General features: G+C 45.0%; 44 protein-coding genes (2 of these 44 cut by a window edge). 28 read left to right on the top strand and 16 right to left on the bottom strand.

Features of this window, described 5'->3' with window-relative positions:
• The 11 genes from HMPREF9447_RS16015 to HMPREF9447_RS15965 form a co-directional block, all read left to right on the top strand.
• Positions 1–1,806, top strand: partial view of a SusC/RagA family TonB-linked outer membrane protein gene (locus HMPREF9447_RS16015; protein ID WP_244267632.1) — the 3' portion only. 1,326 nt of this gene lie to the left of the window's left edge; the window shows 1,806 of its 3,132 coding nt (coding positions 1,327–3,132); the start codon falls outside the window, past its left edge; it ends in the stop codon at positions 1,804–1,806.
• Between the two features lie 11 nt (positions 1,807–1,817).
• Complete coding sequence (locus tag HMPREF9447_RS16010; RefSeq protein ID WP_009130794.1) at positions 1,818–3,782, top strand: RagB/SusD family nutrient uptake outer membrane protein; 1,965 nt, start codon at positions 1,818–1,820, stop codon at positions 3,780–3,782.
• 34 nt (positions 3,783–3,816) lie between these two features.
• The gene (locus tag HMPREF9447_RS16005) at positions 3,817–6,594 is read left to right on the top strand and encodes a SusC/RagA family TonB-linked outer membrane protein (protein WP_009130793.1); all 2,778 of its coding nucleotides are present in this window, start codon (positions 3,817–3,819) and stop codon (positions 6,592–6,594) included.
• A 14-nt stretch (positions 6,595–6,608) separates the two neighbouring features.
• Positions 6,609–8,303 (top strand): RagB/SusD family nutrient uptake outer membrane protein, encoded by a 1,695-nt coding sequence (locus tag HMPREF9447_RS16000; RefSeq protein ID WP_009130792.1) that lies wholly within the window; start codon positions 6,609–6,611, stop codon positions 8,301–8,303.
• A 35-nt stretch (positions 8,304–8,338) separates the two neighbouring features.
• The gene (locus tag HMPREF9447_RS15995; protein ID WP_009130791.1) at positions 8,339–9,343 is read left to right on the top strand and encodes an IPT/TIG domain-containing protein; all 1,005 of its coding nucleotides are present in this window, start codon (positions 8,339–8,341) and stop codon (positions 9,341–9,343) included.
• A gap of 231 nt (positions 9,344–9,574) precedes the next feature.
• Entirely contained in the window at positions 9,575–10,801 is a 1,227-nt protein-coding gene (locus HMPREF9447_RS15990) for a tyrosine-type recombinase/integrase (protein ID WP_009130790.1), read from the top strand.
• A gap of 500 nt (positions 10,802–11,301) precedes the next feature.
• The gene (locus tag HMPREF9447_RS15985; protein WP_009130789.1) at positions 11,302–11,838 is read left to right on the top strand and encodes a UpxY family transcription antiterminator; all 537 of its coding nucleotides are present in this window, start codon (positions 11,302–11,304) and stop codon (positions 11,836–11,838) included.
• Positions 11,839–11,868: 30 nt separating this feature from the next.
• On the top strand, positions 11,869–12,981 hold the full coding sequence (locus tag HMPREF9447_RS15980; protein WP_009130788.1) for an MraY family glycosyltransferase: 1,113 nt from the start codon (positions 11,869–11,871) through the stop codon (positions 12,979–12,981).
• A gap of 9 nt (positions 12,982–12,990) precedes the next feature.
• The gene (locus tag HMPREF9447_RS15975) at positions 12,991–13,785 is read left to right on the top strand and encodes a polysaccharide biosynthesis/export family protein (RefSeq protein ID WP_009130787.1); all 795 of its coding nucleotides are present in this window, start codon (positions 12,991–12,993) and stop codon (positions 13,783–13,785) included.
• Positions 13,786–13,911: 126 nt separating this feature from the next.
• The gene (locus HMPREF9447_RS15970) at positions 13,912–16,284 is read left to right on the top strand and encodes a GumC family protein (RefSeq protein WP_009130786.1); all 2,373 of its coding nucleotides are present in this window, start codon (positions 13,912–13,914) and stop codon (positions 16,282–16,284) included.
• Between the two features lie 5 nt (positions 16,285–16,289).
• The gene (locus tag HMPREF9447_RS15965) at positions 16,290–17,039 is read left to right on the top strand and encodes a tyrosine-protein phosphatase (protein WP_009130785.1); all 750 of its coding nucleotides are present in this window, start codon (positions 16,290–16,292) and stop codon (positions 17,037–17,039) included.
• Here HMPREF9447_RS15965 and HMPREF9447_RS27850 read toward each other — a convergent pair.
• The 6 genes from HMPREF9447_RS27850 to HMPREF9447_RS15940 all read right to left on the bottom strand — a co-directional run bounded on the left by HMPREF9447_RS27850 (position 16,954) and on the right by HMPREF9447_RS15940 (position 21,173).
• The gene (locus tag HMPREF9447_RS27850) at positions 16,954–17,472 is read right to left on the bottom strand and encodes an N-acetylmuramoyl-L-alanine amidase (protein ID WP_009130784.1); all 519 of its coding nucleotides are present in this window, start codon (positions 17,470–17,472) and stop codon (positions 16,954–16,956) included. The genes HMPREF9447_RS15965 and HMPREF9447_RS27850 overlap by 86 nt on opposite strands.
• Positions 17,469–17,603, bottom strand: coding sequence for a smalltalk protein (locus tag HMPREF9447_RS28490; RefSeq protein ID WP_009130783.1), 135 nt, complete (start codon positions 17,601–17,603; stop codon positions 17,469–17,471). Before HMPREF9447_RS28490 ends, HMPREF9447_RS27850 begins: the two co-directional genes overlap by 4 nt.
• A 103-nt stretch (positions 17,604–17,706) precedes the next feature.
• Positions 17,707–18,210, bottom strand: a complete 504-nt coding sequence (locus HMPREF9447_RS15955; RefSeq protein ID WP_009130782.1) for an HU family DNA-binding protein — start codon at positions 18,208–18,210, stop codon at positions 17,707–17,709.
• A 151-nt stretch (positions 18,211–18,361) separates the two neighbouring features.
• Positions 18,362–18,577, bottom strand: a complete 216-nt coding sequence (locus tag HMPREF9447_RS15950; RefSeq protein ID WP_009130781.1) for a DUF4248 domain-containing protein — start codon at positions 18,575–18,577, stop codon at positions 18,362–18,364.
• 193 nt (positions 18,578–18,770) lie between these two features.
• Entirely contained in the window at positions 18,771–20,582 is a 1,812-nt protein-coding gene (locus HMPREF9447_RS15945; protein WP_009130780.1) for a DUF3987 domain-containing protein, read from the bottom strand.
• Between the two features lie 24 nt (positions 20,583–20,606).
• The gene (locus HMPREF9447_RS15940) at positions 20,607–21,173 is read right to left on the bottom strand and encodes a BT4734/BF3469 family protein (RefSeq protein WP_009130779.1); all 567 of its coding nucleotides are present in this window, start codon (positions 21,171–21,173) and stop codon (positions 20,607–20,609) included.
• A 184-nt stretch (positions 21,174–21,357) separates the two neighbouring features.
• Here HMPREF9447_RS15940 and HMPREF9447_RS15935 point away from each other — a divergent pair, with 184 nt between their 5' ends.
• From HMPREF9447_RS15935 to HMPREF9447_RS15880, 12 genes are all read left to right on the top strand, one after another.
• A complete protein-coding gene (locus HMPREF9447_RS15935) occupies positions 21,358–21,807 on the top strand; it encodes a hypothetical protein (protein ID WP_009130778.1) in 450 nt (149 codons plus the stop codon).
• A 312-nt stretch (positions 21,808–22,119) separates the two neighbouring features.
• Positions 22,120–22,692 carry a dTDP-4-dehydrorhamnose 3,5-epimerase gene (gene rfbC, locus HMPREF9447_RS15930; RefSeq protein WP_009130777.1) on the top strand — a complete coding sequence of 191 codons (573 nt, stop codon included), beginning with the start codon at positions 22,120–22,122 and terminating at the stop codon, positions 22,690–22,692.
• Between the two features lie 80 nt (positions 22,693–22,772).
• On the top strand, positions 22,773–23,888 hold the full coding sequence (locus HMPREF9447_RS15925) for a polysaccharide pyruvyl transferase family protein (RefSeq protein ID WP_009130776.1): 1,116 nt from the start codon (positions 22,773–22,775) through the stop codon (positions 23,886–23,888).
• A complete protein-coding gene (locus tag HMPREF9447_RS15920) occupies positions 23,872–25,407 on the top strand; it encodes a lipopolysaccharide biosynthesis protein (RefSeq protein ID WP_009130775.1) in 1,536 nt (511 codons plus the stop codon). Before HMPREF9447_RS15925 ends, HMPREF9447_RS15920 begins: the two co-directional genes overlap by 17 nt.
• Positions 25,401–26,609, top strand: a complete 1,209-nt coding sequence (locus tag HMPREF9447_RS15915; protein WP_009130774.1) for a Coenzyme F420 hydrogenase/dehydrogenase, beta subunit C-terminal domain — start codon at positions 25,401–25,403, stop codon at positions 26,607–26,609. Before HMPREF9447_RS15920 ends, HMPREF9447_RS15915 begins: the two co-directional genes overlap by 7 nt.
• Positions 26,610–26,907: 298 nt before the next feature.
• On the top strand, positions 26,908–27,849 hold the full coding sequence (locus tag HMPREF9447_RS15910; RefSeq protein WP_244267630.1) for an O-antigen ligase family protein: 942 nt from the start codon (positions 26,908–26,910) through the stop codon (positions 27,847–27,849).
• 50 nt (positions 27,850–27,899) lie between these two features.
• Positions 27,900–28,799: a glycosyltransferase family 2 protein gene (locus HMPREF9447_RS15905; RefSeq protein ID WP_009130772.1), complete on the top strand. Its 900-nt coding sequence runs from the start codon at positions 27,900–27,902 to the stop codon at positions 28,797–28,799.
• The gene (locus HMPREF9447_RS15900; protein WP_009130771.1) at positions 28,768–30,021 is read left to right on the top strand and encodes a Coenzyme F420 hydrogenase/dehydrogenase, beta subunit C-terminal domain; all 1,254 of its coding nucleotides are present in this window, start codon (positions 28,768–28,770) and stop codon (positions 30,019–30,021) included. Before HMPREF9447_RS15905 ends, HMPREF9447_RS15900 begins: the two co-directional genes overlap by 32 nt.
• Positions 30,012–31,139, top strand: coding sequence for a polysaccharide pyruvyl transferase family protein (locus HMPREF9447_RS15895; RefSeq protein WP_009130770.1), 1,128 nt, complete (start codon positions 30,012–30,014; stop codon positions 31,137–31,139). The genes HMPREF9447_RS15900 and HMPREF9447_RS15895 overlap by 10 nt, the downstream gene beginning before the upstream one ends.
• Before the next feature lie 95 nt (positions 31,140–31,234).
• Positions 31,235–31,651, top strand: a complete 417-nt coding sequence (locus HMPREF9447_RS15890) for an acyltransferase (protein WP_244267629.1) — start codon at positions 31,235–31,237, stop codon at positions 31,649–31,651.
• A 225-nt stretch (positions 31,652–31,876) separates the two neighbouring features.
• Complete coding sequence (locus HMPREF9447_RS15885) at positions 31,877–32,977, top strand: glycosyltransferase (RefSeq protein ID WP_009130768.1); 1,101 nt, start codon at positions 31,877–31,879, stop codon at positions 32,975–32,977.
• A 43-nt stretch (positions 32,978–33,020) separates the two neighbouring features.
• Complete coding sequence (locus HMPREF9447_RS15880) at positions 33,021–34,103, top strand: DUF1972 domain-containing protein (protein ID WP_009130767.1); 1,083 nt, start codon at positions 33,021–33,023, stop codon at positions 34,101–34,103.
• Between the two features lie 90 nt (positions 34,104–34,193).
• Here the strand turns inward: HMPREF9447_RS15880 and HMPREF9447_RS15875 are convergent, their stop codons facing one another.
• From HMPREF9447_RS15875 to HMPREF9447_RS15855, 5 genes are all read right to left on the bottom strand, one after another.
• Positions 34,194–35,903: a glycosyl hydrolase family 18 protein gene (locus HMPREF9447_RS15875; protein WP_009130766.1), complete on the bottom strand. Its 1,710-nt coding sequence runs from the start codon at positions 35,901–35,903 to the stop codon at positions 34,194–34,196.
• Positions 35,904–35,934: 31 nt separating this feature from the next.
• Positions 35,935–37,194, bottom strand: coding sequence for an MFS transporter (locus HMPREF9447_RS15870; RefSeq protein WP_044138276.1), 1,260 nt, complete (start codon positions 37,192–37,194; stop codon positions 35,935–35,937).
• Between the two features lie 23 nt (positions 37,195–37,217).
• Entirely contained in the window at positions 37,218–37,952 is a 735-nt protein-coding gene (locus HMPREF9447_RS15865) for a 6-phosphogluconolactonase (protein ID WP_009130764.1), read from the bottom strand.
• Positions 37,953–37,982: 30 nt separating this feature from the next.
• The gene (locus HMPREF9447_RS15860; protein ID WP_009130763.1) at positions 37,983–38,924 is read right to left on the bottom strand and encodes an ROK family protein; all 942 of its coding nucleotides are present in this window, start codon (positions 38,922–38,924) and stop codon (positions 37,983–37,985) included.
• A 129-nt stretch (positions 38,925–39,053) separates the two neighbouring features.
• Entirely contained in the window at positions 39,054–42,965 is a 3,912-nt protein-coding gene (locus HMPREF9447_RS15855; protein ID WP_009130762.1) for a hybrid sensor histidine kinase/response regulator transcription factor, read from the bottom strand.
• A gap of 122 nt (positions 42,966–43,087) precedes the next feature.
• On the opposite strand from HMPREF9447_RS15855, the gene HMPREF9447_RS15850 reads away from it, so the two are divergent.
• Entirely contained in the window at positions 43,088–46,057 is a 2,970-nt protein-coding gene (locus HMPREF9447_RS15850; RefSeq protein ID WP_009130761.1) for a PEP/pyruvate-binding domain-containing protein, read from the top strand.
• A gap of 14 nt (positions 46,058–46,071) precedes the next feature.
• Here HMPREF9447_RS15850 and HMPREF9447_RS15845 read toward each other — a convergent pair whose 3' ends face one another.
• Complete coding sequence (locus HMPREF9447_RS15845; RefSeq protein ID WP_455423493.1) at positions 46,072–46,983, bottom strand: metallophosphoesterase; 912 nt, start codon at positions 46,981–46,983, stop codon at positions 46,072–46,074.
• Between the two features lie 338 nt (positions 46,984–47,321).
• Between HMPREF9447_RS15845 and menA the strand changes: the two genes are divergently transcribed.
• The gene (gene menA, locus HMPREF9447_RS15840) at positions 47,322–48,227 is read left to right on the top strand and encodes a 1,4-dihydroxy-2-naphthoate octaprenyltransferase (protein WP_009130759.1); all 906 of its coding nucleotides are present in this window, start codon (positions 47,322–47,324) and stop codon (positions 48,225–48,227) included.
• Between the two features lie 54 nt (positions 48,228–48,281).
• Here the strand turns inward: menA and rfbB are convergent, their stop codons facing one another.
• The 3 genes from rfbB to HMPREF9447_RS15825 form a co-directional block, all read right to left on the bottom strand.
• The gene (gene rfbB / locus HMPREF9447_RS15835) at positions 48,282–49,418 is read right to left on the bottom strand and encodes a dTDP-glucose 4,6-dehydratase (protein WP_009130758.1); all 1,137 of its coding nucleotides are present in this window, start codon (positions 49,416–49,418) and stop codon (positions 48,282–48,284) included.
• Positions 49,419–49,458: 40 nt separating this feature from the next.
• Entirely contained in the window at positions 49,459–50,331 is an 873-nt protein-coding gene (gene rfbA, locus HMPREF9447_RS15830; protein WP_009130757.1) for a glucose-1-phosphate thymidylyltransferase RfbA, read from the bottom strand.
• A 165-nt stretch (positions 50,332–50,496) separates the two neighbouring features.
• Positions 50,497–50,988 carry a metallophosphoesterase family protein gene (locus HMPREF9447_RS15825; protein WP_009130756.1) on the bottom strand — a complete coding sequence of 164 codons (492 nt, stop codon included), beginning with the start codon at positions 50,986–50,988 and terminating at the stop codon, positions 50,497–50,499.
• 57 nt (positions 50,989–51,045) lie between these two features.
• On the opposite strand from HMPREF9447_RS15825, the gene HMPREF9447_RS15820 reads away from it, so the two are divergent.
• Together HMPREF9447_RS15820 and HMPREF9447_RS15815 are read left to right on the top strand one after the other, a co-directional pair.
• The gene (locus HMPREF9447_RS15820; protein ID WP_009130755.1) at positions 51,046–53,118 is read left to right on the top strand and encodes an RNA degradosome polyphosphate kinase; all 2,073 of its coding nucleotides are present in this window, start codon (positions 51,046–51,048) and stop codon (positions 53,116–53,118) included.
• Positions 53,119–53,279: 161 nt separating this feature from the next.
• Positions 53,280–55,523, top strand: coding sequence for an inorganic phosphate transporter (locus HMPREF9447_RS15815; RefSeq protein WP_009130754.1), 2,244 nt, complete (start codon positions 53,280–53,282; stop codon positions 55,521–55,523).
• 69 nt (positions 55,524–55,592) lie between these two features.
• Here the strand turns inward: HMPREF9447_RS15815 and HMPREF9447_RS15810 are convergent, their stop codons facing one another.
• Positions 55,593–57,023 carry a CCA tRNA nucleotidyltransferase gene (locus HMPREF9447_RS15810; protein WP_009130753.1) on the bottom strand — a complete coding sequence of 477 codons (1,431 nt, stop codon included), beginning with the start codon at positions 57,021–57,023 and terminating at the stop codon, positions 55,593–55,595.
• A 160-nt stretch (positions 57,024–57,183) separates the two neighbouring features.
• On the opposite strand from HMPREF9447_RS15810, the gene HMPREF9447_RS15805 reads away from it, so the two are divergent.
• On the top strand, positions 57,184–57,671 hold the 5' portion of the coding sequence (locus HMPREF9447_RS15805; RefSeq protein ID WP_009130752.1) for an outer membrane protein assembly factor BamD. Its footprint extends 352 nt past the window's final position; 488 of the gene's 840 nt are visible here — the first part of the coding sequence; its start codon is at positions 57,184–57,186; its stop codon lies beyond the right edge, outside the window.

Here is a 57,671-nt window from a genome sequence, read left to right as displayed (position 1 = left end):
CAGCACGGTTATACTACTCAGCGTCAGAGTGTTGTAAACCTCGATCTTCAGTATAAACTCAAGCTCGACTTTATCACCAAGGGTCTTGATTTCCGTATCAAGGGTTCCTACAACTCTGACTATACACAGCAGAAAGCACGTACTACTGGCGATGGTATCAGCTACAAGGCCACCATCGCTAAGGGTGAATACCAGGAAGACGGTTCTCCAAAGATTGTTTATGTCCGTCAGGGTGACTCATGGCCTCTTGGCTATGAGGAGAGAAAATGGGGAGGTAGAAACTGGTATGCAGAGGCGAGTTTCAACTATGCCCGCAAGTTCGGTGACCATAATTTCGGTGCGCTCGTTCTTTATAATGAATCTAAAAACTACTATCCCGGCGGTGTCTACAATTCTATCCCCCGTGGTTATGTAGGTATGGTAGGCCGTGTCACCTACGACTACCAGACTAAGTATATGGTAGACCTCAACATGGGCTATAACGGCTCAGAGAACTTCGCTAAAGGTAAGCGCTTTGGCTTTTTCCCTTCTGCTTCTATCGGCTGGATAATCTCTTCTGAAAAATTCTGGGAGCCTATCCGTAACGTTGTTTCCTATTTCAAACTTCGCGGTTCTATCGGTAAGGTAGGTAATGACCAGGGAGTTGGCCGTTTCCTCTATCTGCCTGGCACATGGCAGTTCTACACCAACAACGGTGGTGCATGGTGGACCAACGACCGTACGGGTAACTTCGGTACCAGCAACGGTACGTTCATGCCTGGCGCACGCGAATCCAGCAACGGTAACCCCGATGTTACTTGGGAAACAGCCACCAAGCAGAACTATGGTGCCGATGTACACTTCTTTGGAAGTCGCTTGAGTCTCGGTGTCGACTTCTTCTGGGAAGACCGCAAGAACATCCTCATTTCCAACGAAACAAGCATCGCAGGTATTTCCGCTCTCAAGCCCAACTCCGTCAACTTCGGCCGTGTCAAGAACCATGGTTATGAAATGACCCTACGCTGGGCCGACCAGATAGGTAAAGTGAACTACTCAATAGCTCCTACATTTGCTTTCGCACGCAACAAGGTTGTGGAAATGGCAGAAGTGAAGAAGGAATTCCCACACATGTACCGCACTGGTCATCCTGTAGGTCAGCCTTTCGGCTACGACTTCTTTGAGTTCTATGTTCCTGGTGAAACCGAACAGCGCTACAAGGAAGTTTACGGTGTCGACATGCCAGACCAGCAGATTACATTGCGTCCCGGTGACAGCGTATTCGTTGACCTCACAGGTGATGGTAAGGTGGATGCTAACGATGTACATGCTATCGGCTACAGCGATATTCCTGAGTATACTGGTAGCGTAAATGCAACGCTCAACTGGAAAGGTCTCGACTTCTCCATGACTTGGGTAGGTGCCACCCACGTCAACCGTCAGCTCAGTTCTTTCTATACTCCAGCCTTCGGTACAGGTAACCAGTCAATGCTCAACAAATGGGTCTATGACAATTCTTGGACCGAGAATAACCCCGGTGCCACCTTACCACGTATCTCTCTTGAGAAATCGGCACGCGAGCATAACGGTTCACTTTCAGACCCATGGATGGTCGATGCATCGTACATCCGTCTGAAGAACCTTGAGATTGGTTATTCGTTCCGCATACCCGGTGTGCCCATCAACAACATCCGTGTTTATGCCAATGGTTATAACCTCCTTACTTTCACGAGTTTCAAGGCCAATGACCCAGAGGCACAAGCAGGCTTTGGTAGCACGCGTTATCCTATGACCCGTGTTTACAACTTCGGTATCAACTTAAACTTCTAACACTCAAGACAATGAATCTTATAGAAAAAATAAAAACTGCTACTATTATATGTGTAGCTAGTATCATGATAGGGATGGGATCGCTGAGCTCCTGTGTCGATGATATCAACGTCGGAAGTGGCTTCCTCGACAAGCAGCCGGGTGTTGACGTAACCGTAGACTCCATCTTTGTCAAGGGAGAAAATGCAAAGCGTTTCCTCTGGCACATGTACGGTGCCATGCACAACCCTTTCACCTATACAGGTGCAGTATGGTATTCTCACCCCGATGCCCTTACCGATATTTGTCAGTCGTACTGCGGATGGCACAATCTCGGAAAGTACTACGGTGGTGACCTTACCGAGACCGACCAGGATAACGGCGGTCTTGTCAAGTTCCCCTTCATCGCCAACGGTGACGGCAATGGTCGTGCAGGCATCTGGCGTACCATCCGCGAAGGTTGGATTTTCATCGAGAACATCGATCGCGTTCCCGACTTGAGCGAATCAGAGAAGAGCCAGCTCCGTGGTGAGGTGTATGTCATCATGGCATCGCGCTATCTCGATGCTTTCCGCAACTTCGGAGGTCTTCCAAAAGTTGACCGCTCATTCGTGGCTACTGATATTGTAGATGGCAAGCGCATGAGCGTAATCGAGACAGCAGAGTTCATCGACGAGCTTATCCAGGGCGCCATCAACGAGCCGGGTCTTCCTTTCTTTGTGCAGGATCAGGCCACCAACTCCGGACGTCTGACCAAAGGCTCAGCCTATGGTCTGCGTGTAAGGCTGTGGAACTTCGTGGCTTCGCCTCTGTTTAACAGTGACAAGCCTTATCTTGAATTCACTCGAAACGAGGAGAATCAGGACCTCAGCCAGGTATGGGTTGGCGGTTACAAGCCCGAACTTTGGCAGAAAGCATTGAAGGCTTGTGAGGATTTCTTCCAAGCCAATAGCGCCAACGGCAACTATTTCGCCCTTGTACAGCCCACTGGTAACAGTGAGCAAGACTATTGCAACGCTTTCCGTGCCGCCTACTGGTTCCGTGGCAACAGCGAGAAGGTGATTGAAGTTCATGCTGGTCCGGGTACAGACGCTTGGAATGGTGACTGGAACGTAGAAGGTATGGATGAGTTCGGTATGGCTCTCTTCACCCTCGAATATATGGAAATGTTTGGTATGGCAAACGGTCGTAACTTCCCTTACGACGACGTGTTCAATACCGATAACCCCAACAACGTAGACATCTTTGCCAACCGCGACCCACGTCTCTACGAGACAATGGTGGTGAATCGCAACAATCTTGTTGAGCAATATCAGGGGCTTTCGAGCACCGAGATGTGGCAAGGTGGCAATGTTGACCAGACCTTCAATCCTGCTGTTACCGACAATCCATGGTCAACCCGTATGAAACTGTTCAAGTATCTCCGCGATAACGGCTATGCAGCATACTATCCGACCAACTTTGCTTATCTGCGTATGGCTGACATTCACCTTTGCTACGCTGAGGCACTCGCACAGACAGGCAATCTGCCGAAAGCTTGCGACGAAATGAATAAAGTGCGCGCACGCGTAGGTCTTGGCAAGATAGAGGTCATGAACCCAGAGCTCAACCTAACCACCAACAAGGACAACTTCATTGAGCAACTCCTTAAGGAACGTGCTTGTGAGTTCGGTTATGAAGACTCCCGCTGGTATGACCTCATCCGCTACAAGAGATCCGACATATTCAAGAAACAGGTACACCAGCTGCGTGTATGGCGCAAGGATGCCAACGGCAACAAGATGAATCCTGCCGACTACAATGGCAACACGAGTCTCGAACCCGGTGACCCTTGGCCGAACTGTATCTATGAGAAGATACCTTGTACCAACAATAGCCGCGTATGGTGGGATACTGACAATCAGACGAGCAAGTGGACCGACAAATGGTATCTCGCGCCTATTTCACGTGATGAGATCAACAAGGGCTATGGTCTGAACCAGAACCCGGGTTGGTAATCCAGATTTTAAAAATCAATAAGACTTATAAAATATGAATATAAATAGAATGTTGATGCTTGCGACTGCTGTTGTCTCTCTCACGGCAAATGCGCAGGTAAAACTCAACGATAAGAATGCAAATGCCTATGATTTGGGTTACGGCGTGGAAATAAGCAATTTCCTCAGCACCGCTTCTGCAACCACAATCACAGGTGAAGAATTGCAGCAGACCTCGGCAACTAACCTTGCCCAGGCTCTCTATGGACGTCTGCCAGGTCTAACGGCTCTATCGCAAGGCGGCTTCTCGGGCGACGAAAATAAGGGTGCCTCGTTTAATATTCGCGGCTATCACACGCTTAGCGATAAAAGTATCCTCATCCTCGTCGATGGCTACGAGCGTCCCATCGACCGCCTCAGTGTAGAGGAAGTGGAGAGCGTTACCATCCTCAAGGATGCTGCCGCTACGGCACTTCTTGGCCATGAGGGTATCAATGGTGCTATACTTGTGAAGACAAAGCGTGGCGTTGAAGGCAAGACACACGTCAAGGTGAACTACAGCCATAAGTTCCAGTTCGACCCTGAATTCGCAGACATGGTAGACGGTTACGGATATGCCAATGCTTTCAACCATGCCCGTCGCAACGACGGACTCTCTGCCGCATACACCGAACAGGAGCTTAACCTCTTCAAAGACGGTTCTGACCCGTACTTCTATCCTAATGTGAACTGGCGCGACCTTACTTTCAAGAACAAAGCCGAGGAAGACCATGCATACGTTTCGGTGTACGGAGGTACGAACAAGGTGAAGTACTACACCAATATCGATTATACCGATGTGCGTGGTGCTTTCAAGGACACCAAGCTGCCGGACTACAATACGCAGTTGCGCCAGTCGAAGGCCAATATTCGTACCAACCTCGACTTCAACATCACCAACACAACTCTCATGTCGGTGAACCTCTTCGGTATGTTCCAGGAGACCAAGCGGCCCTCCGACATCGGTGCTGACGATGCTACAGCTGCTATCTACAAACTGCCGGCAAGCGCTTTCCCCTACAAGACCTCAACAGGTATCTGGGGTGGTAACGAGGCATACGGTGATGCCAACCCCATTGCCAAAATTCAGGAGTCTGGTTTCTACAAGACCCATCAACGTCAGCTGTGGGTAGATGCCAAGCTGTCTCAAAAACTCGACTTCCTGCTCAAGGGTCTGAACGTATTTGTCAGTGCCGGCTATGCCAATTCGTCGATTTACGCGGAAGATTCGCACAAGGCACACCAGTATGGCTACGAGCGTTACACCGGTACCATTGGCGACAAGAACAACGTAGCTCTGAACACATTCGGTAACAAGGAAACCAACCTCACTTTCAATAACTGGAATGCCGGCCAGTGGTGGAAAGCAAAGGCCAGTGTAGGTATCAACTACAAACGTTCGTTCTTCGAAAACGACCACTTCAATGCTACCGTTATTTACGACAACAGTGGTGTGAGTACTGATGGACGTGGAAACACCTACTATCGTCAGAACATCATGGGAGTCTTCCACTACGATTTTCAGAACCGCTACGTTGCCGACCTTGTGCTTGCAGGTAACGGTTCCAGCCGTACCTATCCCTCAAAGTGGGCATTCTCACCCACACTGTCGCTCGGCTGGATTTACGCTGACAGCAACGATGGTCTGCTCAATTACGGTAAGCTGCGTGCATCAGCCGGCATCCAGCACACCGACTATATGCCTACCTATGGCATGTGGCTTCCCACATGGGATGTATCGCATGGTTATGTGATTATTGGTAACAACTACGGTGCTACATGGGGAGCATCGCTTGGCTCCTTCCCAACTACCAATTTCTCGCAAGAGACATCTACGAGCTTCAACCTTGGTACTGACCTTCGTCTGGCAAATGCTCTTGACATCTCAGTTGATGCTTTCTACCAGCTTCGCAGCCACATCATGCTCTCTGCAAGCAATGAGAATTCATCGGTGGTTGGTATACAGTCGTCATACAACGATGTTGGCGAAGTTAAGAGTTACGGTTTTGAGGTAAGTGCCAAGTATGTGAAGAAAATCACTTCCGACCTCAATCTCAACTTGGGTGCCAACTTGTCGTGGGCACGCAATGAGGTGAGCAAGTATATCGGCACACCGACCTATCCGCTGAGCGACCCTGTAGGCCGTCGTGTAAACGAGGCATGGGGACTCAAGTCAGCAGGATTTTTCAAGGATCAGGCCGACATCAACTCCAGCTACCGTCAGGAATACTCTACCGTAAGCCCTGGTGACATCAAATACCAAGACCTCAACGGTGACCAGGTAATCAACGAGTTCGATATTACCAGTCTCGATGGCGCTACTGACATCCCTGAGCTCAACTACGCCTTCAATGTCGGTGTAGAATACAAAGGCTTCGGTCTAAACGCATGGTTTCAGGGCACTGGCAACTACATGAAGTATCTTCCGTCAGCAATATGGGGTGGCATGGCCGACAATGGTAACCTTTCAGTGGATTACTACAACAACTGCTGGGATGTGGCTGGAAACAACGCTCTTTACCCACGTCTGACAACTCAGAACAACAGCAACAACAGCCAGGCAAGCAACGTATGGTACAAGCCTGTTCACTTCTTGAAGATGCGCAACATCGAGGTTTACTATAAAGTTCCTGCAAGGGTGCTCTCGAAGCTCTCTCTTACCGCAGCCAAGGTGTTTGTTCAGGGCGAGAACCTTCTTTCCTTCGACAACGTCGACGCTATGGATGCTGAGGTACTTTCGACGGCATATCCCATGTTCAAGGGTGTCAACATAGGTGTCACATTAACTTTCTAATTAAAGATACATTTATGAACAAGATAAAATATACTCTTTTAGGTATGGCGGCAGTAGTCTTTGTGGGCTGCGCCGACCTAGATTACAACGAAGCTTCGAATCGTGACGAGGACTGGACCTACAACAGCCCCCTCAATGGTGTCAAGGCTCTTGTCTACGATGTCTACGCGCAAATGCCGAGCGAATTCAAGGACAATTCCTACGGTAATGGTGCCCTGATAGCCAGTGCCACAGACGAGTCTGAGTTTGCACTTTCCTTCTCACCCATTCACAAGTATTTCAACGGTGGTTGGACTCCTTCGAATCCTTTCTCGACCACATGGGACAGGTCATACCGTGCCATCACTCAGGTACACATGTACCTTGAGCGCATCCACAGGATAGACCTATCGGATTATGAATATGATCCCAACTACCAGACCATGGTGCAGCAGTTTGAGATATTCCCTAACGAGTTGCGTTTCCTCCGTGCCTATTTCTACTTTGAGTTGGTACGTGCCTACGGCGATGTGCCTTTGGTGACCACAACCCTCACCAATGCGCAGGCCAACAGCGTGGAACGCACTCCAGCCAAGGATGTGTTCAAGTTCATCATCAACGAATTGGATGCCGTGGCTGAATATCTGCCCGTGTCGTATAATGACATTCCCGGTCAGGAAATTGGTCGTGCCACCCGTGGTGCTGCCCTTGCACTAAAGGCACGCGTACTTCTTTATCAGGCTTCACCCTTGTTTAATACAGACAACAACAAGGAGCTTTGGAAAGAGGCCGCTGCTGCCAGCAAAGTCATCATCGATAATGCACAGCACTGGGGCTACAAACTCAGCGGGTACGCCAACCTATGGGGGCACGATACATTCACCAATCCTGAATTTATCTTCGTTCTTGGCACCCAGGCAAGCAATACCTTCGAGCAGTACAATTATCCTGTGGGTGTGGAGAACGGTAATTCCGGCAACTGCCCTACACAGGCACTGGTGGACGCATACGAATATCAGGCCGACGGCAAGACATTCAAGGAGAAACATCCCGGAGATGTTGATGTGACTACTGAGAACCCATACGATGGCCTCGACCCACGTTTTGAACTCACTGTAGTGAAGAACGGTGATCTTTGGCCATCTAACACAGCTCAGCAGATTGCCATTGAGACGTATCAGAGTGGCTTCAACGGTGCTCCTAAGTACGGCGCAACTCCCACGGGCTACTACTTGAAGAAGTTTGTGGACGGCAACTGTGTCACCACAGCCAACAACCAGACTACAACACGACACAACTGGATTGTGATGCGTCTGGCCGAGGTTTACCTCAATTATGCAGAGGCCATGTACAACTACTACGGCAATGCTGACGAACAGGGCGATTTTGGCATGTCAGCCAACGAGGCTATCAATGTGCTTCGTAACCGTCCTGACATCATGATGCCTGAATTCCAAGGAAACAATGGTTTCGGAGAGCGCTACATGCGTGAGCGTATGGTAGAGCTTGCTTTCGAAGGTCAGCGCTTCTGGGATGTGCGTCGCTGGAAGAAGGGTGCCGAGTTCTTCAAGAATGTTGATGTGGCAGACTTCAAACTGAATGGAAACGGCAACTTGATTCTCAATCGAGTTACTAAGACTCGCCAGTGGGACGAGAAATACAACCTGTACCCGATTCCGCAGTCTGAAATTCAGAAGAATGGCAATCTGAAGCAGAACCCCAATTGGTAAAACAGATTCAACGAAATTTCAAACGAATAAGATTTATGAAAAAACATATTATATATCTTCTGGTCTCAGGATTCGCATTGCTGTCGAACATGGCACTGACCTCATGCAGCGATGACGATGTGGCGGATGCCAACGATGTGCTTGAGGTGAAGTCCGTCCTGCCTACAAAAGTTATGGAAGGACAGGTTATCACCATCACTGGTACGGGGCTTGAGAAGGCCACTTCCGTTGTGTTCCCTGGCAATGTCTCTGTGAACAACATTACCAAAATAGGCAACGGCTATATTTCTGTAATAACTCCTGCCGGCGTTTCTGCAGAGGGGGGAACAGTAACAATAGAAGCCGACGGCGAATCGGCAGAGTCGGTCATGACGCTGACTGTCGGCAAGCCCGAGCCTTTGCGCGTGGCACCTCTTGACAAGGAAATAAAAATCAACGAATGTGTGGAGGTGTACGGCAACGACCTCGAATTTATCACCAAGGCTTATTTCCCCGGTGAAGACGACAAGGTGATTGTTGTAGATGCAAGCAACTTTAAGCGCAAAGCTACCGGTTCTCTCTACATCTATTCGCCAATGGGTATAAAAGCCGGACCTGCCCAAGTTGTCCTCGAAGACTGCAGCGGCAAGAAGTATACTTTGCCAGAGGTAACGCTGTCTGACGAGGTTGCAGGTGGCAGCGAAGGAGGTGAAGGATATGCTTCAATCTGGGAAGGCGAATACACTACCGGCTGGTGGTGGTATCTCCCGGCATCTGACCTTGACCTCTCGGCAATAACGCCAGAAGCCGGCCAAACTATTAAGTTCACATTCACTCACCATGATGCTCCTCAGACTTTCTGTCTGTGCGATGGTTGGTGGGGTGATCCTTTCATCCGCGAGGGCGGTGAAAGCCGTAACAACATCGTTCTTGCCGCTGGTGAGGACTTCCTGGAATTCAAAATCTCGGAAGGTATGGCGACAACCATGAATGGCACTGAAACCGCTCTCATCATTGGCGGTGACATAACAATCACCAAGATTCAGATTAAGACAGATTAAACTCTATACAAAGAAATTATAGCCTGATATCTGTAAACATTTCAAGTCCACCGGAGAGCTAAAGTTCTTCGGTGGACTTTTTGCTAAGTCGTGAGGGTGCCCCGTTGTGTGTGAAGCTGGTGGAGAACGCTGTGACGGCATGGAGGAGTTGATGAGCGAGAAATAGTTTGAACAGATTGCTTTCTTTTTTGTCGTACATAGTATATATTTATATAAATTGATAAAAAAACTATGGCGACTGTAAAAGTAAAATTCAGAAAATCATCGGTGGAAGGAAAGGCCGGTAGCATCTATTATCAGCTATGCCACAAGCAAAGCAACAGGCAGATAACCACCCGAATGCATGTGCTTTCCCAATGGTGGGATGCAGAAAAGGAAACATTTATAAGTGAAGCGGACAATAGTGAAGTGTCAGCCCGTTATCAACGTCAAATAGAGAAAGACTTGCAGCGCATCCGTCGAATTCTATGCGAATGGGACGGAACGGGGAAAGACTACACTTTGACGGATGTCATTACCCGCTTTCGCACTTGGGAGGAAAACGGAGATACGATGCTGACCTCTTTGGCAACTCTGGTTGATGAGTTTAAAAACGATGACCGGTGGGGGAATGCCCGTAATCTCCAGCGGGCATTGAACAGTTTCTCAGGCTTTTTGGAAGGTTGGGATGTATCACTCAAACAGGTAGATGAAAAGCTCATCATGGAGTATGAACAATGGCTACGGGCACGAAAGGTGAGCAAGAACAGCAGTTCTTTCTATATGCGGACTTTGCGCTCTGCTTATAATAAGGTGATAAGTAGAAATCAGATGGAGCAAACGTTTCCCTTTCGGAATGTTTATACCGGCGTGGAGCATACCCGCAAGCGTGCCGTGCATGAAGATATCATGATTTGCATACAAAAACTGAATCTGATACATTCTGCTCCACTTGCCTTTTCACGCGACTTGTTCATCTTCAGCTATTGCACCCGCGGAATGGCCTTTGTGGATATTGCCTATCTGAAGAAGGTGGACATAAGCGGAGGAATGCTTAGCTATGTCCGTCATAAGACGGGACAACGTCTCACTATTCGCATAGAGCCTTGCATCGAGGAAATCATCAAACGCTACGAACCATCCGTCCGTAATAGTCCCTATCTTTTTCCTATCATCACTTCCGATGATCCGGAAGAAGCTTTCCGACAATATCAAACGGCACTGGGCTACCATAACCGAAAGTTGAAGAAACTGGGGAAGTTGACAGGAGAAAATCTACGTCTCTCTTCCTATACTGCCCGGCATAGCTGGGCGACGGTTGCACGCAATCACAACGTCCCGTTGTCTGTCATTAGTGCAGGGATGGGACACACTTCCGAAAAGACTACACTCATATATCTGGATTCTATAGAAAATTCACTGATAGACAAAGCAAATGAAGGAATTTTGGAGGCTTTATGTCGTAACGTTTCTAAGTAAGAAACCTTAAAATTACGGCGCAAAGATATAACAAATAAAAGACAAAACAATATGATACAATAAATATTTGTTTATATTTCCACTTAAATATCAGTATAAAATATTGATTTATAGCACAATAAGCATCTACTTATGTAAAATAAAGAAATAATTCTTTAAAATAAATATGAAATAGAACTCAATAAATATATTCTTAAAAAATAATCTGAGTATAGTATCGAATCTATAAAACCTAAAAAAATAGGATAAAAAAATATTTTTATCCTACAGTGAATCAATGTTTTAAAACGTCGTGCTGTTTCTTACTTAGAAACGGTACAATTATAGGGTTACGGATGTCTTCTCCTGGGTCAGGAGCAGTTCCGAGTTCCAAAAATCGACAGACAAAACGAACAATTGGATTAACCTTGCTTGCTGCGTATCAGAGTTGTTTTGAAGATCAAAAAGACTCAGATACACAGGAATGGAAGGAACATCTTTTTAGGTAAGATACGACAACTATGGAAGAAGTACCTTCAATCATGCATTGGTACGCATTTAAAGTCTTTTACAACAAAGTATTCGAAATAGAAGACACGCTGAATAAAGACAAAATCGAGACCTATATTCCTTGTGAAACAATTCTTGTGGAGCGTGGCGGAGTGAAGAAAAATGTACGCAAGCCGGTCATTTCCTCTCTTCTGTTCTTCTATTCCACAGATAGGCAGGCACTAGCGTTGCAGCAGAATCTGATAAACCGCGTCATCTTATATACCCGTCTTATCAATTGGCAGAAGCTACCGATAGCCATCCCCGAACGGGAAATGAAAATTTTCATGCTTGTCACTTCCTCCGGAGAAAAAGGATTGGATTACTTCGGCGACGCCCCTATGGAATACAGCACTGGCGAGCGAGTCCTTGTGACAGATGGTCCGTTCAAGGGAGCAGAAGGTTGCATACATCGCATCAAAGGAAACCGTCGGCTGATAGTAGCGATACAAGGTGTGTGTGCAGTGGCAACTGCCTATATTCCCCAATGCTTTCTAAGAAAGATATAATACATTACACTTAAAACAAATTCTTCATACATGACAATCTGCCTTTTTGAGACTTTGGCGGCATTCACCGTCAGTTGCCTGCTCAGTGCTATGATTATCCCCAAGATATCGCTGGTAGCCTTCAAACGGAGACTTTTTGATCCGCTGAGTGACCGAAAGTTGCACACAACGCATATTCCCCGTCTGGGAGGAATCGCCTTTTTTCCGTGCATCACTGTACCCATTTCGCTCATCATCGCCTGTCATAATCTCTGCACGGACAGCAACTTGCTCTGTTGGGAACAGTCCACCTGTCTGCTCACTATGTTCAGTTGCCTCTTTATTCTTTATCTGATGGGAATAAAAGATGACCTGATAGGCATGCGCTACCGCGCCAAGTTTGTCATCCAGACACTTTGCGGTTTTCTACTAGTGGCTTCCGGCTTTTGCTTCAACAATCTCTACGGACTGTTCGGCATTCACGAGTTGCCCTACTATATAGGCATACCGTTCACAGTCTTCATCATTGTCTATATTATGAATGCGATCAATCTGATAGACGGCATCGACGGTTTGGCTTCCGGGTTGAGCATGATAGCGTTCTTTGCTTTCGGTTGCATGTTCATCCGCTTGCACTGGTGGTTGTATGCTTTCATCTCCTTCGCTGCCTTAGGCGCGCTGATACCGTTTTTCTATTATAATATGTTCGGGCAGGCCCGCCGCGGGCGAAAAGTATTCATGGGAGATACCGGTTCACTGACCATAGGCCTGCTACTGGCTATGATGGCCATTCATCTCAGCATGTTCGACCCCGCCAAGGAAGACATCTTCCCCGGTGCCATCGTAACAGCTTTCTCCTTCCTGCTGGTGCCGATGCTGGATGTGGTTCGGGTGGTACTTCACCGTCTGCGCAACCATAAACCTCCATTTCTCCCCGACAAGAATCATATCCACCATAAATTCATCTCCCTGGGAATGTCACAACACCGGGCTCTGGGCTTCATCCTGAGTATCGCCTGGATTTTTATTATGGTTAATACAATTTTGACCTCTTACCTGTCCGTCACCGCGCTGTTCCTGCTGGACGTAGCAGTATGGACAATAATGCATTTCTACATTACGGCGAAGATTCTAAAAAAAGAACGGAAGAAAAATAAAAATTAAAAACTAAATATGAGGAATCGTCTTTTATACCTATTCTTTTCATTGTCGTTGCTCTCTTCGTGCAACACATCAAAAGAGATTATCTATTTTCAGGATGTGGAGGTCAACAACCCCAAAGTTATTGCCCCGCCCAAAGACATCACTGTGCAACCCAAAGACCAGATATCCATCGTGGTGTCGAGCAAGGACCCCGAACTGGCGGCTTTGTTCAACCTGACCCGCGTGCAATACAAAGTAGGCCTCACAGGCCTGAACAGTGGCAACAATAATGGAGAAATTTCCGGCTATACACTGGATGACAAGGGCGCCATCGACTTCCCCGTACTGGGAAACCTCACCGTAGCAGGCATGACCCGGAGCCAGATTGCCGCATTGGTGAAGCAAAGACTGAAGGAGGAAAACCTGGTGAACGACCCAGTAGTCACCGTGGAATTCATGAACCTCAGTTTTTCCGTTCTGGGCGAAGTGAAGACTCCCGGAAAATACAATATTTCTAAAGATTATATAACCCTACTGGAAGCTATCAGCATGGCCGGTGATCTGACCATTTACGGCAAACGGGATGCCATCTTCGTGATCCGGGAAGAAGCAGGGGAACGAGTGACGCATTGGATAGATATCCGTTCTTGTGACTTATTCAAATCTCCCGTTTATTACCTGAAGCAGAACGATGTGGTGTATGTGCAGCCCAACAAGGTGCGTGCCGGACAATCGACACTGAATGAGAACAGTGTGAAGAGCGTAGGACTATGGATCAGCATAGGGTCGTTTCTCACTTCGCTGGGTGTATTGCTGTTTAAGTAATATTTTTCAAGTAGTTAGTAGTAAGTAGCTAGTAGTAAGTAGAATAGTACTGCTTACACATGCTTATCAGAATGCGAAGTATTCTCTACTTACTACTAGCTACTTACTACTAACTACTTTATCATTATGGTTGAAAAGAAAAAGCCTGCCGATGATTTTATACGGATACAGGATTTGTGGGGAATGTTTGTTCCCAAGTGGCATTGGTTCGCCGGTTCCCTGCTCATTACTCTGGCTATAGCAGTGTTGTATCTGCTGAGCACTCCGCCTATCTATACCCGAACAGCCGCCATCCTCGTCAAGGACAACTCAAAAAGCAGTTCTTCGACAAGCGCAATGAGCGACTTTTCCGATTTGGGCATCTTCAAGTCCAATACTAACATCAACAATGAGCTACTGACATTGAAGTCCCCCACACTTATGACCGAGGTGGTCAATCGGTTGGGATTGAACGATATTTTTACCGTCCGCAGGGGATTAAAGAATGTCGATTTATACCAATCAACTCCTGTAACCGTCACGTTCTTCGACAAGGTAGAAACACCATTGAGTTTCACCATCGAGTTCTCCTCAAAAGATATGTTTACCATTTCCGAATTTGAGATATCGGAAGAAAGCACAGGAGAAACATTTTCCGCCCGACCGGGTGATTCCATACATACCTCTGTCGGAACCATGATCATATCCCTTACGCAAGAGTTTACCGATGCTCTTACGGATACGCCTGTCCGATACGCCAGAAGAAGTGTACGCGACGTCGCCGATGCCTATACAAGAGAGCTGGTAGCTGAATTGGGCAACGAAGATGCCACCATCATCAATCTCAGCATTAGCGATGCCTCCATCCGGAAAGCAGAAGACCTCCTGAATACTTTGATCGAAGTCTATAATGAGAACTGGATTCGGGACAAGAACCAAATTGCCGTCAGCACCTCGCAGTTCATCAGTGATCGTCTGGGCGTGATAGAAAATGAACTGGGGCATGTAGACGAAAACATATCCAGTTACAAGAGCGAACACCTGTTACCCGACGTACAAGCTGCCTCCAGCCTTTACATGACACAGTCTGCTGAAAATAATAAAGAGCTGTCGGCACTGAATAACCAACTCTCTACCGCCCAATATATCCGCAGAGAGCTGAACGCTAAACTATTGGACCAGCCGCTACCGGCCAATTCAGGTATCGTAAACGCCAATATAGAAACTCTGATCGGTGAATACAACAATCTAGTGCTCGACCGCAATCGGTTGATAGCCAACAGCAGCGAAAAGAACCCGTTGGTAAAGAATATGGCGAATTCCCTGCAAAGCATGCAGCGCACCATCATCCAGTCTGTCGACAACCTGATCGTCTCCCTGAATACCCAAATCCGCAGCATCCGCCGGCAAGAAGAAGCTACTACCAGCCGGTTGGCATCCAATCCGAACCAGGCGAAATACCTGCTGTCGGTGGAACGCCAACAGAAGGTGAAGGAGGAACTTTATCTCTACCTGCTCCAGAAACGTGAGGAAAATGAACTATCGCAAGCATTCACCGCCTACAACACCCGCCTGATTACCGCTCCGCGCGGCAGCATGTTTCCTACCGCTCCCCGCAAAATGAATATCCTGCTGGTGGCATTTGCCATCGGGCTGCTGGTTCCGGCGGTAGTCATCTTCATGAAGGAGAACATGAATACCAAAGTACGTGGCCGCAAGGACCTCGAAAATCTGAGCGTGCCGTTCATAGGCGAGATTCCGCAGTGCTCCGGCACGAAAAGAAAATGGGAACTTAAGAAGCGGCAGAAGATGAATTTCATCGTGGTGAATGAAGGCAACCGCAACATCATCAACGAGGCATTCCGTGTGCTGCGTTCCAATATGGACTTTATGGCAAGCAAAGACAGCAGCCAGAATGTCTTCGTACTGACCTCGTTCAATCCCGGCAGTGGAAAAAGTTTCCTCACTATGAACATCGCCATGAGTTTTGCCATCAAGAAGAAGCGGATTCTGGTTATCGACGGTGACTTGCGGCATGGCACCATTTCTTCCGATATCAATTCTCCGGAAAAAGGACTCAGCGACTACCTGAACAACCGGGTTGAAAACTGGAGGGACATCATCGTCTCCCACAAGGAATACGCAAACCTGCAATTCCTCCCCATCGGCACAGTTCCTCCCAATCCTACGGAGCTATTGGAAGACCGCAAGCTGGCTGACCTGATAACGGCTTTGAGACCGGAATATGATTATATCTTCATCGACTGTCCGCCCGTCGACATTGTGGCCGATGCGCAAATCATTGAGAAACTAGCGGACCGCACCATCTTCGTGATCCGTTCCGGCCTGCTGGACCGCACCATGCTCTCCGAACTGGAAACAATGTACACCGCGAAACGATTCAAAAACCTCTCCATGATACTGAATGGAACGGAAAGCACCGGAGGACGCTACGGATACGGCTATCGCTACGGATATCATTATGGATATGCTTTTTATTATGGAGGAAAAGATAAATAAAACTCATGTGGCCATTTTCTAAATTCCAATCCGTCGCGGCAAGTGGCATCCTTTGCGAAATGACCGACTACCACTCCCACATATTGCCCGGGGTGGACGACGGCGTGAAGACAATGGACGAGTCGCTTCAGATTCTTGCGGAAATGAAACGCCAAGGCGTCCGCAAAGTGTGGTTTACTCCCCATATCATGGAGGATATACCCAATACCAACGCCGGGCTGAAAGAAAGATTCCAAGAATTGAAAGAAAAATTCCGGAAGCCGGAAGATGCCTATTGCGGCACGGTGGATCTGAACCTGGCTGCTGAATACATGATGGACAACCTCTTCACGGAGCGTCTGGAAGCCGATGACCTGCTCCCACTCCACGAAGGCTACAGGCAATATCTGCTGGTGGAAACTTCCTGTTTCAACCCGCCCATGAATTTGCTGTCTATCCTGAAGCGCATTCAAGCGAAAGGCTACCGACCGTTGCTGGCACATCCCGAACGTTATCTGTACATGGACATGCCCGATTACCGCGCCTTGAAGCATGAGGGAATCGCTTTCCAGTTGAACCTTCCGTCACTGACGGGAATATATGGCGCGCATGCACAAAAAAAGGCCGCATCCCTGCTGAAAGCGGGGATGTACGACCTGACAGGAACCGATATGCATTCTCCGGAGAATTTCAGAGTATGGCTTGGAACACGGATTGGCAGTCGAGACAGGGACATGCTTTGGGCACACTGCCCGGCATGTCGCGATGACCTCTGAGCTGAGCTACCGGAAAGAGCTTCAACAATCGGGACAGAAGCTGTTCCAGTTGCTCAAACTGCTCCGGAGTAAGCGTGTCGGCGGGATGTCCTTCTGTGTCCAGTCCACCTTCGTAGCATACACCGATGGAACACCGGTTGAAAGGACGGCAATGAGCCCCCACTTCGAGCAACCGGCGGTGCTGACTGACAACACCGTCGCGGCGGACATAGAAGTGATAGCCGATGGTGCGAAATCCGCGGGCACGATGGTCACGCAAGAGTTGCTCCACGGTGTAATCGCAGTTGCAACGGGTAGCGGAGCAGTGCAGGATGATGTAGCGCACCGAGTCGGTGGAGTCCATCATCAGTCCGCTCTCCACCCCGGTGAGAAGTTCGCGCTCATTGAGCACCTCCTCCCCACCCACAGTCATAGGAAATGTCTCTTGTATCATAGCACCATATATCCAATAGCAGTTGAACAACTGGTCACCCCGAGTGCCGTGAGCGCCGCAATGGCTGCCTGAATGATAGCCTTGAGCAAAGACACCCAAGTAATTTTGTTCTTTTTTACAGAGTCGGTCATAAATATTAATTATTAAATATCAATTATTAATTATAAGCCGCGCAATGACTACTTACGCAAACGGTATCCATCTCCCTGCACCGCGCAGCCTTTAATTTTTAATTTATCCAAGCGGGTCCTCTTCAAGGCCTCCTTCTCCGGAACCGCCACTTCCTCCGCCATCATCCACGTCACCCGGGTCGGCGGAAGTCACCTGCTTGATGACCTTTCCGTCCTTGTCGTAGCAGGTGATGTTGACGGAGGTATCCTTCAGCTCCTGCTTGATGTTGGTACTGGGGGTGAAAATAACTTTGCGGGTGGTGATGAGTCCCGCACTCACATCCTCTACTTTGGTCACCGCCCCGGCTTGCAGACCGAAGCGCATGGTGCCCAGTCCGGGAACGGCTACGGAATGGCCTTCGGTGGCCCATGCCTTGACAACGTCGCCGATAGCTTGCCAGGAGGCATTGAGGCTTCCCTTCGGTATTCCCGACCGGATGGAGGCTTCGGATATAACTTTTTCCTGCTTCAGCGTGCTGTAGATTTCTGCCTGCATGATGAAGCGATACTCCCCTTTCGAGGGGCCTACCGCCAGTTTGGTCTGACGGGCTTTTACTTTGATTCCCATAATCTCAATAAATTAGTTAATAGTTAGTTGATTGACGAGGTTTTCAGTTGACAAGTTGTCAACTGAAACCTTGTCAACTTATCTCTGCCGCAAAGATAAAACAGGCCGGAAACCGGCTTATGGGTTTGCATGGGTTCCGCCTGTTTATTCTTTACGGTTCACCCAAGTGACGGGTAATCAGCAACACTTGCCGGGAGGTGAGCAACTTCTGAAAACGATGATAGCCGGTGATTTCCAGTTCCTCCATCAAGGGAGGACAGCCGTGAACCCAACGCATCAAACGGTTGGTACCCACTGCGGGCGTTGACTTCGGAAAGTAGAGAAGAGACAATTCGCTCTTCGTCATGGAGATGGGGTGAAAAGACATAGTTGTTAAATTAAAAATTAAAAAATAATGATTCCGATATGTAAGAAGGGACGAAACTACTAGCCTATTGGAAAATTATTTTTTCCCAGTTGGGAAAAAATAAGAAGCTGGCTAAACTTGCAAACTTGCAATTCTTGCAGGGACTTTCACACGCACACATACAGGCGTGCGAGGCAAACTTGATTTTTAAGCATCAATAAAACTTGTATTCTCCCCTGCCGTTCTTCACTAACTGGCCTTTGTCGGTCATGCGTTTCAGCAGCGAGTCGAGTGTATTGGGAGGTATTCCGCACCGAGCGCTTGCCTGAAGAGCCTGACTACGAGTGAAGCTGAGGGGCAGCAAATCCAGGAAAGCCCCCTGCGGTGCTTTCTGCTGCACCGTATCAGTAGACGGAAGAAGCGAAAGGATATGGCACGAATGCAGGTAAAGAGGCTCCGTGAGCGCCAGAACGGCGTGAAAGTCTTCACTGCTGACGGCAAGGTCGAACTCCGGTACCACCCCGTCTTGCACATTCTCTTGTGGAACGTGGGATGAAGGCGACAGGCCCGGACATGACATCAGGGCTTTTACAAGGTCGTCCGTCGAGCCCGACATCAACAGGGCGTCGAGCGAGCGTATCAATGCTACAATGCTGATGATGCGGCAGATATTAATGGCGATACGTGCCACCGCACTTTTCATGTGGTCGCCATGAACCACACTGGCACGGCCGAATACGCATGAGAGGTGAACGTTGAATTCCTCTTTCTGCTCTTGGGTAAGCTTCAGGTTTATACCGCTTACAGCAGCCGTCAGGGCATCGAGCAAGTGTTTCCAGCGTTCGCCCCAAGCGGTGAACAGAGTGTCGTAATCGCTCCCGGACTGGTCGAACTGATCCACCCACTCATGGATGGGAGGCATGCAGTAGAACACCTGACGCGAGAACAATCCGTTCTCTGCCGACGGGATGAGCGGCTTCACCTGGGAGGGCGTGCCACTGAGCAGTATACTGAGACATGATTTTTTACATTCGCGATATTCGTGGTTGGTGCGGCGGTTGTAGGCGAGCCGCTCGTGGTCGTAACTCTTGCGGAGCGTATCGCTCCAATGTCCGTAGTCTGTGCCGGTGGCCGTGCTCACGGTGTCGGCTTCGGTTTCGCATATCAGTCCGACACCATCAGCGTCCATCAGGTTCTCCAGCATACCGGCGCCGGAGTTATCACCTGCGATGAGAAACATCTTCATGCAAGGCTGTTCGGGTTCAGGCGTTTTCGCCTTTTCTTTGCCCAACACGTCCCACTGTGCTTTCTCGCGGCGGTAGATTTTCATCTTTTCGCTGTATGCATCCATCAGCGAGTCGTGTATAGGTTCTGCCAGTCGGCGCACCCACGTCAGTGCGCCTTTTCCGGAAGCGGGCGGAGCGATGATGAAGGTTTGCAGGCACGGATATTTGCTCTTGCGCCCGTAGGTGAAGCACAGCAACTTGTTGAGGGTGGCACCGAACACGGTTACAGCTCCCAGCAACAAGATGTCTCTTTGGGCGGGTGTGTCGCCGCAGTCTATCACCTGTTGCAGGAAATGGGGCCACTGGTAGTCCGGAAAGCAAGGCAGGGAGGCGGGATTTTCGTTGCTCTCTTTTTGTACGTGCACGGGTGCAGGTGGTTCGTGCGCGGGCGCGAATGTTTTGCTCGCGGGTGCGGGTGTGTAAGGGGTCTGCAAGTTTTGCAAGTTTGCAAGTTTCTTGTCGAGGCGTACACCTGCCAATTGGGCGAGATGGAACACTGTTCCAAGTGAATTGCCTCCCCGCCCATTCTGCAAAGCATGGCTGTAAAGCTTGTCGGCTTCGTTCTGCCGATACTTGTCGGACAAACTGCAAAGACGATGGAAAAAACTCCGTCCCGCTTCGCCGCAACTATTAGCCACGGCGAAAGCCAACGGCATATATTCCTGATAAGTAGGTGCAAGATTGACTCGCGCCTGTTCAACGGCAATAGTCAATTGTTCAATAATATCAATTTCGTTCATGAAAAGAGGAGAAAATATTAATTATCAACTATTAATTTTTAATTTACAATTTGCATCATGTGCCAGGAAACAGGCTCTCGACATATCGGCGTTGGCGGTGTCGGCTTTCAAGCCGTGCTTCCATTCCAGATAATCCCAAGCGGTGTGCACAGCATTGTCAAACGACTGTTCAAGCGTATCCGTGAGGCTCATACGGTAGGATACAAAGAGCTTCACTCCTTTGGCACCTGGGCTTACAAAAGCAAGGTCGGGCTGCAACACTTCGTCGGCAAAGAGGCGGTCGCGCCACATTGCGGCCTCTTCGGTAGAAGTAAGGTGATCGATGTCTATCACGAATAGTCCCGATGGCACCACGATGCACTGCTCACGACAGTACGAGAAGACTCCGGCAGGCGTGACGTAAGGCAGCAATGTCTGCTTTTTTCCACGGAACGCCTTATCGTTTTCCACATTGCTCCTTACTCTCTGCGTCATCTCCTCCAGATGAGAATCGGAAGAAATGTAGGCATGAAGCCCTGCCACACTGCACACTCCCGCAGGTACTTTATTAGTGACGGGAGCATTGAAAAAAGACATGATATATTCTTTCATGACGTTGATTCTAATTTAATTAAAGATATATTTTATATTCATCAGATTTATGTCAACAAAGATACAGCATACATCCCGTCTTATACAACACTCATACAGGCGTTTACAAAGTGTTTACATTCATTGAGCATTCGTTGATAATTCATTGAAAATAAATGAAACAAGCCAAGAAGAAAAGATAAAAATGGAGAGAGAAAATATAACTATGAACGACAAACCGGAAATAGAGATAAAAATATTCGGCGGTACGAACATGATAGTCCCCACGGGTGCTACCGCCGTTCAGAACTTTTACGGCGATCAGTTTGCCGAGGTCGCCATCCGTCCCGAAGCAACTGCGGGCATTGAAAGTCTGAATGATGACGAGTGCCACCTCTTCACTTACGTGCCCGACGTGAAAAAAGTGCATGAGTACACCCGCCTCTTGGGCGAATGCACCACCGCTCACGATCTGGCCGGTGTGGTGAGCATCATGCTCAGCGAGCCCGGTGTGGGCAAGGACACAGTAGTGAAAGGCGCCTTCATCGAGGTTCTTCTTCCTTTCGCCTCCCGGCTGACGTCGGGGGCAAAGGTAGATAATGTGAGGCAACAGATTAATAATATGCTGATGACGAGGGGGAGGGAAAGAAAATAAGGGAAGGATGCCAGTTGATAAGGCCAGCCCTTTTATTGAAGAGATAAAATAGCTATAAAGAAATCCTGTAAGCAGGAAATATTCTCTGAAACTTTTTTCGGTATTCATTTTAATTCCGTACATTTTCTATAATAAAAATCTGTTATTTATGGAGTTATCTCATAAAACATATATTCGGAACCGGATGGGGCGACAAGGTTATCCGTTCTGGCGGATATGCTATCCGCCACTCATAAGCATCAGGATTTTCAATCCGAAGGTTTCTATACCCTATATATCTTTAAAATAAAACCTTTCATCTTTTAAAAAACAGTGTTTATACAAAAGACAAACGTAGAGGGTTTGGCCATCATTGAGCCACGCCTTCTCAAGGACGCACGCGGTTATTTCTTCGAGTCTTTTTCCCAACGGGAATTCGAAGAGAAAGTGCGCAAAGTGAATTTCGTGCAGGACAATGAGAGTATGTCATCTTACGGAGTGATGCGTGGACTTCATTTTCAGAAGCCACCCTTTGCACAAAGTAAACTGGTGCGTTGCGTAAAAGGCAGCGTGCTGGATGTGGCGGTAGATATCCGTAAAGGTTCGCCTACATACGGTGAGTATGTAGCCGTAGAACTGTCGGAAGATAATCATCTTCAATTCTTTATTCCCAGAGGTTTTGCCCATGGTTTTGCCGTACTGAGCGAAGTAGCTGTATTTCAATACAAATGTGATAACTATTATGCTCCGCAAGCTGACGGTGGAATCAGTATCTTGGATGGAGATATAGGAATAGACTGGAAAATACCGGTTGATAAAGCGATACTTAGCGAGAAAGACACGAAACATGCGTTATTGAGAGATTTCAAGAGTCTTTTTGACTACCATATTGATCTTTACGAGTGATAAATTCAAGAGCAGGCATATCCTACAAGAGATTTTGACAATTTAACACATACGTTTTTTATTTCAATTTTGTAAATATAATGAAGAAAAGAACAATAGCATTAGTAACATGGTTAGGCAAAGGTAACTATGGTACTATTTTACAATCTTATGCGCTGTATAGGAAATTAGAGGATTTAGGCTATGAAGTGTTTTTTTTAAATTTTTTCTCCTTCAAATCCGGCTTAAAGTCAACAGTAAAATATTTACTCTATTTACTCGGTATTTTGCGACTAAAGAGAAAGTGCTTATACTTTGTAACACCAAAATTACGCAAAGTTTACAATTTTCAAAAAGATTACTACCGTACAAAGGAGGTTTATACAAAAAAACAGTATGAAAGATTATTATCTGAAACAGACATTTTTATCACAGGAAGTGATCAGATATGGAATACGAGGTATTTTTTCAATCCATTCTACTTCCTTGACTTTGCTAGAAATCGAAAGCGTATAGCTTATGCTTCAAGCCTTGGTAGCCCCTTTATCCCCAAACTATATATATCAAGCGTGAAATCGCTACTTTCTGATTTTGCCTATATTGGCGTGAGAGAAGAATCTGCCGTTAATGCTTTATCAGATTTATTAAATCGAGATGACATACAACAAGTGTTAGACCCCACCTTTTTGTTACTTCCATATGATTGGAAGTTATTGTCAGAAAGTGCAAATATTGATTTCTCATTACCTAAGAAATATATTCTTTGTTATCTTATCGGAAACAATGAATTCTATTTCAATCAATTGAAAGATATAAAAGAGAAATCAAAAATTTATGATATTATTATAATACCTGCTGAAGAGAATTCCGAATTCAGCTTTATGGATGCAAAAATATATAAAGATGCCGGTCCTAAGGAATTTGTTTACTTAATTAAACATGCAACATTAGTCTGTACAGACTCATTTCATGCAACAGCCATATCTATAAACTTATCTATTGATTTTGTTGAACTTCTTCGTTTCAGTGATGAAGATTTAAATTCGCAGAATTCAAGAATTTATGATTTACTTGGGCATTATCATTTGGCATATAAATTCTATTTAAAAGAATCCGATAAATGGCGCAATCCTATTAATTATATTGAAGTCCAAACAATTTTGGATAATGATCGAAAATCATCTCTCAAGTATTTGACTAATGCTATCGAAAAATAATAAAATAACTAAAAACAATTATTACCTCTCCTCTTTCTTTTGGAGCACTTTATCTAAGGTCCTGAATGCCATATTAGGTTTTGTTTCAATACCTCTTTTACTTGGGTTCTATGGAAAGGCAGATTATGGTATTCTTTCTATTGCTACAGCCTGTAATGGTTATATGCACTTATTAGATTTAGGAATGAATACCGGTGCTATACGTTACTTCTCATTATGGAAAGCTGAAAAAAAGTTTGATTTAATTCAAAAAGTAGCACACACCAATATTACATTTTATATGATCATAGCAGGAGTTAATGCCATTGGATTATTGGCTTTGGCTTTTTGGGGCGAAAGTCTATTCTCAATAACTCATGCACAATTTCTGCAACTTCGTTCATGTTTGTTCATATTAGCATTATTCTCTATAATTTGTTGGGTGTCTACTGCTTTCAATCAACTCTTGGTTTCAGATAAGCAAATGACCTTTACAATGCAAATGCAATGCTTGCAAACATTATTGAAAACAGCTCTTGTTTTTGTGGTGTTATGGGCAGATTTATCGCTTACCACTTACTTTTTCTTTTTGACACTGTTGATTGCATTACTTATTATTCCTTATGCCTGTAAATGTTTAAAGGACAAGCTAATCGATAGTTTGCGCCTTGGTAATTATTGGAAAGAATTCAGAATTGTATTAACATTCAGCCTTTCACTATTTGCTCTCTCCATATTTCAAGTGACTGCCACTCAATCTCGACCTATTTTGTTGAGTATATTTACAGATAAAGGAGCCGACGTAGTAGCTGAGTATAGAATTATAGAAGTTTTCCCTTTGTTTATTATTATGATAGGAGGCACTTTTTCCAGTATTTTTTTGCCCAAAACAGCCGAAATGGTTGCCAGAAATATTCATTCTGAAATCTCTAACTTTGCATATCGCTGGACTCGATTAACATCTATATTAGCTAATTGTCTCTGTTTTCCATTCATATTTTCTGCTAAAGAGATTTTGACATCATACGTCGGAAGTTCTTATTCAAATCTTTCCATATGGCTGGTATTATGGAGTATCACTGTTTTGATACAGATACATACTACTCCCGGTAATAGTTTAGTGTTGGCTTATGGCAAGACGAAGCCATTGGTTATTACTTCTGCCATTTCATGCATTATTTCTATAATTATAAATATTTTATGTTGCCGATATTATGGAGTTGGTTCTGCAGTAATTGGTTATCTTGTTTACGTTGTGATAGTAATAGTGGTTTATTATGGATCATATTATAAAAAGTTGATGAACCTAAGTCGACTTAAAATGCTCAGTGCCTTCTGCTTACCAACAGGTTTAGCTTTTATTGCTTTGTTTTTTGTCCGCTTTATACCTTTTGAACATTTTCCGACTGGTGACTTTAGCGAACGTATTGACATGTTTGTTTTATTTTTGGTTAAGTCGTTTTCATGGGGTATCGTCTATGTCATTTTATTGTCAGTATTCAATTTTTTACTTACTAAACGCCGTAGAACAATATGGTAATATGTCCTGCAAATAAGTGCACCGGATGCTATGCTTGTATAAATGCTTGTGCTCAAGATTGTATCACTATGCAAGAGGATGAATATGGTGAATTGCACCCTGTAGTGGATGAGAATTCTTGTCTTAATTGTAATTTATGCATCAAATCATGTCCAAATAATATCAATTTAGCATTTGAATACCCCAAAAAATGTTTTGCTTCTTGGATTAGTGATAGAGCCAAACGGAAAACATGTGCTTCTGGCGGCATAGGTACAGTTATGTCCGAGTTTATGATTAATCATAAAAATGGTATTGTGTTTGGTTCGCGATATAATGAAAACTTCACTCCCATTATCACCTATACTGAAAAAATTAATGAGCTGGAAAAATTTAAGGGGTCTCGTTATGTGCAGAGTGTGATGGGGAAAGATGTTTTCAAGCAAGTAAAGTTATTTCTTAAGAATAATCGTTTTGTTTTATTTATAGGAACGCCTTGTCAAGTTGCTGGTTTGCTTTCTTTTTTGCGAAAACCTTTTGATAACCTTGTAACGGTTGATCTAATCTGTCATGGCGTTTGTCCTACAAAATATTTTAAAGAAGAAATAAACTACATTACAAAAAATAAAGGTTTATCACTTAAAGATATAACTGATGTAAGGTTTAGAGGCAATGACAGAAATGACTTTTGCCTGTCATTATGGGTAAATAACAGTTCAAGGAGAGTTTATAGAAAACCTCATACAATTCAATATTATTTAGCTGGATTCCTATTAGGTGTGTCTATGAGAGAAAATTGCTATTCGTGTAATTATGCTCGTCCGGAACGAATATCCGACATCACGATTGGAGATTTTATAGGTTTGGGTAAAACTATTCCTTTTAGCCATCCCAAAAAGAACGTTTCTTCAGTAACATTAAACACTAAGAACGGTAGACTCTTTTACGAGGACATGGCTGTACATACACCCGCTTTATTAAATATTGAACGTGACTATAAAGAACGTCTGGAATATAAACCATCCTTAGTTGAACCATTTCATAGACATAAGTTTAGGCCTTTGTTTCTGGAAAGGTATTTGGAAGTTGGTTATTTAAAAGCCATTAGAGAGGTTTTGCGAAGTTATGTGTGGAAAAATAAGACTATGAGTATAGTTAATCTTTGGAGAATGGTCTATAAGATACCTAGAAGAGTCATTCATATGACTTTAAATGTGCATTAATAGTTCTCCAATCAAAGATATGAACTATATTGTATTCTTTATACTTTTATATATTGCCGGTGTCTTCCTATTCCTTGGCAGTAAAGAGCTAATATGGCTTTGCCATTTCGGAATGTTGGCTGTTGGTCTTTATGCCTTTCTGAAGCAACTGATTCTTGGCAAAAGACGTTCTGCCGTCACGTGGTTTATAGGGATGTATTGCATCCTCTTCCCCCTATATGCAGCATATAAAAGCAATATCGTGTTCGGACAACCATTCCTTATAGGAATAGCTTCATTAAGATATTGTTGGTTTATTATGTTCGGATTTATTCTCTACCAAACAGAATATGACTATAAACTATTATTAAAACAAATCAACCAGCTTAACCTATGGATTGCAGCAATCTCCATTATCGCTTTCTTTTTTTTCGGCATCAACCACATTACTATACAGCCATTTATCACGTCCACAAATTTGATAGAAGCAACTGCAAATGTTGACACAATAAAAGGTGCTAAACTAAACGCTTGCTCTGATCTGATGATTATCTCCTACATTTATTATCTTATAAAGTTTCTGGATGCACCGACTTTAAAGAAAAACTGGCAACCCTTCTTATTGTTGATGTTTTACCTGTTATTTGTAAGTAAAGGCCGCCAGCCACAAGCAACACTTGCCATTGTTTTTGCTGTGTATTTCATACAAATGAAAGGCGTATCATTTAAAAGAATGGCAATTGCACTATTACCTATTTTGGGCATTATAATACTCACCATGATTGATGAGCAATTTTTCGACAAATTCACGACTGTCTTTGATGGTAAGAATACCCGTGACAGCTCCACACTGGCACGCATTAACTCAATAAATAAAGTACTTCCCTATATTTACGATAACTTTCTGTTGGGATTCGGAAATCTGTCATCCCGTTTTCGCACATTTGGATTTCACACGTTCTTTGGGCATAAATTCTTTATAGCTGATATTGGGATATTTGGCACACTTGCAAGGGGAGGAATAATACTATTGTTTACTTATTTGGGGCTATACAGAGCTTTATATAAGAAAACAAATGAAGTAAGTGATGAAGAAAGCCGCACATTCATGAGGTACATGTTGTTGGCATTTATAGTTATGCTTGCATTTCTTTGCAATGATACGCTATTCAGCAATAACAGCATCAGAATTGCACTTCTGTTCTACCCGCTATTCGCATTAAGGTCTCCAAACACATTTTTTCACAAAGAGGAAGAGTAACCTTTCAAGAAAAGGAAGGACCGGATTCTTAACATCAATATAATAATACAATGACTTTAGCTATCATCATTCCAGCCTACAAGGATACCTTTTTGGCTGGAACCTTAAAATCTCTTGCCGCACAGTCTGATCAAGACTTCTCTGTATACATCGGAGATGACAATAGTCCTTTTGATATAAAAAAAGTAGTTGACCTATATAAAGGTATTCTAAATATCAAATATGTAAGATTCAATGAAAATCTTGGAGGAAACAACTTAGTGGCTCAATGGGAAAGATGCATCAATTTAAGTACAGAAGACTGGATATGGCTATTTTCGGACGATGACTATATGGCACCAGACTGCGTTAAATTACTAAAAGAGGAATTGGCAAAAAAGGAGCTATACGACATATATCATTGTAACATAAATGTTATAGACCGCAACGGCGAAACGATAAAAAGAGTACAATATCCCAACGTCATAACATCCAAAGAACTCTATAAAGCCAAATTAAAATGGAAGTTGGACTGCTATGCGGTTGAATTTATTTTTAGCCGCAAGATATATAATAAATCAGGCGGCTTTGTACCTTTTGATTTGGCATGGGGAAGTGACTTGGCAACATGGGTAAAATATGGTGCCAAACGCGGAATCAAAACCATTGAAGGAGCAACCGTCTATTGGCGCAGCAGCGGCGAAAACATTTCTTCCATTCAATCGGAAGAAATTGTACTGCGCAAAATCAATGCACTCATCGCATTTTTAAGATGGGGAGAGAATGAATTCAACGGAAAGGACATTCGGGTAGTGAATAGCTTGGGATTCATAAAAAGATTACTGCACTACACTCCTGCCATATCCAAGAATGCCTGCAAAGTGTCCATCAATCTTTTTACAAAAAACACAATTCACCGATGGCTGCTAAAATTCATTTATGAAGCAGGCTATTTACTCAAAAATAGATAACAACATGTTTTTTAAAAATATCTCTCCCTCAAAATCAGACTGCTGTGGATGCTCTGCGTGCGAACAGATATGCAGAAATCATGCAATAACAATGCAAGAAGATGAAGAAGGATTCCTCTACCCCATTGTTGACAGTTTGTTATGCATAGAATGTTCTGCATGCGAAAAGGTATGTCCCATGCTACATAGCGATTCCGTAAAAAACAGAATAGAAGATACAAAAGCCTATGCTGCCATTAACCGCAACGAAGAAACTTTGCAGCAAAGTTCAAGCGGTGGCATTTTTTCTGCCATCAGTATTTCCATTTTAGAGAAAGGAGGCGTTGTGTACGGTGCCGCTTTTGACAATAACCTTCAGCTATACCACATAGGAGTTGAAGACATACGTTCTTTAAATAAGCTTAGAGGTAGCAAATATTTGCAGTCGCAAAACAGAAACGTATATTCTGAAATCAAAGAACAGTTAAAAGCCGGGCGTTGGGTATATTATACAGGAACCGGATGTCAGGTAGCAGGGTTGAAATGCTTTCTCCGCAGACCTTACTCAACACTTATCACTTCCGATTTAATTTGTCATGGGACCCCTTCTCATAAAGTTTTCGATTTCATAGTTTCACAGATGGAACATAAATACAAGGGAAAAGTTATAAAATACTCGTTTAGAGACAAATCCATCAATGGTTGGAGTTGTAATAGTAGTAGTAGTAATATACAAAGAAAAGACGGAATTAAACATATTGGTTATGACCCGGTAATGAATTCGTATTTCAATGCATTCATTTCCAATGCTATGAATCGTAAAACATGCTATCATTGTCCTTTCGCTACAGTAGAAAGAACCGGAGACATCACATTGGCCGACTATTGGGGAGTAAAAAAATATCATGCCATAAACAACAACTACAACGGCGTATCCGCAATTCTTGTCAATACAGAAAACGGGGAAAAGCTACTGGATGAAATAAAAGAAAAAATTACAATAATAAAAACAAATATCGAATGGATTGCCGACGAGAACAAGAATCTGACAGAAAAAACGACACAGCCAATATCAAGAGACACTTTTTACCAAAAGCTAAGTAATAATCCAACAGCTTTAATGAATAGCTTTCAACGGAACAAGCTCAAATCATATACAATCTACCATATAAAAAGAATATGCAAACATAACGCCTGCCTATTCGGAATATTAATGAAAATAAGAGACTTATTATGCAAATAAGAATTATATTAACTACAATCATTGACAACATTAATTTTGGAACTTACCTACAAGCTTATGCAACAGTATCCATATTCCAAAAGAAAGAATGCACAATAGATGTACTTAACTACATACGCCCTTACCTGACCGGAAAAACTTATGCACAGAATTATTTGAAACAGAAAAACAAACCACTACCCATACGATATTTGTATTTCAGTAGCTACCTGCTATTAAATAGCTTCATGATATGGCAAGTGAAACGCTTCTTAAAGCAAAGAGTCACATTGACAGAACGATTCAATTCATTGGATGAAATCATCAAAAAACTCAGACCGTATGATTTATACTTAACCGGAAGCGACCAAGTATGGAACAGCGAACATAATTTTGGAGTGGATAAAGTATTCTTCTGGGAGGGTATATCTAAGAAAAAAGCCGCGTATGGAGCAAGCATCGGAATTAAGCATTTTCCCAAAGAACAACAACCATTAATCCGTCATCTCCTTTCTGACTACAAAAAAATATCAGTACGGGAATGTTCAAATATACAAACCTTAGCCGAGATTGGAATAAAAAACGCAGTACAGGTTTTAGATCCAACATTATTGCTTAAAAAAGAAGACTGGATATCTGTAAGTAGACATCGCTTTAAGAAAAAAGTCCCATATCTACTTATCTACTCCGTTGAAACCCAAAGAAATTCCACCGTTATCAATATTGCAAAAGAAATAGCAGTAAGACGGAACTTAGCCGTATATCTCGTTTGCCCTACATTCAAGTTTAATTCTCAGTTTAAGATAGACAAAATTTTTAATTGTGCATCCGTTGAAATGTTTCTATCCCTCTTTGAGCAGGCAGACTATATCGTTGTCAGTTCGTTTCACGGCACTGCCTTTGCCATCAATTTCAACAAGCAATTCGTTACGGTTTCACCAGAACGTTTCAGTACGAGAGTGAACAGTTTACTGCAACTATTCCATTTGGAGAATCAATATATCAGTAATAAAGAGCAAATACCGGACAAAGAAATCGATTATACGCGCGTCAATCAAATATTAGAAATAGAGCGTTGTAAATCTGAGAGTTTCATTGATGACATCATCAATATAGCTAATCAACAAATGACAATATGATTGCAGAAAAAAAAGAACGAGCCAAGCCTACAAGAGGTTTTAAAAGAGTGTGGCAGCTATCCCTACGTTGTATCATAAACAATGTTCCACTTACCATGGCACAAAAAACTTGTCTATACAGACTTATCGGTGTAAATATGGGAGAAGGGGTTTTAATGGGTAAAATTATTATAGACGGAATTCATCCTGAAGACATTTTCATTGGAAGCGGTACAACCATTACACAAGGAACAGTATTGCTAACCCATTTCTATGACACCAGCAATCTGAAAGAACACGCTTATTACCGAGGCAAAATTCATATCGGCAAAAACTGCTACATAGGGATGAACACTATATTTACCAAATCCGTGACAATCGGTGATGGTGTTGTAATAGGAGCTGGTTCTGTTGTAAACAAAGACATACCACCCTACCAGGTATGGGCAGGGGTACCTGTCCGCTTCATCTGCAACCGATACAAAGATGAGTCGGAAATACCCACAAATGCAAATGAGTTTAAAGCCATATAGTAAAAAACATCCCCAATTACTAACAAAAGAACTACTTGGCTCTTAATTCTTATAACCAGAATTCAAGAGCCAATGAGCTATACAGCCATGATCATTGATAAAGATACATACATTGTATTCTATCTTCTTTGCATATTATCGGGAATTTACATCCCCGTATTTATAGCTAAATTCATCAAAGGAACCAATTGCACGATATTAAAAATGTCTTTAGGATTATAATTTATGAACATCTACATTATTGACTATTTAGGCGTACATTGTGGAATGCACTACTATAATGATGCATTTGCAAAGATACTTCACGATGTACCCGATACGCAAATCCATATCCTATCTAATTATAAAACGGAAGCAAACAAAAAACCTTTTTTCCACTTCCAATATCAAGGTAGCATCTTCCATAAAATAGGATGTCTCATTTCAAACTATTTGATATTGTTCAACTTTGTACTACGCCACCGGAACAGTTGCCTCATCTACCTTACTTATGGTAATAAAATAGATCTGCCATTTATGTGGATTTTAGCCCTTGCCAAAAAACATCTGATAGATATACATGAAGCAATAGCACAAAACGTAGACAATAGCAAATGGCTTAAACGTATGTTCCGAAACTTATACGCCAGTCATATCAAAAGCGTAATAGTACATTCGGACCGTACTGACGATTTTCTCGATGAATACAACTATACCAAGAAACGCCTGTACGTCCCCCACTTCAGGTATCAGTTCTGCAAAGACTGCAAGCTAACGGAAGTTCGGGAAGATGTGATGAATGCCACAATTAAGGGAAAAGTGAATATTCTATTTTTCGGGAATATCAATATCAGCAAAGGAATAGATATTCTTATAGATGCCGTAAACAAACTTGCACCCGACATCTATGAAAAGATAAATGTGATCATCGCAGGAAAAGATTTTGATCATGCCATCGAAATTGTAAAACCAGAGCATCCTGAATTATTTCATATCATGCTCAGACATATCAATGACGATGAACTGATTTATCTCTACCAAAACACCGATTATGTAGTGTTGCCCTACCGGAAAACATCACAAAGCGGAATACTGGAAATGGCATTCTATTTCCACAAACCTATAATAGCAAGCTGCATTCCATACTTTAAGGAAGTATTGGATAAATTCCCAAGCTTCGGAGTATTAGCCGGTAACAACACAGCTGATCTTGCTGAAACATTATCTTCAATCATTGAGCAACACATCTCTCCCTCTTTCTTCAATGAAAAAGACTGGAACAACTACATGCATCGTGAAGAGGTGGAAGTCTTTAAAAGGCAATTTACACAATGGAAGCAATATTGATATTATTCACTGGGAAACCTTAATATATAATCCTTTTATATTTATGAAACAAGTAGCTATTATCGGCATCCAAGGTGTGCCTGCAAAATATGGTGGTTTCGAGACTCTGGTAGAAAACATTATCGGTAATAATTGTTACTCCGAAGTCCGTTATACCGTTTTCTGTAGTGGTAAGGATTACGCCACGCGTATAAAATCCTACAAGGGAGCACAACTGAAGTACATCCCGCTATTTCATGCCAATGGAATGCAAAGCACTCCATATGATATCCTGTCGATGCTTAAATGTTTGCGAGGCTATGATGCCGTAGTCATATTAGGCGTGTCGGGCTGTATCTTTCTACCAGTCTTCAGACTACTGTATCGCAAAAAGCTGATAGTGAACATTGACGGCCTGGAACACCGAAGGGCCAAATGGGACAAGTTTGCCAAATGGTTTCTGCGGACAAGCGAAGCAATGGCCGTACGCTATGCGGATGTGATAATAGCCGACAATAAAGGTATACAAGACTATGTGTGGAGTACATATCAGAAGAAGGCTGAATTAGTAGCCTACGGAGGAGACCATGCACAAAAAAACGTCATCGAAGAAAAGCAGAATGAAATTCTGAAGCGATATGGAATCACTTCCGGAAACTATGCTGTCAGTGTATGCCGCATTGAACCGGAGAACAACTGCCATATGGTTCTGAAAGCTTTTGCTACTTCGGGAGAAAACCTGGTGTTTGTGGGAAATTGGGAACGGAGCGAATATAGCCGACGACTAAAAGAAGAATACGGTGATTGGCAAAACATACAGATGGTGAACTCCGTGTATGACCTCGACGTGCTATATGCTCTACGTAATCAATGCAGGTGCTATATCCACGGGCATAGTGCAGGCGGAACAAACCCTTCACTGGTGGAGGCTATGTTTTTTGGTAAGCCGATTCTAGCTTACGACGTGATTTATAATCGTGAGACTACGGAAAACAAAGCTCATTACTTCAAGACAAGTGAAGAACTGGTGGAATTGATGCATAGCAAGCCAAAGGACGGATGCAAGATGCAGGAGATTGCACAGAAACGTTATACCTGGTCTTTTATAGCTTGGCGATATAGAACATTAATTTTATCCCACAGATAACAGAGAAACTTTATTTCGGAAAGTTTCTCTGTTATTGCTTCCCGGCCTGTCATTCAGCCTCTTTTACCTATTTTTTAAAAGATATATCCATCATTTCTTCAATGTCCACTGAATTGCATTCCTGAACATCTTCGTAAAATCTTCCGTTTCGTACAACTTCTTGCTATGTCCGATCTGGAAATAGACATTGCGCGCTTTCTTGTTCTCATTCACCCACACCACAGGATGGTCTCCCATCTTGACATCCGAAGCAGGAGTATAGCTATATTCGTCCACATGTGCCAACACATGCACGTTGCGGCGCGGACTCTTATCATAAGTATACCACTCATCATCAGGGATAATAAACGTCTCTTGCACACCTTTCATAACCGGATGTTCCGTATCTTCTGTGATAACCACTCCATCAGCCAACGGAGCAATATAATTCTTGAAACGCACCCCGCCCATAAAGTCGGAGAACCATTGCCACATCGGATAACCATCAAATTCTCCCAATAAAGTAGCATGATGGAAACCTATCCAGCCGCCACGTCCCTCATCAATATACTTGGTAAAGGCTGCTTGTGCTGCTTCACTCCATGTGTAAGGCGGATAGTCCAGTTGGATAATCAAGTGGAAACGATTGAGATATTCCTCCGTAATAGGTTTCGCATTATTTATTTCCGTTATTTCAAAGTTCATGGCTCCACTCTCCTGAGCCAACCATTGCAGACCGGCATCCGTGAATCCGCCATGTTGTCCGCCGCGCTCGGTCAGCACCAACACCTGATAAGGAGCTGGCTGACCTTTCTTATTCACAAGCAGGCTCTCATACATCGTGCGGCGCAAATCACCCTGAGGATTGTCGCCTGCATAATCCCAATACATACCGCCAAGCAATCCCTTGTCTAAAATATATTGGCACTTGATAGCTAGCGAACGGGGATTTTCATAACCAAAAACCAATACACCATCCTTGTTTGCCAGATAGGGTACTTTGGCTGTATCATCCCAACGCTCCTCAAATTCAGCAGTGCCGCCCACCTTATGGTAATCCTGGAAATTAGGATACTGGTCGCCTCCACGTCCATAGAAAGGTACTCCCATAGTTAACTTAGAAGCCGGAACACCTGCTTTGAGGTGTGCTTCAACTGCGCCATCGGCAGTCATCCAGCCTGTGTTTTCCGAACTATACAAAGCAGCATGGTGTTTGGGAGCATTTCCCATGTCATAGGACATGATATTGACAAAATCTATATAAGGCAGAATTGCTTTGAAGTCTATATATTCACCGGAAGCCACCGTAGCAAGGGTCAACAGTTTTTTCTTTCCTATCTCTTTCCGTATATCACGCATCAGCAATGTGAAGTTCTTCGTATCGTCCGGTGAGGCGGAAATGTTGGCTGCCGCACTGGTAGGATATTCCCAGTCGATATCAATGCCATCCAGACCGTACTCCTTCACTACCCGCTTGCAATCTTTCGCAAATGCCAGGCGGAATTCGTCGTTGGCAGCCATTTCACTGAAACGTCCGCTTCCCCATCCACCGATGGAGAGCATTATTTTCAATCCCGGTTTCTGAGCTTTTAAAGCAACAATCTCGCGAAGGCGGTTCTCATTGGCAATACCCACTCCATTGAATGTTTCGCTCACATGACCGAATGCATAATTGATATGCGTCATGTATTGCGGGTCGGGCATGACACTACTCCAGGAAGTCACATAAGCCACAATCACCTTCGCATCCGAAGAAGCCATGCGCAGTTCTCCTGCCTTACTACTGCACGACAGCAATACCGCCAGTACAGACAAAATCATAAATCTCATTCTTTTTTTCATAATATTATAGTTAATCAGCTGTTTGACGAACACGAGAACCTACCAATGCATAATACAGCATGAATAATTCTCCCAAAAGTACAATAAACCAAGACCATCTCCAACTTTCCAGCAAGTCGGCAAAGACACCTTGCAACAGAGGCAGGATAGCACCGCCCACTACACCTATCATAAATACTCCCGAAGCTACCGAAGTATATTTACCCAAATGGGCCACAGCCAGCGTAAATATAGCTCCCCACATAATGGAATGGAACAGACCGACTGCCGTCAGCAACCATGGATTATTAAAAATTATAGCCAGCAGAGCAAGCACACCCGCCGACAGGGTAGTCACCACCAGTTGCACACGGGGAGGAACCTTACTCAGCGAACTACCTATCAATCGCCCTATCAGCATACCACCCCAATAAAGCGTAGCCATCAGCGCAGGTGAAGGACAATTCCGTTCAATGGCATACAAATTGATATTCGCACCAATGCAAACCTCCACGCCCACATAGAAGAATATGGCACAGACACCCAACGTCAGATGCCGGAATGACCATACGCTTTTCTCCAACTTCTCTCCTTTTTCCACCCGTGTGCCCTGTATGTCAGGTAAAGACAGCCTCATCAGCAGGAATACGACCACTACAATGGTCAGCATCAACGCCAGAAAAGGCATCATCAACTGGCTGATCTGAATATCCTCCATAGCCAAGCCACCAAAAACAACACCCGTCACAAAATAAGGGGCAAGCGTAGTACCGACAGAGTTTGCCGTGCCACCGATGGCAAGACGCTGGATAGCCTGCGTTCCCTTCACCCGGCAAGCCGTGAGATATGGATTGATGACAACCTGCAAAATAGTGGCCGAAGCACCTACGACAAATGATCCTAATAAGAAAATGAAAAAGCCTATGGGAATGATACTCTCTCCCATCATAATATCAGCATCAGGAAATCTTACAGTGAAATAAGAAGAAGCAAAAAAGAGTCCCAAACCGACAATCATCACCCAGAGTCCACGGATTAACGTTCCCTTATAGCCGTACTTATTTATCCAGGATGAACCTATCCCACCACAAATGGGATAAGCAAGAAACCATGAAAAGGTAATCAAAGTGGCAAATGTATTCTTCAGATTACCTACTTTCATGAGAAAAGTTTCCTTCAACGGACCCTGAAACTGAGTATTGGCAGTTGTCAGGAACCCGACAATAAGGAATAGAAAGACTATTGTGAGAAACGGTCCCATGTAATTGATTTGTTTTTCCTGTTGTGTCATCATGTAGTATTATAGTATAATGATTATTTTTCAGATAGCCCGGATGCAGAAGCCGTGTCCAGCAGGAACTCGCAATCCGGATGCAGTTGAAGCACGGAGGCAGGAACATCGGGAGTGACAGGTCCTTCCAGCATTTGTTTCACAATACCGGCTTTATTGCCACCCTTAGCCACCAGCACTATCCGGCGTGCCTGCATAATATTCTTTATGCCCAGAGTGGCTCCTCCCAGTTCTTTCTCCGGTGGAGTAGCGGTTTCCCTGCGAATACGCTCCTCCAGTTCCGGATTCATTTTAGTAACCCATGCTTCACCATTAAAAGGAGACTGAGGTTGATTGAAACCTAAATGCCCATTCTCTCCCAATCCCAGAATCAACAGGTCGATGCCACCACGTCTGGCTATTTCCTCCTGAAAAGCGATGCAATCCTTACTGAAGTCATCCGAAAAGGTTGGCAGCATCAGGAAGTTCTCATCTTTAATGCCCAATGCATCTATGATTTCCGTCTTCAACATCGTATAGCATGCTCCGGCATATTCACGTGGCACATTGGTCACTTCGTCCAGTCCGAAAAAGGTGACGGCAGAGGTATTAAACGGGTAATGGGAATGTATTTCTCCGACAATCCGGTGCAGATTTCCGGTCGTGCGTCCCGTCGAAAGCCCGATAACAGCTTCCGGTTTATGTAATATCTCTCCGATTATACGCCAGGCGGCTGTACAATCGAATTCTCTCTCATTCTTTGTAATAGTTACATTCATATTATTAATAAAGTATTAGTAATCCCGATTCTACATATTCATGGCTACAGCCCCTGCACCCAACAAGCCTATGAATTCCGGATTCAACTTTGTAATAACAACGCCATTGCTCACAAAGCGCATGGTGGTGGGATTCAGCAATTCCAGTATCTTGGCATGTATATATCCGTCAGCCACTACACCACCACCCAGAACAATGGTCTCCGGGTCTGTCACCCTCACCAGGTTCATTATCAGGTTTGCCAACGCTTCGGAAGCGTTCTCCACAAGCTTCACACACAGAGGATCGCCTTTATGGCTCAATGCAAAGATTTCACTGACCGGTATCCGTTCACCTCTATCGGCAGAGATATGCAAGTCCGTCTCGTATTGCCCGTGAAGCAATCGGGCACAACGGTCGAAACCAATGCCGGAAGCTATAGCCTCCACACAATCCATTCTTCCGCACGTACATTTGATTCCTACATTCACTCCTACCCGCACATGCCCCACCTCACCGGCATTGAAATGGCTACCACGTATCTGCCTGCCATTCACAACCGTACCGATTGCAATGCCTGTTCCTATATTTAAATAGATGAAGTTTTTAGAGATTTGTCCGAAGCCCCAGACACGTTCGGCACGTGTGGCGCTTTTCACATCATTATCTATATGGCAGGGAATGCCATAGATATCCGCCAATTCTTTAGCCAACGCAATGGGTTGCGTTCTGCTGGGATCTATCTGCAACCAGATACCTTGATTGGGATCCACCCGGCCAATCAGTCCAACTCCCATTGCCAGAGGCTTCTTATCATACCACCCGACGGTTTTGATATAATCATCCAGTGATAACTTGATAATATCCAGCGCTGCCTGTTGGTTGAAATATCCGGAGTCATATTTTTTGTACCTCAAGATATTACCGCGGCTGTCAATTTCGCCAATCAGTAATTTTGTTCCGCCTAAGTCCAGGCCTAAATACGTTTCCATTTTTTATCTGCATTTTTAGAGGGTTACTATTGACCACAATATTACGCACAATCAGGGAAACGTAAGTTGATTTTTTAACAAAAAAGGTTGGCTACTTATCCACTTAGGTTTAAATACAGTTTTTATACTCTAAAATTTGCTCGGACTTACCCCAAACTGCTTCTTAAAGCATGTACTGAAATATTTAGGGTCCGAAAAGCCAACCATGGTGGCTACTTCGCCAATCGTATATTTCTGTGACTGCAAAAGCTCTTTCGACTTGTTCAACCGCACAATGCGGATAAAGTCGTTAGGTCCTTGTCCTGTCAAAGTTTTTATTTTATTATAAACAGAAGTACGACTCATTCCCAGCGCACGGCAGAAGTCAGTAATTGAAAATTCCGGATTAGCCATATTTTCCTCAATGGACACCATCGCATTATCCAAGAATTCCTTATCCAACTGACTACTATAATCCACTTCATCCACAGGTATGTCCGAAGAAAGAACCGTGTCCCTGAGATGCTGCCTGTTCTGAAGAATATTACGAAGCCGCACTTTCAGCACAGACAAGTCGAAAGGTTTAATGATATAATCATTGGCTCCGGCTTCCAGCCCCAATATAATGTTTTCCCTTTCACAAAGGGCAGTCAACAACACGACGGGTATATGACTGGTTTCAACTGATGATTTCAATATCCGGCACAATTCATCCCCCTGGATGATAGGCATGATGATATCTGAAATGATGATATCCGGATTAATTTCCCTTGCCATATCCAAAGCTTTTCCACCATCGGGCACACTGATAACCTTATATTCGGAAGACAGGCTGTCCGTCAGGTATTCGCGCATGTCTTTATCATCCTCGGCCAGCAACAGCACATTCTTATCCACCTGTTCCGTCTCTTCCTGAGATAAAACATCGGGAGCAGTGTTTTCCGGCAACTTCTCTTTCGCGGCAACTACCATACCCGACTTCAGTTTCCTGGGGAACGTAACCGTAAACGTAGTTCCCTTATTCTCCACACTTCTGAATTCAATCTTGCCATGATGCTGCTTAATGATTCTGGAAGTAATCATCAGACCGATACCGATGCCCTGTTCCTGAGAATCCACCACATTTCTGGCACGATAATATTCATTAAAGATGTTTTTCTGTTCTTCCGCCGGAATGCCGACTCCCGTATCCGTCACCTCGACCGTCCACTTATTCCTGGCTTGCCGCACTATAACTCCTATCGCTCCTTTCTCCGTATACTTCAAAGCGTTAGAGAGCAGATTATCCATAATGTGGTCCATCTTATTCTTGTCCAGCCATACTTCAGGCATTTCCGAATCGACTTCCAGATATAGCTCTACCTCTTTCTGGACGGCAGCCATGCGGAAAGCGGACAATTTATCTTCCATGTACTCCTTTATATCATACCATGCCACCTCCAGATGTTCAGGATGCGCTTCCACTTTCTGCAACTCCAGCAACTGGGTAATCATCGTGAAAAGTTTCTCAGCATTCTTCATGGCAATAGCCAGTTTCTTTTTACTTTCTTCCGGCAAGCCGTCCTGAGCTTCAAGTTCGCTTAACGGAGCCTTTATCAGTGCAACCGGCGTACGTATGTCGTGGGCTACTCCGATGAACGAGTGTATCCTCTCTCTGATTTTATCTTCCCTCACCCTCTGCCGTCTGAACTGGAGAAGCAAATAACCCACCACCACAAACAGAATCAAATAGATAGCTATGGCCCACCATGAAGCCCACAACGGATGACTGATAGATATTTCAATAATACGTTCCCCTACCTGCTGCTGGGTGTATTTATCGAATGCACGCAACTCAAAAGTATATTTCCCAGGAGGAAGATCCATATAGCCCACACTTTGAACTGCATCCACGCGATGCCATTGCCGTTCATGGTTATTCAGTCTGTACTCATACCTGATTTTGTGAGGAGAAACAAAGTTAATAGCCGAGAAAGATATGGAAAATGAGTTCTGGTTATGTTTCAGTTTCAGACGCCGGGTATCGTTGATGCCAGCCTGCAAAGGAGAGCCGGACACACCTACCTTTACCGATTCGTAAGGCAATTTAAAATCCGTGAATATCAATTCAATCGGTACGCTACCGGAAAAATCGAAAGAAGGTGCAAAGATAAGTACCCCTTCCGCAGTGCCGAATGCCAAATGCCCGTCCTTCGTTTTCATGGAAGCATTGGCATTGTAATATCCCCAGCCAATGTTCAGCAGGTCATTTCCATTAATCACCATGTCTTCCACCAAATCCAGGCAATATAGTTCTTTTTCTGTATTAAACCAGATATGTCCGTTACTGTCTTCGGCTACACTGTTGATAGAATTGGACACCAGGCCGTCTGCGATGGCATAGATACGCGACTTGCCATTCTCCGGATTAAAACGAATCAATCCTTCTCCATCCGTAAGCAACCATATTTCTCCGGATGACGAACGCAGCAGGCAACGGACGGGATAATGCAACGTGATCTCACCGAACTTCTGCTGCCACCTGATTTCTCCGGTGGACTTATCAAAGAATCCCAGTCCGTCACAGCCTGCTATCAGCAACGTATTCTTGTCACCATACTTTATATCACCCACACAATCTATCGGATAATAGGTATAAGCATCGGTCCGCCTGTTATAGCGCATGAAATCTCCTTCGATTCCTCCGAACCACAGGCAATCCCCTTCTGCATAAATCGCATAAATATAGTCAGTGGATATGCCTTTGTCCGATTGCTTATTCCGTTTCGGCATTTTCCGAACCTCACCCGATTTCTTATTAATCCGATACAGGCCAATGCCGTAACCACCTGCCCAGACACTCCCTTCATTATCTTCGCAAAGGGCCAGTACTACAGACGAATAGGCATAGCCTTTTCCATTCAGAAAATGCATCCATTGTTTCGACTTTGCCCGATACACACTGATTCCGTCATTAGTACCATACCAATAGTCACCTTCCGAATCCTGAAGCATCACATTCACATGGTCGGATACCAACGAAGAAGGATTATTCCGTTCATGCCTTATCCACCGGACATCAGGCACATTAGGATCCAGATAGCTGATACCGTTTGTACAGGTGGTCACCCAGATACCTCCATACTCATCCACACAAATATCCGAGACCGTATTTCCGTTCAGGCTTCTCTCATCATCCTCATCAGTGATATAATGATTCAGCAGCGTCTCATTGACGGCATCGATCCTGAAAATACCGGCACCATCGGATCCAATCAGGATAGAGCGCTCTCCATCATAAGCAAACACACGTACAGGTATGCCCGGAATAAAAGCATCGAGAGATTTCACTTGCTTCGTTGTCAGTTCAATCACGAACACACCGTTTGAAAATGTCCCTACGTATAGTTTACTACCGTATAGGAATAAAGTCTCTATACGAGCCTCCACCGGTATATCCACCTTTTCCTTAGATAGCTGACGGGCTGTTCCGGTTCTCTTCATTCTATAAACTTCCGTATTGGTCCCCACAAAAAAAACATCATTCTCCGCTTTGAGGATGCAATTGGTCCATTCACCGATAAGGCCCGCCGGAGACAAAACATTATTTTCCTTATCCCAATAATACACACCCGCCGATGTAGACAGCCACAAACCTTCATCTTCCTCAAACGCCATACCGTTCAACACAGGAGAAGATATGAACTGTGACAAATCTGCCTGCAAATAGAAAGCATCTTTCAATTTATCATAGCAGTATACCCTACCATTACGCAGTGCAATCCAAAGGTTCCCTTTCTTATCCACTTCCATAACAGTGAAGGACAAGATGTGGTCTTTGGACTCTATCGTCTCGTTCAATGTATAATGCCTGATTTCATTTCCGTCATAACGGTCCACCCCCATATGGGTATAAGCCCAGATAAAGCCTGTTGAGTCTTTGCATATCTGGTACGTCTGCCTGCTACTCAATCCCTCACGAACGTTCAAATGCCGGAAAGACCCGGCAAACAAACTGGTATATAACGAAATAAATAGTAATAAAATGCATGTGCGCTTTATCATAATATAATAGTCTTTCATAGTACTCGCTTTTTAACTGCTGCAATAATACAGACAAATATAAAAAAAGTGGTCGAAAAACTATCCAAATAGGTTTGATTTCTATTACTTTTGCCTATCAAACCCATAAACCGTGATAAGCCATGCTCAGCAAGCTTAAATTAAACCAGCTTTATTTTAAAGATACGCAGTTCGCCAACCTCATGACGCGACGCATCTTCAACATCCTTTTGATAGCCAATCCCTACGACGCCTTTATGCTGGAAGACGACGGACGCATCGACGAAAAGATCTTCAACGAATATACTTCGCTTTCTCTGCGCTATCCGCCACGCTTCACTCAGGTATCCACCTGCGAGGAGGCACTGGCACAACTCTCCACCGTGCCGTTCGACCTCATCATCTGCATGCCGGGAACGGGAGATAATGAGAGTTTCGACGTAGCGCGCCACATCAAGAGCCTGTACGAACAAATTCCCGTAGTGATACTGACGCCTTTCAGCCACGGCATCACCAAGCGCATTGCCAACGAGGATTTGAGCGCCTTCGAGTACGTGTTCTGTTGGCTGGGCAACACGGATTTGCTGGTATCTATCATTAAACTGATAGAGGACAAGATGAACCTGGAACACGACGTCAATGAAGTGGGCGTGCAGCTCATCCTATTGGTGGAAGATGGCATCCGGTTCTATTCGTCCATACTGCCCAACCTCTATAAATTCGTGTTAAAGCAAAGTCAGGAATTCAGTACCGAAGCCCTGAATGCCCACCAACGTACATTGCGTATGAGGGGGCGTCCAAAGATTGTACTGGCCCGTACTTATGAAGAAGCTACCGGCATCTACGAAAAATATAAGAACAATATATTAGGAGTGATTACCGATGTCCGCTTCCCCCGTGTGGAACGTGGTGAGAAGGACGGACTTGCCGGTATCAAACTCTGTGCCGCCATCCGCAAGCAAGACCCGTTCGTGCCGCTCATCATCCAGTCCTCCGAATCGGAGAATGCACTCTATGCATCCAAATACGGTGCCGCCTTCATCGACAAGAACTCCAAAAAGATGGATGTGGACTTGCGCCGCATCGTATCGGATAACTTCGGTTTCGGCGATTTCATCTTCCGCAATCCCGACACGCTGGAAGAGATTGCCCGCGTGAAGAACCTGAAAGAACTGCAGAATATCCTCTTTGCCGTACCGGCAGAGTCATTCCTCTATCATATCAGCCGCAACCACGTCAGCCGCTGGCTCTACTCACGCGCCATGTTCCCGGTAGCGGAGTTTCTGAAACCTATCACCTGGAACAGTCTTCAGGATGTGGATGCCCACCGCAGAATCATCTTCGAGGCAATCGTGAAATACCGTAAGATGAAGAACCAGGGTGTGGTAGCTGTATTCAAGCGCGACCGCTTCGACCGTTACTCCAACTTTGCCCGCATCGGCGATGGTTCGTTGGGCGGCAAAGGCCGTGGTCTTGCTTTTATTGATAACATGGTGAAGCATCACCCCGAATTTGAAGATTTCGATAATGCCCGCGTCGCCATTCCAAAGACAGTAGTACTCTGTACCGATGTTTTCGACGAGTTTATGGAAACCAACAACTTGTATCAGATAGCTCTCTCCGATGCTGACGACGACCTGATTCTGCGTTACTTCCTGAAAGCCAAGCTGCCCGACCGCCTGGTGGAAGACTTCTTCACCTTCTTCGATGTGGTGAAGTCCCCGCTTGCCATCCGCTCGTCTTCTCTGTTGGAAGACTCGCACTACCAGCCTTTCGCCGGAATCTACAACACCTATATGATTCCCTATCTGGACGACAAATACGAAATGCTCCGTATGCTGTCCGATGCCATCAAGGGTGTATATGCTTCGGTTTATTTCCGCGACAGCAAGGCTTATATGCAAGCCACAAGCAATGTCATCGACCAGGAAAAGATGGCGGTTATCCTACAGGAGGTTGTCGGCAACCAATATGGCGACCGTTACTATCCCAGCATGTCCGGCGTAGCCCGTTCGCTGAATTATTACCCCATCGGTGACGAGAAAGCCGAAGAAGGAACTGTGAACCTTGCCCTCGGTTTGGGTAAATATATTGTAGACGGGGGTATGACACTTCGTTTCTCTCCCTATCATCCGCACAAGGTTTTGCAAACCAGCGAAATGGAAATAGCTCTGAAAGAGACCCAGACCCGTTTCTATGCCCTCGACCTGAAGAATGCCGGGCATGATTTCTCTATGGATGACGGTTTCAACCTGTTGAAGTTGCACGTAAAGGAAGCGGAGAAAGACGGTGCGCTGAATTATATCGCCTCCACCTACGACCCTTACGATCAGGTCATCCGCGACGGTCTGTATCCCGGTGGACGCAAAGTCATCACCTTTGCCAATATCCTGCAACACGATGTTTTCCCTCTTGCGCGTATTCTACAGTTAGTATTGAAATACAGCGAACAAGAGATGCGCCGTCCTGTCGAGATAGAGTTTGCCGCCACTATGAGTCGCGAAAAAGACAAAAGCGGTACTTTCTACCTCCTGCAAGTACGCCCCATCGTGGATACCAAGGAAATGCTGGACGAAGACATCACCACTATTCCAGACGATAAAGTCCTGCTCCGCTCCAATAATTCGTTGGGACACGGGATTATGAATGACATATACGACGTTATCTACGTGAAGACCGACGATTACAGCGCTTCGCACAATCAGGATATTGCTTGGGAAATAGAGAAACTGAACCAGCAATTCCTCAATGAGGGCAAAAATTATGTATTGGTAGGCCCCGGCCGCTGGGGAAGCAGCGACACGTGGCTCGGTATTCCGGTGAAATGGCCGCATATCAGTGCTGCCCGCGTCATTGTGGAAGCCGGACTGACGAACTATCGTGTGGACCCCAGCCAGGGAACCCACTTCTTCCAGAACCTGACTTCCTTTGGAGTGGGCTACTTTACTATCAATGCCTTTATGAACGATGGTGTGTACAATCAGGACTTCCTGAATGCACAGCCCGCCGTGCACGAAAGCAAATACCTGCGTCATGTCCGCTTTGAGCATCCTGTCACGGTAAAGATGGACGGCAAAAAGAAGCTGGGTATTGTACTTTTACCCGGTGAGTAAGTTCGGAAGATGCATCAGTCTTTCTGCCGATGCAGTATAATCATCACCACCTCGCTGGGCGCAAAGAGACGGATGTTCTTATTGGATGTACCGATACCGTTGGTTATAATCATCGGCGTAAGCCGTGAATTATATTCCAACCCGGTGCGGAACCGCTGCCCGTAATGTGACGGAAGTATAGGGGCATACAAGCCGAACAGCGTGACTTGCCCGCCGTGGGTATGCCCTGCAAGCACCAAGTCGGTATTGGTAATGGGAACATCCTCGGCATAGTCGGGCGTATGCGTCAGCAGAATGACGAAATCCTGCGGGGAAAGGTCGAGTGTAGGAGACGTACCGTTCTTTTTCAGGTCGAAAGGATTGCGCACACCGGCAATCAGGATTTCTTCTCCATACCGCCTCAGCGTATCTACTTTATGTTCCAGCAAGTGCATGCCACGCTTATCCATTTCGCGCACAATATCGCTATAACAAGCCTCATAATCATTATTGCCCAGCACGGCATATGCTCCCATCGGTGTCTTCACCTCAGAAAGGGCGGCAATAACGGGCTGCACATATTCACAACCCTCATGCAGGTCACCACCTATCAGCAGTACATCGGCATGCTGTTCCCGAAGCAGCTTCACCAGGTTATCCAGTCCTTTTTCCATGAAAAGGCTCTTATAATGCAAGTCGGACACGAAAGCGATACGGAAACCATCGAAAGCAGCAGGCACATCAGGATGGGTGAAATTATAGGTTCTGACACGACTAATACCCTTATATCCGGAACTTTTCTTAGAAGAGCTAATCTTTGTGTTTACAATCCGAACACTATCCTCTGCCGATATTTGCGGCGGCAGAGAAGAAACCAGGCTTCTGTTCGACTTACAGGAAGAAAAAAACAACCCCGAAAGGATACATATATAAACCAATTTCTTTATCATAACAGATGCAAAGATAAGCATTTTCTGTATCTTTGCAGATAGGTTATCAGGTGATTGTTTATCAGCGCATTATAGTTCCCTATTGTTTTCACAGGATGGGAAGCCCTGTTTCCTCAAGAAGAAACGCTCGTTTCCTCTAATGGGAACGACAGTTTCTCCTAATGGGAACGCTCGTTTCCTTTATGGGGAACGGCAGTTTCCAAGCATAGGGAACGATAGTTTCCACACATAGGAAACGACAGTTTCCAAGCGTAGGGAACGACAGTCTTCAGGTATAGGAAACCAAATGCAAACCTGAGGGAAGCAATCATCTCCATAGAAAAAGAAATATACTAATGAAAGAGATGAAACAAAATTCACCTTACGCTTGGCTCCTCGCCGCCCGTCCCAAGACCCTGACAGGAGCAATCATACCGGTACTGATAGGTACTTCACTGGCGTTTGCCGACGGGCAATTCCAGTTTATACCTGCACTGCTGTGCTTCCTCTTTGCCTGCGGCATGCAGATTGCCGCCAACTTCATCAACGATTTGTTCGATTACCTGAAAGGCTCCGACCGTGAAGACCGTCTTGGTCCCGAACGTGCCTGTGCACAAGGATGGATTACACCGGGAGCAATGAAATGGGGCATCGGCATCACAGTCATTCTCTCCTGCATCATCGGCCTCGGCCTTTTATATCAAAGTTGGGGACTACTGCCTCACGGCGGATGGGAACTGATTTTATTGGGTATGTTCTGCGTGATATTCGCCTTTCTGTACACCACCGTCCTCTCTTATCAGGGGTGGGGAGATTTGCTGGTACTCGTCTTCTTCGGATTCGTACCCGTGGGAGGAACGTATTATGTACAGGCATATACATTCACGCCAAGTGTCATCATAGCTTCACTCATCAGTGGGCTGGTGATAGATACATTGCTGGTCGTGAACAATTACCGAGACCGTAAACAAGATGCTCTCAGTGGAAAACGCACGCTTATTGTCCGTTTCGGAGAGCGTTTCGGAAGATATTTCTACCTCTGGCTCGGCATCATCGCTACCTGTCTTTGCTTCTGGTTTATAAAAGGATGGAATCCTGTAGGAATAGTTCTGCCTCTCTTCTATCTCTATATGCATATACGCACCTGGAGGCGGATGGTTCAGATACGAAGCGGTAAAAAACTAAACAGCATACTGGGCGAAACATCGCGCAATATGCTGCTTATGGGAATGATAATTAGTATTATAGTGATTAGTGGTTAGTGATTAGTGCGATGTGGTGACTTTGTTAATCACTTATCACTAATCACTTATCACTCATCTTCCGTACATCTTTTCATAGTAGTGCTGATAATCACCGCTGGTCACTTCTTCTACCCAGTCCTGATTATTCAGATACCACTCGATAGTCTTCACGATACCCACTTCAAACTTCGTTTCGGGATACCAGCCTAAAGCGTTGGTTATCTTCGACGGGTCGATGGCATAGCGTTGGTCGTGACCGAGACGGTCTTTCACGAAAGTAATCAGGTCCTCGTTAATCCAGCTAATGTCAATCTGGCCGTCTTCACCTTTTGTCTTTTTCTTCAAGACTTCACGATACTCCGGCTTTTCCGTCATCAGGCGATGGATGGTAGCGATAGTCAGCTTCACTATTTCGAGATTTGTCTTCTCGTTATGGCCACCTACATTGTAAGCTTCACCTTCAATGCCTTCGCGAACCACCAGGTCGATGGCTTTACAATGGTCTTCTACATACAGCCAGTCGCGCACGTTGCTACCGTCACCATATACCGGGAGTTTCTTTCCTTCCAGAATATTCTTAATAATCAGTGGAATCAACTTCTCGGGGAAGTGATACGGACCGTAGTTATTGGAGCAACGGGTAATAGTCACCGGCATTTTATAAGTATCGTGGTAAGCCATGACTACCATATCGGCACTGGTCTTTGAAGCACTGTAAGGGCTGTGTGGACAAAGTGGTGTTTGTTCCGTGAAGTAACCTTCGGCACCCAATGAACCATACACCTCATCTGTAGAAACCTGATGATAGCGTACACCTTTGCGCCACGTAGGATACCCGCTTTCGTCCTTACCCGTAACCCAGGCACGGCGTGCAGCATCCAGCAGATTCTGCGTACCCAGAATGTTAGTTACCAGGAAAAGTTGCGGATTCTCAATACTGCGGTCCACATGACTCTCGGCAGCAAAGTTTACCACATAGTCAAACTTGAATCTGGCAAATAGTTCGTCAGCAAGTATCCGGTCGCATATGTCGCCTTTCACAAAGAAACAACGTTCATCGTCAATGTCTTTAGCAATAGTGCCAAGGTTTCCGGCATAGGTCAGGGAATCAAGTATAACGACCGTAATATCATTATGCTTGGCCAGAATGTACTTGATATAGTTGGCGCCGATAAATCCGGCAGCACCGGTTACGAGATAAGTCTTCATGTACTTAATTATTAATTTTTAATTATCAATTATTAATTGTTCATCGGTGGGAGTTGGCGAGTTCCATCAGGTATGTGCCATATTCCGTTTTACCAAGCTGTTCGCCGAGGCGGTACAATTGCTCAGCATCTATCCAACCTTTACGCCAGGCGATTTCTTCAATACAACTGACACGGAAGCCTTGGCGGTTTTGTATGGTAGCTACAAAATTGCTTGCCTCCAGCAGACTGTCGCAATTACCCGTATCGAGCCATGCAAACCCACGACCGAAGATTTCTACTTTCAGCGTACCTTCTTCCAGATAAAGACGGTTAAGATCGGTGATTTCATATTCGCCACGGGCAGAAGGTTTCAAAGCGGCAGCTTTGGCAGTTACAGTGGAGTCATAGAAATAAAGACCGGGAACGGCATAGTTACTCTTGGGCTGGGCAGGTTTTTCTTCCAGAGAGATCGCTTTTCCATCGGAGTCGAATTCTACCACGCCATAAGCACGCGGGTCTTTTACATAATATCCAAAGATGCATGCTCCTTTTTCTATGGAGGCGGCACGTTTCAGCATGGCAGAGAATCCTTGCCCGTAGAACATGTTATCACCCAGAATAAGGCAGCCCGGTTCACCGTTCAGGAATTCAGCGCCCAGCATGAAGGCTTGCGCCAATCCGTTGGGCTGTTCCTGTATTTTATAAGAGAAGGACATTCCGAGCTCTTCACCCGTACCAAGTAATTCGCGGAACATGGGTAAGTCACGTGGAGTGGAGATAATCAGCACTTCGCGTATCCCCGCCAACATGAGCGTGGAAAGCGGATAATAAATCATCGGCTTGTCATAAACCGGCATAATCTGCTTGGAAATAGCCTTAGATAAGGGGTAAAGGCGGGTGGCGCTACCACCGGCAAGAATAATTCCTTTCATATTTCAGTTCTTTTTTCAGTTGATACAAATCGGAGAATAAAATAAGAAGGAGGACGACGCCCCACGGCTCTCGGTGATTATTCGGGGGACAAAGATAATGCAAACCGAATACAGTACAAAATAAATTAAATTATTTTTAATACTGAGATACATCCTGTGCAGAAATCAACCAGCCAACTCTATTACCTCAAGGTCTTTGAACGTTCCATTGTCAATAATAAAACGCACCATCGTGCGTACCTTATGGAATCCTGAGATACCAGCCGCACCGGGATTAATATGAAGCATATCCAGCGTTTTATCATACTTCACCTTCAGGATATGGGAATGTCCGCTGATGAAAAGTTTAGGCGGACGAACCAGAATACTTCCCCGGATAGAAGAATCATAATTTCCCGGATAACCACCGATATGTTTTATCAGTACTTCGGCGCCGTCCACCGTAAAACGGTTGATTTGCGGATAGACGGCACGAATTTCCTGCCCGTCTATATTGCCATACACCGCACGGAAAGTGCGGAAAGCCGCCAACTTCTGAGCCACTTCCAGCGAACCGATGTCACCGGCATGCCAGATTTCGTCGCACGTATCAAAATATTGCAGATATTTTTCATCCCAATATCCGTGCGTATCGGATAATAAACCAACTTTTGTCATTTTTCTTTTGTTTATCTGTGCAAAGGTAACTATATTTGGGAAAATCTTGATGAAACCATGGAAAACCAATATCAATATTTCAAACGAGACATCAGTTGGCTGTCATTCAACTACCGCGTACTGTTGGAAGCGGAAGATGATAGCCTGCCTCTGTATGAGCGAATTAACTTCATTTCAATTTACTCGTCCAATCTGGAAGAATTCTATAAGATACGCGTAGCCGACCATAAGGCAATAGCCACCGGTGCAGCACAAAGTGACGAAGAAACCGTACAGTCGACCATAGAATTGGTGGATGCCATAAACCTTGAGGTGAACCGCCAACTGGAAGAACGTATCCGCATCTACGAACAAAAGATACTGCCTGCCCTGAAGAAAAATCATATCATCTTCTATCAAAGCCGCAATGTAGAACCGTTCCATCGTGACTTTGTGCGCCGTTTCTTCCGGGAAGAAATCTTCCCCTATCTTCAGCCCGTACCTGTTTCCAAAGATAAAGTTATCTCGTTTCTGCGGGATAACCGTTTGTATCTTGCAGTTCGCCTTCATTTGAAAGGAATACCGGCGGACGCTCCCGGAGCTACACAGTATTTCGTAATGAAGCAGCCATACAGCAAAGTTCCCCGCTTCATCGGATTGCCCAAAGTGGGAAACAACTATTACCTGATGTTCATCGAAGATATCATCAAAGCTAATCTGGATGTCATCTTCCCCGGTTATGAAGTGGACAGCAGCTACTGTATCAAGATTTCGCGCGATGCAGATATCCTGATAGACGATGCTGCCAACACTTCCGAAATCATTGAGCAGGTGAAAACCAAAGTGAAAAAACGAAAGATAGGAGACGTCTGCCGTTTTGTATACGACCGCGCCATGCCGCAGGACTTTCTTGACTTCCTGGTGGATGCTTTCCATATAGACCGCCGCGAATTGGTTCCGGGAGACAAACATCTCAATCTGGAAGACCTGCGACATTTGCCCAACCCCAATCCGAACATCCCTCCTATACGGAAGCCACAACCCATGAAACTGACCTGCCTCAATGAGCGGGAATCCATATTCCAGTATGTGGAGAAGAAGGATTTGCTGTTGCATTATCCTTATCACTCATTCGAGCATTTCATTCATTTCCTATATGAAGCGGTGCACGAACCAACTGTACGCGAAATTATGGTAACGCAATACCGGGTTGCCGAGAACTCTGCCGTCATCAATACGCTGATAGCCGCCGCACAGAATGGCAAGAAAGTAACTGTTTTTGTGGAATTGAAAGCACGTTTCGACGAGGAGAATAATCTCGCCACTGCCGAAATGATGAAGGCTGCCGGTATTAACATTATATATAGTATACCTAAACTAAAGGTACATGCTAAAGTAGCTCTCGTATTGCGTCGCGACCAGCAAGGCAAAAAACTAACCAGCTACGCCTACATCAGCACCGGAAACTTCAATGAAAAGACAGCCACGCTTTATGCCGACAGTGGCCTCTTCACCTGCAACCGGATATTAGTGAACGACCTGCATAATCTTTTCCGCACTTTGCAAGGCAAAGAGAATCCGGAGTTCCATCGCTTGCTGGTGGCACGTTTCAACCTGATACCGGAGTTGAACCGCCTCATCGACCATGAAATGGAACTGGCACGCAAAGGAAAACCCGGTCGAATCATTCTGAAAATGAATGCGCTGCAAGACCCTACCATGATAGACCGCCTGTATGAAGCATCGCAAGCCGGAGTTGAAATAGACCTGATTGTACGTGGAATCTGTTGCCTGATACCGGGACAGTCATACAGTCGTAACATTCGTGTAACACGTATTGTAGATACCTTTTTAGAACATGCCCGCATCTGGTATTTCGGCAATGGCGGAAACCCGAAGTTATTCCTCGGCTCGCCGGACTGGATGCGGCGTAATTTGTATCGCCGTATTGAAGCCATAACTCCCATACTGGGCCCGGATTTACGACAAGAATTGATAGATATGCTTTCCATCCAGCTCACAGATAAGCGTAAAGCCTGTTTTGTGGATGAGAACCTGCGTAACTGCTGGAAATCCGCCCATCCGCAGAAAGAAAAGATACGCTCGCAATACACCTTTTATGAACTTCTTAAATTAAAAATTGAGAATTAAAAATTTAAAAATAGGCTGCGCTGTTCTACTGCGCAGTACTATCATTTTTTAATTTTTAATTCCCAATTTTTAATTTACTTTGTAACACTTCTGTAATATGTATGACACTTCTCTGCAACACAGTTTCCGTTCCTTTGCAGCCAGAAATAAAATACATCATTATGGAAACTCTTTATCTATGCATTGTCATCTTCCTGTTCGTCCTTGCCGTGTTCGACCTCATGGTGGGCGTCAGTAATGATGCAGTCAATTTTCTCCAATCAGCTGTAGGAGCCAAAGCAGCTTCTTTCAAAACCGTACTGTTCATTGCAGGTACAGGTATTTTCATCGGTGCAGCATTATCCAACGGTATGATGGATATTGCACGGCACGGCATTTATCAGCCACAGCACTTTTATTTTGCCGAAATCATGTGCATTTTGCTTGCCGTGATGCTAACAGACGTCGTGTTGCTGGATGTCTTCAACACAATGGGTATGCCGACTTCCACTACTGTATCCATGGTATTCGAGTTACTGGGAGGTACGTTCGCATTGGCGCTGATTAAAGTTTACGGCAGCGATACACTGGATCTTGGTGACCTTATCAACACAGACAAGGCGTTATCCGTCATCATGGCCATCTTTGTCTCCGTAGCCATCGCATTCTTCTTTGGTATGCTGGTGCAATGGTTGGCGCGTATAGTATTCACCTTCAACTACAAAAAGAGGATGAAATATAGCATCGGACTTTTCGGAGGTATTGCCGCTACGTCTATCATCTACTTCATGTTGATAAAAGGTTTGAAAGACAGTTCGTTTATGACAGCAGACAACAAGCATTGGATACAAGAGAACACAGGCATGCTTATCTGCTGTTTTTTTGTGTTCTTTACTATATTGATGCAAGTGCTGCATTGGTGCAAAGTAAACGTATTCAAGGTAGTGGTGCTACTGGGTACTTTCGCATTGGCTCTCGCTTTTGCCGGAAATGACTTGGTGAACTTCATTGGGATACCTTTAGCGGGATATTCTTCTTTCGTCGACTTCACTGCCAATGGGGCAGGTACCGGACCGGACGGGTTCCTGATGTCCTCCCTCCTCGGCCCTGCCAAAACACCCTGGTATTTCCTCTTCGGAGCAGGCGCCATTATGGTATATGCTCTATATACTTCTAAAAAAGCACACAATGTAATTAAGACTTCCGTCGACCTTGCCCGTCAGGATGAAGGAGAAGAAAACTTCGGAAGTACACCTATGGCACGCACACTGGTACGCTTCAGCCGGACACTATCCACCGGAATATCCCGGGTGATGCCCGAAAGCAGTAAGCGCTGGATCGATACCCGCTTCCGCAAAGATGAAGCCATCATTGCCGATGGTGCTGCATTCGATTTGGTCCGTGCCTCAGTAAATCTGGTATTGGCAGGTCTGCTCATTGCCTTAGGTACTTCGCTGAAATTGCCCCTTTCCACTACTTACGTAACCTTCATGGTTGCCATGGGTACCTCGCTTGCCGACCGTGCCTGGGGACGTGATTCTGCCGTATTCCGCATCACGGGAGTGCTCAGTGTCATCGGTGGCTGGTTCATCACAGCCGGAGCAGCATTCACCATCTGTTTCTTCGTAGCGATGGTCATTCACTTCGGAGGCACATTCGCTATCATTGCGCTGATTGGTCTGGCTATATTCTCACTAATCCGTAGCCAGGTGACATATAAGAAGCGCAAAGCAAAAGAAAAAGGTAACGAAACCATCAAGCAACTGATGCAGAGCAACGACAACGCAGAAATACTGGAGTTGCTACGTAAACACACCCGTGAAGAATTGGTAAAGGTACTGGCATTCACCGAAGAGAACTTTGAGCGCACCGCCACCGCCTTCTTACACGAAAACCTGCGTGGCCTGCGCCGCGCCATGGGATCGGTGAAATTTGAAAAACAACTGGTTAAACAGATGAAGCGTACAGGTACCCTTGCCATGTGCCGTCTCGATAATAATACAGTCTTGGAGAAAGGGTTGTACTACTATCAGGGCAACGACTTCGCCAGCGAACTGGTATACAGTGTCGGTCGCCTTTGCGAGCCATGTCTGGAGCATATTGATAATAATTTCCGTCCGCTGGATACTATTCAGAAAGGTGAATTTGCCGACGTGACGGAAGGCATTACTTACTTGCTGCAAAACTGCCGCCATAAGATAGAGAACAACGATTATGAAGGAATGGAAAATGAAGTCCGCAAAGCAAATGAGTTAAACGGGCAGTTGTCTCATCTGAAACGCGAAGAGTTGCAACGCATCCAGAGCCAGAGTGGAAGTATTAAAGTAAGTATGGTGTACCTGACAATGGTACAGGAAGCGCAAAACGTCGTAACGTACACTATTAACCTGATAAAAGTGAGCCGGAAATTCCAGATGCCGGAATAAAGGGCACGGGAATAATTTCAGATATAACGAAAAAGGTTCTGCAACATTGAAGTTACAGAACCTTTTTATTTAAGATTGTTTCAAGCCCATCTTCTCAGCGCGCTGCAACATAAAAGCACGTGCTGCTTCGTATTCATTAGGAATCACACCGTCCAAAATAGCATCTTTGATAGCACTTTTCAAAGTTCCCACCTGCTGGCAAGGGCCCAAATTGAAAGTCTTCATTATCTCTTCTCCACTGACAGGTGGCTGGAAGTTACGAATGCGGTCACGCTCTTCAAGGTCTTTCAGCTTCTGGCGTACCAGTTGGAAGTTATTCAGAAAACGCTGCTTGCGTTCCATATTCTTGGAAGTGATGTCAGCCTCGCACAACGTCATCAAATCATCAATGTCATCTCCGGCTTCAAAAAGGAGCCGGCGGACAGCAGAGTCGGTTACCACATCGTCGGCTATCACAATAGGACGCATATGCAGACTCACTAACTTCTGCACATATTTCATCTTCTCATTCATTGGCAGTTTCATCTTCCTGAAGATATCAGGTACCATCTTTTCACCAATGAAGTTATGATTATGGAAGGTCCATCCTGCCCGGGGCTCCCAACGCTTAGTGGCGGGTTTTGCAATGTCGTGTAGCAAAGCAGCCCAGCGCAACCAAAGATTGTCCGTTTTGCGGCTGATATTATCAAGCACTTCCAACGTATGGTAGAAGTTATCCTTATGCGCCCGTCCGTTGCGGGTCTCCACACCTTGCAACGCAACAAGTTCCGGGAAAATCAACTCCAACAGGCCGGAGCGGTCCAGCTCTATAAAGCCTTTGGAAGGAACAGGCGAAAGTAATATTTTATTAAGTTCATCCGCTATTCGCTCCTTGGAAATGATGGAAATTCGTTCCTTGTTGCGGCACAGGGATTCAAACGTGTCGTCATCAATATAAAAGTTCAGTTGGGTGGCAAAGCGGATGCAACGCATCATACGCAGGGGGTCGTCACTGAATGTAATATCCGGATCGAGAGGCGTGCGGATGGTCTTTTCTTTCAAGTCTGCGATACCACCAAAAGGGTCTACTAATTCTCCGAAGCGGCTCCGGTTCAGGCAGACAGCCAATGCATTGATAGTGAAATCACGGCGGTTCTGGTCATCTTCCAACGTGCCGTCTTCAACGATGGGCTTACGGGAGTCACGCTGATAGGACTCTTTGCGTGCACCAACAAATTCCACTTCCGTTCCGCGGTATTTCACTTGTGCGGTGCCAAAGTTTTTGAATACAGCTACATGTGCCCCGCGTCCCAGGTGCTTGCCCAGTGCCTCGGCCATCTCTATGCCACTGCCAACTACTACAACATCAATATCCTTAGAAGGGCGTTGCAGGAAAATATCACGTACATACCCGCCGACTGCATAGCATTCCAGTCCCAGTTCATCTGCCGTTTCGGATATTTGCTTGAATATGTCGTCACTGAAATGTTGTTTCAGTTCTTCTGCCGTCAACTCTATCATAACTAAATTTTCTTTCGGGCTGCAAAGATACGGATATTATTTCTAATTTTGCCCCTAAAGCGAAGACAGGCTGCACCTCAGCATAAAAAATGAACTCGTTCATTTTATTCTGCTCTCGGTTTGCACTATCTTTGTCCTCACTAACATAAGAACAACAATTATGAAGAAAGTGATACTTCTTGCATGCCTCTGCGGTATGCTCTCCTCTTGTGAAAATGTAGAGAAAAAGGCCGGTGAAAAACTGCAAACCGCCCGTGAAGCCTTCGAACGCGGAGACTACAGCGAAGCGAAGATACAAATTGACAGTATCAAAATACTCTATCCTAAAGCCTTCGAAACCCGTCGCGAAGGTATCGGCCTGATGCAACAAGTGGAACTGAAAGAACAGGAAAAAACACTTGTTTATCTGGATAGTCTGCTTCAAAAGAAGCAGGCTGAAGTGGATGCCATAAAAGATAAATTTACTTTTGAGAAAGATGCCGAATACCAGAAAATCGGCAATTACCTGCATCCTTCACAAGTGGTAGAGAAGAACCTGCACCGCTCCTTCCTCCGTTTCCAAGTGAACGAAACAGGACAGATGAGCATGACTTCCATCTATTGCGGTCCCAGCAATATCCATCATATCAGCATAAAAGTGGTTGCTCC

The organism is Bacteroides oleiciplenus YIT 12058 (assembly GCF_000315485.1).
Taxonomy (GTDB): Bacteria; Bacteroidota; Bacteroidia; order Bacteroidales; family Bacteroidaceae; genus Bacteroides; species Bacteroides oleiciplenus.
The sequence above is the reverse complement of the archived record's forward strand: the minus strand, read 5'-3'. Positions and strand labels throughout refer to the sequence as shown.

Coding starts and splice junctions, on each gene's coding strand:
- HMPREF9447_RS15900 (WP_009130771.1), top strand. CDS start 28,768: ATGAAGCAGGCTATTTACTCAAAAATAGATAACAACATGTTTTTTAAA.
- HMPREF9447_RS15810 (WP_009130753.1), bottom strand. CDS start 57,023: ATGATAGAGTTGACGGCAGAAGAACTGAAACAACATTTCAGTGACGAC.
- HMPREF9447_RS15915 (WP_009130774.1), top strand. CDS start 25,401: ATGGTAATATGTCCTGCAAATAAGTGCACCGGATGCTATGCTTGTATA.
- HMPREF9447_RS15965 (WP_009130785.1), top strand. CDS start 16,290: ATGTGGCCATTTTCTAAATTCCAATCCGTCGCGGCAAGTGGCATCCTT.
- HMPREF9447_RS28490 (WP_009130783.1), bottom strand. CDS start 17,603: ATGACCGACTCTGTAAAAAAGAACAAAATTACTTGGGTGTCTTTGCTC.
- HMPREF9447_RS16010 (WP_009130794.1), top strand. CDS start 1,818: ATGAATCTTATAGAAAAAATAAAAACTGCTACTATTATATGTGTAGCT.
- HMPREF9447_RS15995 (WP_009130791.1), top strand. CDS start 8,339: ATGAAAAAACATATTATATATCTTCTGGTCTCAGGATTCGCATTGCTG.
- HMPREF9447_RS15925 (WP_009130776.1), top strand. CDS start 22,773: ATGAAGAAAAGAACAATAGCATTAGTAACATGGTTAGGCAAAGGTAAC.
- HMPREF9447_RS15850 (WP_009130761.1), top strand. CDS start 43,088: ATGCTCAGCAAGCTTAAATTAAACCAGCTTTATTTTAAAGATACGCAG.
- HMPREF9447_RS15950 (WP_009130781.1), bottom strand. CDS start 18,577: ATGTCTTTTCACCCCATCTCCATGACGAAGAGCGAATTGTCTCTTCTC.
- HMPREF9447_RS16005 (WP_009130793.1), top strand. CDS start 3,817: ATGAATATAAATAGAATGTTGATGCTTGCGACTGCTGTTGTCTCTCTC.
- HMPREF9447_RS15940 (WP_009130779.1), bottom strand. CDS start 21,173: ATGAAAGAATATATCATGTCTTTTTTCAATGCTCCCGTCACTAATAAA.
- HMPREF9447_RS15865 (WP_009130764.1), bottom strand. CDS start 37,952: ATGAATGTAACTATTACAAAGAATGAGAGAGAATTCGATTGTACAGCC.
- menA (WP_009130759.1), top strand. CDS start 47,322: ATGAAAGAGATGAAACAAAATTCACCTTACGCTTGGCTCCTCGCCGCC.
- HMPREF9447_RS15945 (WP_009130780.1), bottom strand. CDS start 20,582: ATGAACGAAATTGATATTATTGAACAATTGACTATTGCCGTTGAACAG.
- rfbA (WP_009130757.1), bottom strand. CDS start 50,331: ATGAAAGGAATTATTCTTGCCGGTGGTAGCGCCACCCGCCTTTACCCC.
- HMPREF9447_RS15885 (WP_009130768.1), top strand. CDS start 31,877: ATGAACATCTACATTATTGACTATTTAGGCGTACATTGTGGAATGCAC.
- HMPREF9447_RS15920 (WP_009130775.1), top strand. CDS start 23,872: ATGCTATCGAAAAATAATAAAATAACTAAAAACAATTATTACCTCTCC.
- HMPREF9447_RS15855 (WP_009130762.1), bottom strand. CDS start 42,965: ATGAAAGACTATTATATTATGATAAAGCGCACATGCATTTTATTACTA.
- HMPREF9447_RS15905 (WP_009130772.1), top strand. CDS start 27,900: ATGACTTTAGCTATCATCATTCCAGCCTACAAGGATACCTTTTTGGCT.
- HMPREF9447_RS15890 (WP_244267629.1), top strand. CDS start 31,235: ATGGCACAAAAAACTTGTCTATACAGACTTATCGGTGTAAATATGGGA.
- HMPREF9447_RS15990 (WP_009130790.1), top strand. CDS start 9,575: ATGGCGACTGTAAAAGTAAAATTCAGAAAATCATCGGTGGAAGGAAAG.
- HMPREF9447_RS15875 (WP_009130766.1), bottom strand. CDS start 35,903: ATGATTTTGTCTGTACTGGCGGTATTGCTGTCGTGCAGTAGTAAGGCA.
- HMPREF9447_RS15985 (WP_009130789.1), top strand. CDS start 11,302: ATGGAAGAAGTACCTTCAATCATGCATTGGTACGCATTTAAAGTCTTT.
- HMPREF9447_RS15815 (WP_009130754.1), top strand. CDS start 53,280: ATGGAAACTCTTTATCTATGCATTGTCATCTTCCTGTTCGTCCTTGCC.
- HMPREF9447_RS15935 (WP_009130778.1), top strand. CDS start 21,358: ATGGAGAGAGAAAATATAACTATGAACGACAAACCGGAAATAGAGATA.
- HMPREF9447_RS15895 (WP_009130770.1), top strand. CDS start 30,012: ATGCAAATAAGAATTATATTAACTACAATCATTGACAACATTAATTTT.
- HMPREF9447_RS15820 (WP_009130755.1), top strand. CDS start 51,046: ATGGAAAACCAATATCAATATTTCAAACGAGACATCAGTTGGCTGTCA.
- HMPREF9447_RS15955 (WP_009130782.1), bottom strand. CDS start 18,210: ATGGGAATCAAAGTAAAAGCCCGTCAGACCAAACTGGCGGTAGGCCCC.
- HMPREF9447_RS15870 (WP_044138276.1), bottom strand. CDS start 37,194: ATGACACAACAGGAAAAACAAATCAATTACATGGGACCGTTTCTCACA.
- HMPREF9447_RS16000 (WP_009130792.1), top strand. CDS start 6,609: ATGAACAAGATAAAATATACTCTTTTAGGTATGGCGGCAGTAGTCTTT.
- rfbB (WP_009130758.1), bottom strand. CDS start 49,418: ATGAAGACTTATCTCGTAACCGGTGCTGCCGGATTTATCGGCGCCAAC.
- HMPREF9447_RS27850 (WP_009130784.1), bottom strand. CDS start 17,472: ATGATACAAGAGACATTTCCTATGACTGTGGGTGGGGAGGAGGTGCTC.
- HMPREF9447_RS15970 (WP_009130786.1), top strand. CDS start 13,912: ATGGTTGAAAAGAAAAAGCCTGCCGATGATTTTATACGGATACAGGAT.
- HMPREF9447_RS15975 (WP_009130787.1), top strand. CDS start 12,991: ATGAGGAATCGTCTTTTATACCTATTCTTTTCATTGTCGTTGCTCTCT.
- HMPREF9447_RS15910 (WP_244267630.1), top strand. CDS start 26,908: ATGTTCGGATTTATTCTCTACCAAACAGAATATGACTATAAACTATTA.
- HMPREF9447_RS15880 (WP_009130767.1), top strand. CDS start 33,021: ATGAAACAAGTAGCTATTATCGGCATCCAAGGTGTGCCTGCAAAATAT.
- HMPREF9447_RS15980 (WP_009130788.1), top strand. CDS start 11,869: ATGACAATCTGCCTTTTTGAGACTTTGGCGGCATTCACCGTCAGTTGC.
- HMPREF9447_RS15860 (WP_009130763.1), bottom strand. CDS start 38,924: ATGGAAACGTATTTAGGCCTGGACTTAGGCGGAACAAAATTACTGATT.
- HMPREF9447_RS15825 (WP_009130756.1), bottom strand. CDS start 50,988: ATGACAAAAGTTGGTTTATTATCCGATACGCACGGATATTGGGATGAA.